General features: G+C 71.6%; 65 protein-coding genes. 45 read left to right on the top strand and 20 right to left on the bottom strand.

Going from position 1 to position 53,846, the window contains the following annotated elements:
* The first annotated feature begins 681 nt into the window (after positions 1-681).
* Together ACFYWS_RS38870 and ACFYWS_RS38865 are read left to right on the top strand one after the other, a co-directional pair.
* Positions 682-1,302 carry a hypothetical protein gene (locus ACFYWS_RS38870; RefSeq protein WP_119612515.1) on the top strand — a complete coding sequence of 207 codons (621 nt, stop codon included), beginning with the start codon at positions 682-684 and terminating at the stop codon, positions 1,300-1,302.
* A 55-nt stretch (positions 1,303-1,357) separates the two neighbouring features.
* Entirely contained in the window at positions 1,358-1,777 is a 420-nt protein-coding gene (locus ACFYWS_RS38865) for a helix-turn-helix domain-containing protein (protein WP_119612516.1), read from the top strand.
* Positions 1,778-2,865: 1,088 nt separating this feature from the next.
* Here ACFYWS_RS38865 and ACFYWS_RS38860 read toward each other — a convergent pair.
* From ACFYWS_RS38860 to ACFYWS_RS38805, 12 genes are all read right to left on the bottom strand, one after another.
* On the bottom strand, positions 2,866-3,138 hold the full coding sequence (locus ACFYWS_RS38860; protein ID WP_376343620.1) for a hypothetical protein: 273 nt from the start codon (positions 3,136-3,138) through the stop codon (positions 2,866-2,868).
* Positions 3,138-3,374, bottom strand: a complete 237-nt coding sequence (locus tag ACFYWS_RS38855) for a hypothetical protein (protein ID WP_334653919.1) — start codon at positions 3,372-3,374, stop codon at positions 3,138-3,140. The genes ACFYWS_RS38860 and ACFYWS_RS38855 overlap by 1 nt, the downstream gene beginning before the upstream one ends.
* Positions 3,375-3,693: 319 nt before the next feature.
* Positions 3,694-4,479, bottom strand: coding sequence for a hypothetical protein (locus tag ACFYWS_RS38850; protein ID WP_389284391.1), 786 nt, complete (start codon positions 4,477-4,479; stop codon positions 3,694-3,696).
* An 85-nt stretch (positions 4,480-4,564) separates the two neighbouring features.
* Positions 4,565-5,155, bottom strand: coding sequence for a telomere-protecting terminal protein Tpg (tpg, locus tag ACFYWS_RS38845; RefSeq protein WP_389284389.1), 591 nt, complete (start codon positions 5,153-5,155; stop codon positions 4,565-4,567).
* A gap of 108 nt (positions 5,156-5,263) precedes the next feature.
* Entirely contained in the window at positions 5,264-5,821 is a 558-nt protein-coding gene (tpg, locus tag ACFYWS_RS38840) for a telomere-protecting terminal protein Tpg (protein ID WP_362132425.1), read from the bottom strand.
* 15 nt (positions 5,822-5,836) lie between these two features.
* Positions 5,837-8,062, bottom strand: coding sequence for a telomere-associated protein Tap (gene tap / locus ACFYWS_RS38835; RefSeq protein ID WP_389284388.1), 2,226 nt, complete (start codon positions 8,060-8,062; stop codon positions 5,837-5,839).
* Positions 8,063-8,212: 150 nt separating this feature from the next.
* Positions 8,213-8,608 (bottom strand): hypothetical protein, encoded by a 396-nt coding sequence (locus ACFYWS_RS38830; protein WP_389284386.1) that lies wholly within the window; start codon positions 8,606-8,608, stop codon positions 8,213-8,215.
* A gap of 55 nt (positions 8,609-8,663) precedes the next feature.
* On the bottom strand, positions 8,664-9,497 hold the full coding sequence (locus ACFYWS_RS38825; RefSeq protein WP_389284384.1) for a DciA family protein: 834 nt from the start codon (positions 9,495-9,497) through the stop codon (positions 8,664-8,666).
* Positions 9,494-11,674: a hypothetical protein gene (locus tag ACFYWS_RS38820; RefSeq protein WP_389284383.1), complete on the bottom strand. Its 2,181-nt coding sequence runs from the start codon at positions 11,672-11,674 to the stop codon at positions 9,494-9,496. Before ACFYWS_RS38820 ends, ACFYWS_RS38825 begins: the two co-directional genes overlap by 4 nt.
* 1,303 nt (positions 11,675-12,977) lie before the next feature.
* Entirely contained in the window at positions 12,978-14,207 is a 1,230-nt protein-coding gene (locus ACFYWS_RS38815) for an XRE family transcriptional regulator (protein ID WP_389284382.1), read from the bottom strand.
* A 228-nt stretch (positions 14,208-14,435) separates the two neighbouring features.
* Entirely contained in the window at positions 14,436-15,146 is a 711-nt protein-coding gene (locus ACFYWS_RS38810; RefSeq protein ID WP_389284381.1) for an AAA family ATPase, read from the bottom strand.
* Positions 15,143-15,901, bottom strand: coding sequence for a GntR family transcriptional regulator (locus ACFYWS_RS38805; protein ID WP_389284380.1), 759 nt, complete (start codon positions 15,899-15,901; stop codon positions 15,143-15,145). The genes ACFYWS_RS38810 and ACFYWS_RS38805 overlap by 4 nt, the downstream gene beginning before the upstream one ends.
* A gap of 363 nt (positions 15,902-16,264) precedes the next feature.
* Between ACFYWS_RS38805 and ACFYWS_RS38800 the strand changes: the two genes are divergently transcribed.
* The 13 genes from ACFYWS_RS38800 (at position 16,265) to ACFYWS_RS38740 (ending at position 27,718) form a co-directional block, all read left to right on the top strand.
* Positions 16,265-16,870, top strand: coding sequence for a hypothetical protein (locus ACFYWS_RS38800; protein ID WP_389284379.1), 606 nt, complete (start codon positions 16,265-16,267; stop codon positions 16,868-16,870).
* 171 nt (positions 16,871-17,041) lie between these two features.
* The gene (locus tag ACFYWS_RS38795) at positions 17,042-17,206 is read left to right on the top strand and encodes a hypothetical protein (protein WP_266862596.1); all 165 of its coding nucleotides are present in this window, start codon (positions 17,042-17,044) and stop codon (positions 17,204-17,206) included.
* A gap of 271 nt (positions 17,207-17,477) precedes the next feature.
* The gene (locus tag ACFYWS_RS38790) at positions 17,478-17,777 is read left to right on the top strand and encodes a WhiB family transcriptional regulator (protein WP_389284378.1); all 300 of its coding nucleotides are present in this window, start codon (positions 17,478-17,480) and stop codon (positions 17,775-17,777) included.
* A gap of 111 nt (positions 17,778-17,888) precedes the next feature.
* On the top strand, positions 17,889-18,248 hold the full coding sequence (locus ACFYWS_RS38785; protein ID WP_389284377.1) for a hypothetical protein: 360 nt from the start codon (positions 17,889-17,891) through the stop codon (positions 18,246-18,248).
* Positions 18,249-18,488: 240 nt separating this feature from the next.
* Positions 18,489-20,219, top strand: coding sequence for a DUF2637 domain-containing protein (locus tag ACFYWS_RS38780; protein ID WP_389284376.1), 1,731 nt, complete (start codon positions 18,489-18,491; stop codon positions 20,217-20,219).
* Between the two features lie 137 nt (positions 20,220-20,356).
* On the top strand, positions 20,357-20,905 hold the full coding sequence (locus tag ACFYWS_RS38775) for a hypothetical protein (protein WP_389284374.1): 549 nt from the start codon (positions 20,357-20,359) through the stop codon (positions 20,903-20,905).
* Positions 20,902-21,105 (top strand): hypothetical protein, encoded by a 204-nt coding sequence (locus ACFYWS_RS38770; RefSeq protein WP_389284372.1) that lies wholly within the window; start codon positions 20,902-20,904, stop codon positions 21,103-21,105. Before ACFYWS_RS38775 ends, ACFYWS_RS38770 begins: the two co-directional genes overlap by 4 nt.
* A 123-nt stretch (positions 21,106-21,228) precedes the next feature.
* The gene (locus tag ACFYWS_RS38765; RefSeq protein ID WP_389284370.1) at positions 21,229-23,829 is read left to right on the top strand and encodes a hypothetical protein; all 2,601 of its coding nucleotides are present in this window, start codon (positions 21,229-21,231) and stop codon (positions 23,827-23,829) included.
* 14 nt (positions 23,830-23,843) lie between these two features.
* Positions 23,844-24,290, top strand: a complete 447-nt coding sequence (locus tag ACFYWS_RS38760; protein WP_389284369.1) for a conjugal transfer protein TraB — start codon at positions 23,844-23,846, stop codon at positions 24,288-24,290.
* Between the two features lie 85 nt (positions 24,291-24,375).
* The gene (locus tag ACFYWS_RS38755) at positions 24,376-26,667 is read left to right on the top strand and encodes a winged helix-turn-helix domain-containing protein (protein ID WP_389284367.1); all 2,292 of its coding nucleotides are present in this window, start codon (positions 24,376-24,378) and stop codon (positions 26,665-26,667) included.
* A 40-nt stretch (positions 26,668-26,707) separates the two neighbouring features.
* Positions 26,708-26,896: a hypothetical protein gene (locus tag ACFYWS_RS38750; RefSeq protein WP_389284366.1), complete on the top strand. Its 189-nt coding sequence runs from the start codon at positions 26,708-26,710 to the stop codon at positions 26,894-26,896.
* A gap of 44 nt (positions 26,897-26,940) precedes the next feature.
* Complete coding sequence (locus ACFYWS_RS38745; RefSeq protein WP_389284365.1) at positions 26,941-27,135, top strand: hypothetical protein; 195 nt, start codon at positions 26,941-26,943, stop codon at positions 27,133-27,135.
* A gap of 85 nt (positions 27,136-27,220) precedes the next feature.
* Positions 27,221-27,718, top strand: coding sequence for a hypothetical protein (locus tag ACFYWS_RS38740; protein ID WP_389284363.1), 498 nt, complete (start codon positions 27,221-27,223; stop codon positions 27,716-27,718).
* 79 nt (positions 27,719-27,797) lie between these two features.
* Here the strand turns inward: ACFYWS_RS38740 and ACFYWS_RS38735 are convergent, their stop codons facing one another.
* Positions 27,798-28,016 (bottom strand): hypothetical protein, encoded by a 219-nt coding sequence (locus ACFYWS_RS38735; RefSeq protein WP_389284361.1) that lies wholly within the window; start codon positions 28,014-28,016, stop codon positions 27,798-27,800.
* A gap of 90 nt (positions 28,017-28,106) precedes the next feature.
* On the opposite strand from ACFYWS_RS38735, the gene ACFYWS_RS38730 reads away from it, so the two are divergent.
* The 21 genes from ACFYWS_RS38730 (at position 28,107) to ACFYWS_RS38630 (ending at position 39,816) form a co-directional block, all read left to right on the top strand.
* Complete coding sequence (locus tag ACFYWS_RS38730) at positions 28,107-28,895, top strand: hypothetical protein (protein ID WP_389284360.1); 789 nt, start codon at positions 28,107-28,109, stop codon at positions 28,893-28,895.
* Between the two features lie 262 nt (positions 28,896-29,157).
* Positions 29,158-29,619: an RRQRL motif-containing zinc-binding protein gene (locus ACFYWS_RS38725; protein ID WP_389284359.1), complete on the top strand. Its 462-nt coding sequence runs from the start codon at positions 29,158-29,160 to the stop codon at positions 29,617-29,619.
* A gap of 28 nt (positions 29,620-29,647) precedes the next feature.
* Positions 29,648-30,172: a hypothetical protein gene (locus ACFYWS_RS38720; protein ID WP_389284358.1), complete on the top strand. Its 525-nt coding sequence runs from the start codon at positions 29,648-29,650 to the stop codon at positions 30,170-30,172.
* A gap of 2 nt (positions 30,173-30,174) precedes the next feature.
* The gene (locus tag ACFYWS_RS38715; RefSeq protein WP_389284356.1) at positions 30,175-30,453 is read left to right on the top strand and encodes a hypothetical protein; all 279 of its coding nucleotides are present in this window, start codon (positions 30,175-30,177) and stop codon (positions 30,451-30,453) included.
* A gap of 122 nt (positions 30,454-30,575) precedes the next feature.
* Complete coding sequence (locus ACFYWS_RS38710; RefSeq protein ID WP_389284354.1) at positions 30,576-31,082, top strand: hypothetical protein; 507 nt, start codon at positions 30,576-30,578, stop codon at positions 31,080-31,082.
* Entirely contained in the window at positions 31,079-31,426 is a 348-nt protein-coding gene (locus ACFYWS_RS38705) for a hypothetical protein (RefSeq protein WP_389284352.1), read from the top strand. Before ACFYWS_RS38710 ends, ACFYWS_RS38705 begins: the two co-directional genes overlap by 4 nt.
* Before the next feature lies 1 nt (position 31,427).
* On the top strand, positions 31,428-31,595 hold the full coding sequence (locus ACFYWS_RS38700; RefSeq protein WP_266862570.1) for a pRL2-8: 168 nt from the start codon (positions 31,428-31,430) through the stop codon (positions 31,593-31,595).
* 94 nt (positions 31,596-31,689) lie between these two features.
* A complete protein-coding gene (locus ACFYWS_RS38695; RefSeq protein ID WP_389284350.1) occupies positions 31,690-32,658 on the top strand; it encodes an AAA family ATPase in 969 nt (322 codons plus the stop codon).
* 96 nt (positions 32,659-32,754) lie between these two features.
* Positions 32,755-33,060: a hypothetical protein gene (locus tag ACFYWS_RS38690; RefSeq protein WP_389284348.1), complete on the top strand. Its 306-nt coding sequence runs from the start codon at positions 32,755-32,757 to the stop codon at positions 33,058-33,060.
* A gap of 90 nt (positions 33,061-33,150) precedes the next feature.
* On the top strand, positions 33,151-33,828 hold the full coding sequence (locus tag ACFYWS_RS38685; protein WP_389284346.1) for a GGDEF domain-containing protein: 678 nt from the start codon (positions 33,151-33,153) through the stop codon (positions 33,826-33,828).
* Complete coding sequence (locus ACFYWS_RS38680) at positions 33,825-34,265, top strand: hypothetical protein (protein ID WP_389284344.1); 441 nt, start codon at positions 33,825-33,827, stop codon at positions 34,263-34,265. The genes ACFYWS_RS38685 and ACFYWS_RS38680 overlap by 4 nt, the downstream gene beginning before the upstream one ends.
* A complete protein-coding gene (locus ACFYWS_RS38675; protein ID WP_389284342.1) occupies positions 34,262-34,540 on the top strand; it encodes a hypothetical protein in 279 nt (92 codons plus the stop codon). Before ACFYWS_RS38680 ends, ACFYWS_RS38675 begins: the two co-directional genes overlap by 4 nt.
* Positions 34,541-34,561: 21 nt before the next feature.
* The gene (locus ACFYWS_RS38670) at positions 34,562-34,768 is read left to right on the top strand and encodes a hypothetical protein (protein ID WP_389284340.1); all 207 of its coding nucleotides are present in this window, start codon (positions 34,562-34,564) and stop codon (positions 34,766-34,768) included.
* Positions 34,768-35,253 (top strand): hypothetical protein, encoded by a 486-nt coding sequence (locus ACFYWS_RS38665; RefSeq protein ID WP_389284339.1) that lies wholly within the window; start codon positions 34,768-34,770, stop codon positions 35,251-35,253. The genes ACFYWS_RS38670 and ACFYWS_RS38665 overlap by 1 nt, the downstream gene beginning before the upstream one ends.
* Positions 35,253-35,432 (top strand): hypothetical protein, encoded by a 180-nt coding sequence (locus ACFYWS_RS38660; protein ID WP_389284337.1) that lies wholly within the window; start codon positions 35,253-35,255, stop codon positions 35,430-35,432. Before ACFYWS_RS38665 ends, ACFYWS_RS38660 begins: the two co-directional genes overlap by 1 nt.
* A 22-nt stretch (positions 35,433-35,454) precedes the next feature.
* Positions 35,455-35,868, top strand: coding sequence for an NUDIX domain-containing protein (locus tag ACFYWS_RS38655; RefSeq protein ID WP_389284335.1), 414 nt, complete (start codon positions 35,455-35,457; stop codon positions 35,866-35,868).
* Positions 35,869-35,971: 103 nt separating this feature from the next.
* The gene (locus ACFYWS_RS38650) at positions 35,972-36,493 is read left to right on the top strand and encodes a hypothetical protein (protein WP_389284333.1); all 522 of its coding nucleotides are present in this window, start codon (positions 35,972-35,974) and stop codon (positions 36,491-36,493) included.
* On the top strand, positions 36,490-37,179 hold the full coding sequence (locus ACFYWS_RS38645) for a hypothetical protein (RefSeq protein WP_389284331.1): 690 nt from the start codon (positions 36,490-36,492) through the stop codon (positions 37,177-37,179). The genes ACFYWS_RS38650 and ACFYWS_RS38645 overlap by 4 nt, the downstream gene beginning before the upstream one ends.
* A complete protein-coding gene (locus ACFYWS_RS38640; RefSeq protein ID WP_054219718.1) occupies positions 37,176-37,706 on the top strand; it encodes a hypothetical protein in 531 nt (176 codons plus the stop codon). The genes ACFYWS_RS38645 and ACFYWS_RS38640 overlap by 4 nt, the downstream gene beginning before the upstream one ends.
* Positions 37,707-37,948: 242 nt before the next feature.
* A complete protein-coding gene (locus tag ACFYWS_RS38635) occupies positions 37,949-38,881 on the top strand; it encodes a ParA family protein (RefSeq protein WP_389284329.1) in 933 nt (310 codons plus the stop codon).
* Positions 38,881-39,816 carry a hypothetical protein gene (locus ACFYWS_RS38630; RefSeq protein WP_389284327.1) on the top strand — a complete coding sequence of 312 codons (936 nt, stop codon included), beginning with the start codon at positions 38,881-38,883 and terminating at the stop codon, positions 39,814-39,816. The genes ACFYWS_RS38635 and ACFYWS_RS38630 overlap by 1 nt, the downstream gene beginning before the upstream one ends.
* A 67-nt stretch (positions 39,817-39,883) precedes the next feature.
* Here ACFYWS_RS38630 and ACFYWS_RS38625 read toward each other — a convergent pair whose 3' ends face one another.
* Positions 39,884-40,189 (bottom strand): hypothetical protein, encoded by a 306-nt coding sequence (locus tag ACFYWS_RS38625; RefSeq protein WP_389284326.1) that lies wholly within the window; start codon positions 40,187-40,189, stop codon positions 39,884-39,886.
* A gap of 193 nt (positions 40,190-40,382) precedes the next feature.
* Positions 40,383-40,568 carry a hypothetical protein gene (locus ACFYWS_RS38620; protein WP_389284324.1) on the bottom strand — a complete coding sequence of 62 codons (186 nt, stop codon included), beginning with the start codon at positions 40,566-40,568 and terminating at the stop codon, positions 40,383-40,385.
* 219 nt (positions 40,569-40,787) lie between these two features.
* Here ACFYWS_RS38620 and mobF point away from each other — a divergent pair, with 219 nt between their 5' ends.
* Positions 40,788-42,554 (top strand): MobF family relaxase, encoded by a 1,767-nt coding sequence (mobF, locus tag ACFYWS_RS38615; RefSeq protein ID WP_389284394.1) that lies wholly within the window; start codon positions 40,788-40,790, stop codon positions 42,552-42,554.
* Positions 42,551-42,880: a hypothetical protein gene (locus tag ACFYWS_RS38610; protein WP_389284323.1), complete on the top strand. Its 330-nt coding sequence runs from the start codon at positions 42,551-42,553 to the stop codon at positions 42,878-42,880. Before mobF ends, ACFYWS_RS38610 begins: the two co-directional genes overlap by 4 nt.
* A gap of 755 nt (positions 42,881-43,635) precedes the next feature.
* Here the strand turns inward: ACFYWS_RS38610 and ACFYWS_RS38605 are convergent.
* Positions 43,636-44,103 carry a hypothetical protein gene (locus tag ACFYWS_RS38605; protein WP_389284322.1) on the bottom strand — a complete coding sequence of 156 codons (468 nt, stop codon included), beginning with the start codon at positions 44,101-44,103 and terminating at the stop codon, positions 43,636-43,638.
* Between the two features lie 92 nt (positions 44,104-44,195).
* Positions 44,196-44,690: a hypothetical protein gene (locus tag ACFYWS_RS38600; RefSeq protein WP_389284321.1), complete on the bottom strand. Its 495-nt coding sequence runs from the start codon at positions 44,688-44,690 to the stop codon at positions 44,196-44,198.
* Between the two features lie 260 nt (positions 44,691-44,950).
* Here ACFYWS_RS38600 and ACFYWS_RS38595 point away from each other — a divergent pair, with 260 nt between their 5' ends.
* Together ACFYWS_RS38595 and ACFYWS_RS38590 are read left to right on the top strand one after the other, a co-directional pair.
* Entirely contained in the window at positions 44,951-45,421 is a 471-nt protein-coding gene (locus tag ACFYWS_RS38595) for a hypothetical protein (RefSeq protein WP_389284320.1), read from the top strand.
* Between the two features lie 117 nt (positions 45,422-45,538).
* Positions 45,539-46,597, top strand: coding sequence for a replication-relaxation family protein (locus ACFYWS_RS38590; RefSeq protein WP_389284319.1), 1,059 nt, complete (start codon positions 45,539-45,541; stop codon positions 46,595-46,597).
* A gap of 54 nt (positions 46,598-46,651) precedes the next feature.
* On the opposite strand, the gene ACFYWS_RS38585 is transcribed toward ACFYWS_RS38590, so the two are convergent.
* Positions 46,652-47,359, bottom strand: coding sequence for a hypothetical protein (locus tag ACFYWS_RS38585; protein WP_389284317.1), 708 nt, complete (start codon positions 47,357-47,359; stop codon positions 46,652-46,654).
* 243 nt (positions 47,360-47,602) lie between these two features.
* Here ACFYWS_RS38585 and ACFYWS_RS38580 point away from each other — a divergent pair, with 243 nt between their 5' ends.
* The 5 genes from ACFYWS_RS38580 (at position 47,603) to ACFYWS_RS38560 (ending at position 49,970) form a co-directional block, all read left to right on the top strand.
* Entirely contained in the window at positions 47,603-47,869 is a 267-nt protein-coding gene (locus ACFYWS_RS38580) for a hypothetical protein (protein ID WP_267059110.1), read from the top strand.
* Positions 47,838-48,371 carry a DUF6879 family protein gene (locus ACFYWS_RS38575; RefSeq protein WP_389284315.1) on the top strand — a complete coding sequence of 178 codons (534 nt, stop codon included), beginning with the start codon at positions 47,838-47,840 and terminating at the stop codon, positions 48,369-48,371. The genes ACFYWS_RS38580 and ACFYWS_RS38575 overlap by 32 nt, the downstream gene beginning before the upstream one ends.
* A gap of 16 nt (positions 48,372-48,387) precedes the next feature.
* On the top strand, positions 48,388-49,236 hold the full coding sequence (locus ACFYWS_RS38570) for a helix-turn-helix transcriptional regulator (RefSeq protein ID WP_266862525.1): 849 nt from the start codon (positions 48,388-48,390) through the stop codon (positions 49,234-49,236).
* A gap of 96 nt (positions 49,237-49,332) precedes the next feature.
* Complete coding sequence (locus ACFYWS_RS38565; protein ID WP_266862523.1) at positions 49,333-49,515, top strand: hypothetical protein; 183 nt, start codon at positions 49,333-49,335, stop codon at positions 49,513-49,515.
* A gap of 44 nt (positions 49,516-49,559) precedes the next feature.
* Entirely contained in the window at positions 49,560-49,970 is a 411-nt protein-coding gene (locus ACFYWS_RS38560) for a DUF6415 family natural product biosynthesis protein (RefSeq protein WP_389284314.1), read from the top strand.
* Between the two features lie 245 nt (positions 49,971-50,215).
* Here the strand turns inward: ACFYWS_RS38560 and ACFYWS_RS38555 are convergent, their stop codons facing one another.
* Both ACFYWS_RS38555 and ACFYWS_RS38550 read right to left on the bottom strand, forming a co-directional pair.
* Positions 50,216-53,080, bottom strand: a complete 2,865-nt coding sequence (locus tag ACFYWS_RS38555; RefSeq protein ID WP_389284312.1) for a Helicase associated domain protein — start codon at positions 53,078-53,080, stop codon at positions 50,216-50,218.
* Between the two features lie 36 nt (positions 53,081-53,116).
* On the bottom strand, positions 53,117-53,743 hold the full coding sequence (locus ACFYWS_RS38550) for a hypothetical protein (protein WP_389284310.1): 627 nt from the start codon (positions 53,741-53,743) through the stop codon (positions 53,117-53,119).
* Positions 53,744-53,846 lie beyond the last annotated feature (103 nt).

Raw genomic sequence — 53,846 nt, 5'->3', positions numbered from 1 at the left:
CCCGGGCGGGGCGCGGCTTTTGATGCAAGGTCAGCGCCAGAATTCGTTTCCCACCACTCACGCGAGGAATAACGAATTGCGAAGTTGTGGACCCGAGCCACAGAACGGTACCTCAGATATCGGAAAGCTCGAATTCCGGCGTGCGGAGGTACCGGAGCCGAACGGCCCCCCGGGCCGGGCGGCGGAACCGTCCACCGGCACCGGCCACGCTTCCTCGCTTTTGAACGTCACGGTCGGCACCACCCGAGACTCAGAGCCGCTGCTGCCGTCCACGACCCGCACGAGGGCGCGCTGCCGCACGCGAAGCCGCCTCAGCCACGGAGGCCGGCCCCCTCGATCCGGTGGCTGTCGACGGCGACACGCCCGCCGCTGCCAGCTGCTTGCCCCGTACGCGCCGAGGCGTGTCGGCCGGGGTTCGCGTGGTGGTTGAGCTCTAGTGACACATAAGAGCGTTCCACGCCGAAACCGGCTCTGACCTGCGGTGATGCGAAACCGTTTGTTCTAGGTTTCCAGAACAAACGCGTTCTGGGTGTTCTGGAAACCTAGAACAAACGGGCCCCGAATCTGACGGGTCATCAGGTAACTGTGAGCCACGGTTTGTTCTGCCCCTCCAGAACAAGCCGGTTTACCTAGTGCTACCGTGCAGGCTGAAACGTTGATCATCTCTGGAGGACTGTGCTGATGGAACAGCTGCCGATCGTCCGCCCCGGCGAGCGCGTGGTTGCGCGGTCGGACGGCAAGGGCGGCTTGATCCTGGGCGTGGAGAAGATCAAGGGCCGGGAGTTCGCCGCGAGCGCGGAGTGCAGCGGCTACGTCCTGGACGCCCGGCTGCTCATGGACGTGCTCGGCAGCCTCAAGATGCCCGGCTCCTGGTTCCAGGTCTGGTGCAAGCTCGTGGCGCTGCAGAACGCCAACCGCGCCGACGACCAGACCCGGGCTGCCGCTCGCGGCTTCGTGAAGACCAACCAGCGCGACCTCCAGGCCCGGTGCAACCTGTCGGCGGCCTCGGTGAACGAGGCCAGCCAGTTCTTCGCGCACATCGGCTGGATGCGGACCGCCAAGCGCGGTGTCCTCCAGCTGAACCCGTGGCTGACGGTGGCCGGCACCTCGGGCGAGCAGGAGAAGTGGCAGGCGCTCTGGAACAGCGCGGAGGGCCCGTCCTGCCTCATCCCGCACTCCGACTACCCCACCGAGTGGCGCCAGGCGCGCGAGGTGGAGAAGAAGGCCGCGGAGTCCGCCCGCCGCAAGGAGAAGGTCGTGACGCTGCGCCAGAGGCGGCCGGTTCGCAAGGCCAGCGCATGACCTCGCGCGGCATATCCTCGTTACACGTCGACCTGATCGGAAGTGGTGAGGCTCCGTGAGCAGCTCTTACGTCCCCAGCCCTCCCACAGAGGCCCCCGTCACGATTCCCCGTGCCGTGCTGCGCCTCCTGGCCCTGGTCGACGTCTCCACCGCCGGCCGCCGCGTCCTGGATGAGCTGCTGTACCTCAGCGACCCGGAGAACGGCACCGCCTCGATCAGCCAGAACGAGATGGCGCGCGAGCTGGGCGCGAGCAAGCCGACGGTGAACCGCGGCTTCAAGGAGCTCCGCGAGTGCGGACTCGCCTGGAGCCTGGAAGACGGGCTCTACCAGCTCCACCCGCTGCTGACCGGCGGCAAGGTGTCCTCCCCCGTCATGAAGGTCCCGGAGATCAAGGCCGCCGAACCCGGCCGCTTCACCGAGCAGCGACGGGCCAGGTTCGCCGCCCAGATGGCCAACCTAGCCGCCACCGGCTGAACCGTCCCACCGAAGGTCCCAGGCGCCGCACCAGGAGTGCGGCGCCTTCTTCATGCCCTGCTCGGTAGCACTAGCTAAACCGCCTTGTTCTGGAGCAGCAGAACAAACGCGAGCCACTACGCGTCCGCGCCGCACGTCCCGCGCAGCAGGTGGGCGGTAGCACCAGGTGAACCGGCTTGTTCTGGAGCAGCAGAACAACCGCCGGCGGCCGGGCCGGACCGCTGCGCTGGTTGCTGCACCTGGTGAGGCCCGCCTTGCTACCCGTGCAGCACCCGTGTGCCATCTGGGTCGGGCGAGTGCTGCACCGCGAGCAGGGCGGCCGGGGCAGCGCCCGGTCTTGCACCCCTGTGCTGCCCTTGCACCCTTCACCACCAGGAGCAGCAGCTCGTGCAGCAGGGTGGGCAGCAAGCAGAAGGGTGCAAGGGTCTGGGTGATGCCGGAGGTCCACAGCGGGGCCCCGCGCCGGGAGGCTGGCGGGCCGCCCAAGCGGGCCGGGCCGGGCCGTCTGTTGCACCCCAATGTAGGTAAGTAGTTGTAGTACCTACGTGCGGGTTGAACTCTCCCCCCTCTGAGAGCAGAGCTCGCGGCCGGGAGACGAGATCACCGGCGCAGGAGGCGAACTGCGGAGACACCCGACGCCGCGAAGCGCTGTGCGCCGCTGTGAGAGCCCGAGAGGCCCGTGATCGTTGTCCGGGAGCCCGGAACCGCTTAGAGCGGCGCAGGAGGCCGCACAGCGCCGGGAAGGATCATGTGGGCCGTGGTGCTACGGGCACGCTGGTGAGCTCCGCCCGACCGTGCGAATGCTGCGCACCCATCAGAACCACCGACCGAACATCCGCGTCAGCGAGGCCGTGCGCAGCCTCTACCACCGGTATCTCGCCTACGGCGGGTGAGAAGAACGCGCTCGTCATCTGGTCAGTCAGTCCTAGGTATTCCTCTTACGCGAGCGATCCCTCACCAACCGGCGGACCCGATCCCTCACCAAACGACGAAGACGTCGGTCCGCTGTGGACCGTCCTCGTGGTCGTCGCCGGCCTCTTTGGCTCCGGCGAGCAGCAGCCGGTCGGCTTGGTCCAGGACGTCGCGGGTTAGACCTCGATGAAGGCGACCACGACGACGGTCTTCAACGCCGTCACCCAGTACACGAGGCGGACCCGTTCGACGTCGTCGACGTACTGGCGCAGCCGCGGGCCGGTGCTGTCGCCGGGGAGGAGTTCGCCGGCGTCGGGGTCGACGGAGATGACGACCAGGGCGCGGTCCAGGGCGTGCAGCTCGGCTTCGCTGGTGATGGCGTCCAGCTGCTTGGCGGCGGAGTCGGAGAACGCGACCTGGGCGCGGCGGGGGCCGTGGGGTGCGGGCATCAGGCGACGGCCGGGCGCTGGGAGGCGAGCCGGGCGAGGTGGGCCTCGCGCAGCTCCTCCCACGGCGTGCAGTCCTCCACCGAGGGCAGCCCGTTGGCGGCGATGTCCTCCAGGACGGCGGCGAGCTGGTCGGCGCTCTCGCGGGTCCGGGCCGCGTACGCGCGGAGCCCGTCGGCGGCCGCGGGCTCCAGCTGCTGCCGGACGGTGGTGTCGGCGGGGGCCGGCTGTTCGCTCATCGAGGGCCTCCAGGGCGCGAATGGGCGTGTGCCACCACGGTATCGGGCGGGCGCAGGCCCTGGGGACCACTCCGCAGCACCCGGCTGGGAGCGGGTCGGCCGCCCGTCCGCTCCCCTCACTGGCCCGCCTCGGGCCGATCCCGGCGGTTACTTTCCGTACTCGCTCCCGGCGAGGGTGTCACGCTGCTGGTGGTGGAGCCGAAACCGGGGGTCGGCCCCGTGATTGCTGGCCCGATCGGCAGCGTGACACCTCAGCGTGACAGCCGGACCGAGGGAGCGTGACACCCGAGCGTGACAGCCCGTTAGTCACCTTCTGTGATCAGCGGGCGGGGTGAGCGCGGGTGAGGAACGCGGCGAGCGCACCGGCGGCTTCCGGCTCGCTGGTGGCGAGGCGGGCCGCGAACACCAGCTGGTCCATGTCGGCGTTGGGGACGAGGCGGGCGAGTTCGGCGAGCAGCGCGGCGTGCGCGAGGACCGGCGCGGTGAGAAGGCCGGCGGCTTCCTCGCGGGCGGCCGGGTCGCGGTAGTGCCCGCGATGCGCGGCCAGGGCGCGCGCGAGCCAGCCGTCGACGTCGGCCTGGACGTACCCGCCGGCTCGCCGGGTCAGCTCCTCGCGTACGGCTTCGTCGCCGGTGCGGGGCTCGGTCTGCTCCAGGGTGCCGAGCTCGCGCAGCGCCTGGAGCTCGTCGGCGCGGGCCGCGATCCGCTGGGCTTCGCGCAGGTCGGCTTCCCGGGCAGCGGCGGCCGCGGCGTCGGCGGCGAGCTCGGCCTGGACGACGTCGTCGGTGTCCGGGTCATAGACCGTGCCCGGCGCGGCCGCGGCGAGCAGCTGGTGCAGGCGTTCCCACTCCGCGAGCTCCGCCGGGCCGCGAAGGTCGTCGGCCAGGTCCTCGTGCCGGGACGCCTGCCGGGCGTCGAAGCGTGCGTCCTCGAGGGCCGCCGCGATGGCGCCGGCGTCCATGCCATTGGCCCGGCGCCGTACGACGCGGCGGCCGATCCGGGCCGGGTCGACCGGCTCACGGGGCGCGGCGACGCGCGGGGCGAGCGGTCGGCGGGTGCTCTCGCCGGGCGGCCAGAACCGGGTCATGTTCGGTCTCGCATTCATCGTGCGGATTCGGTGCGGGCCGCCGCCAGAGCGCTGTACGGCGGCCCGCAGATCTGGTTTATAGCAGGCTCAGAATTTGGGCGGGTCAGAACCGGAAAGAAATTGATGACACTGACGTGAAGTCCGCGCGGAGTCCATCGGCCCGTGTGCCCCATTCCGTGAAATACGACTCCGTGATGGCCTCCGCGACGATCGGATGTAGATCCTCCTCCGTCGCACCAGCTTCCTGGAGCTCCAGGATCTGCTTCACGTAGGTGGGCGAGATGTCCGTGGTGATCTGGCGCTCGCGGCCATCGTCCGAGCTGCCCGTGCAGGTGAATCCGAAGTACGCCGTCACCTCCACCATCATCCCTCTGGAGGTGGACGCCTGTGCGCGTGCTTGCGCTCTGACCTGCGGTTGCCACTCGGATTCGGTCTCCTCCACCAGGGCGGCCTGGAGGCGCTTCTGCGGCTTCGTCAGCTTCCCGGCGAGGTAGCGCTCCACCGTCCGGCGTGAGGTGCCCAGGCGCTTCGCCACGGCTGCGGTGGACCCGCCCTCGCGCGTGCGGAGGAATTTCATACGTGCCTTTGCCGATTTCGGGGCGGGCCGGGTGAAGAGCTTCCGCTCCGCCCGTACGAGGGCCTCCAGGACCTTGCCGCGGCGCGGGGCCGGCTGCTGTTGCTCGTGATCGCTCATACCTCCAGGGACCACGGTTCACCTGTGGACAGAGGTCCGGTCGCCGCGCCGTACGCGAGCGAGCCCGGACCAACCGGTCCGGGCTCGCGGGCTGTTCGGGGCGGGCTGCTACAGGTCGAACTCGAGGTGTTCGACGTCGGTGAACCGGACCTCATCCAGGCTTCCGGCGCGGCGGCCGCCGTCCTGGAAGTAGACCTCCTTGAGGGCTTCGGCCGCGATCTCCTGGAGCTGGGTGTCGCTGGCGCCGGCTGCCTGGGCGTCGAAGAGGCGGGCGGCGTAGATGGGCGGCAGGGCGACGGTCAGGTGCCGGATGCGGTCCTGGTCGGTGGAGCCGATCGGCGCGGTGTAGCCCATGCGGGCGCGGGCGTCGATGACGATGCCGCCGGTCGTCGCCGCCTTCTCGCGGGCCTTGGCCCGGATCTGTGGCTGCCACCGCTTGGTCACCTCGCGCTCCAGGCGCGCGGCGAGGTCGGCGCGCGGCTTCTTGGCCTTGCCCGCCACGTACCGCTCCACCTGCCGCTGGGACATGCCCAGCAGGTCGGCGACGGCCTTCGTGCCACCGAGCTGCTTGACCATGTACCGCATCTGCGGGCCCGCGGACTTGGGTGCCGGGCGGGTGAACGCCTTCTGCACCGCCTTGTCCAGGCCGTCCCCGAACATGCTCATCGCCTGCCTACTCCCCTACTCGCCGTTGTCGGCGTCGGTGACGGTGCCGTCCTTGATGGACCGGGCCAGGTTGAGCTCCGGGGCGTTGAACCGCTCGCGGACTTCCTCGCCCCACAGCGTGGTCTGGGTGCCCTCGTGCTTGACCAGGCCCGGGTTGATGCCGAGCTTGAAGCCGCCGGGCAGCGGCTTGCCCTCCCGGTAGGGCAGGAAGTCCAGCGGCGACGGTCCGGAGGCGGCGTAGACGACGCAGTCGGACAGGATCGCGATCGGGTACTGCCCGGTGAACGCCGCGTGCTTCACGATCTTGCGGTGGAGGTTGATCCGGGTGCGGGAGATGACCGCCGCCCGGATGTCGGGGCGCCACGTCGGGCGCTCCAGGGCACGCCACCGCTCGCCCGGCCGCCAGCCCTCACCACGCGGGCGTTCGCGCAGCTTGCCCAGGCCGCCCTTGACCGTCGCCTTGATCGCCGAGACGACGATCGTCAGCTCCGGGTCGCGCTCCTTGTAGCCGTCCATCGCCGCGAGGAAGTCCTCCGGCGACAGGTCGGCGTCGACGCCGAGGTCGGCCATCGTGGCGAGGTAGGCGTCGCGCAGCCGCGCGTACCAGCCGTCCAGGTAGCGGCCGTTCTCGTACCGGACCCACGCCTCGATCGGCGCGACGTCGTAGCCGAGCTCCTGGGCGTAGGCGACGGTGGGCGTCGCGTACCAGGCCGGGCCCGTGGGGCGGTCGCCCTTCGGCGTGAACGGCGAGGGGAGCAGCGAGCCGTCCAGCTCCACCCACTCCTTGCCGACCTTCACCTTCGACAGGTCGACGTGGGACAGGTCGACCAGCCACGAGCCGGGCAGCTTCGGGTCGAACACCGGGTTCTTGACGTGTGTCGGTTCACCGAGGCCGACGTTCAGCCCGTTCGCACCGGCGGCGAAGGCCATGTTCACGTCCAGGCCGACCAGGTAGCGCAGGGTGCACTCGGCATCGGTCATCGGCCGCGCCCAGTCGTACGCCTCCTCAAACAGCTTGTCCGCCGGTCCCCGGACGGTGAAGCGCGGCAGGTCCTTGAGCAGCGGGTGCCCGTCGGGGGCCTCGCACGGCGCGCAGTCCACCGGGTCCTTACCCAGCGACCCGGGCGTCTTGGTCTCGGCCTGCCGCAGGGCGCCGGTCTCCTCATCGCGCACGGCGTGGGTCGGCGGGTGCAGCGCCGTCATCAGCTCCAGGCCGGTGACGGCGGTGGAGCCGCGCGGCGTCATCACCCGGGACGCGTAGACGCCCAGGACGCGGGCGAGCTCCGCCGGCGGAAGCTGCGCGGCGTCGCCCCAGAACCGGGCGTCCAGCGCGTTCCACGACGGGATGCACAGCTGCACGCACTGGCGGTCCGATCCCTTGGCGGGGCGGTAGATCCGCGCCCACGGCCCGAACCCGCGCTTGGTGAGCTTCCAGTCGGCGCGCACCAGCTGCTTGACGACCTTGTGGCCCTCCGGGATCCGCCCGGCGTCCTTCTCCTCCGCCGTGAGCGAGACGGGCAGGCCGTAGCGCTCGCACGCGGCCTCGGTGAGCACGATCAGCGGGTCGGCCGGCCTCCCCGGGCCCGACAGCTTCGGCTGACCGAGCTTCGCCTCCTTGAGCGTCCAGTCGACCAGGGACGGCAGGGACTTGGCGGGCACGTCCAGGACCAGGCCGCCGGTGCAGTACGCCAGCACCTTCCCGTCCTCGACGTCGACGACGGCCAACGGGCCGTTCTCGAACCGCGGGTCGGTGCCGCCCGCCGGGGTTCCGGCCGGGGCCGCCTTCTTCGTACCCGGACGGCGCGACGTCGACGACGTCGGCCTGGTGGTGCTCGCCGGACGCGGCGCAGCCGCCGGAGCAGCGGCGACGGGAGCCGGGGCAGGGGCCTGGGTGTTCTCGGTTGCAGTCATGACCGCAGCCTCGGGGGCAGGACCTGTGGACAGAGTCGGCACTTCCGCCGGGGCGGGGGCGCCGGTGAACGTGGCGGGCACCGGGGCCGGGTAGAGCTCCGCGAGCTGCTTGAGCAGTCGCGCGTACGCCTCACGCTCCGGGCCGCGCGGCTCGGTCGGCTTCTTCGTCGACTCCCAGGCGGACACCGTGGCCCGGCGCACCCCGAGGGCGCCGGCGACATCGTCCAGCGTCAGGCCGTGCGCGACCCGCAGCCGCTTGCGCTCCTCCGCCGACGGCAGAGCAGAGCGGGACGCGACCAGCGCGTCGACCGCATCGAACATCTCGGACATGGAACACCTCCTGATCCACACTCTACCCCATGAACCGTAAGGATCGCGCACTTTCACCGTACGAATACCGTACGTTGTGCGTTCGGAGGGTGGAAACGACGCGCGGCGCCCCTGCTGAGCAAGGGCGCCGCGGTCAGGTTGGAAGGCTGGTCAGTCCGACTGGAAGAGGTCGTACCGCGCCGACGTGGTCGTCCACCTCCCGTTGGGGGAGGGAAGGTTCGTGACGGGCCGGACGTACGCGTCGTAGACGAGGAACGCGATGACCGGGGAGCCGACGCGGCTGTGGGACGACGGCCCCTCCTTCGCCCGTAGCCTCCAGTTCCCGCCCGGCAGTACGCCGCGGACCTGTGGCTGGTTGTATCGCTCCACCCGAAGGAAGCCCGGCCGGTCCTTGGCGACCACGAGGCGGCCTTCCGCCTGGTCCAGGATGAGGGCCCTGCCGTCCGCGTCCCAGGACTCGACCAGCACCTCCAGTTCGTCGTCCTCGCCCTCAGCTGCGTCGGTGTCGGTGAAGTACGCGTAGTAGCGGGCCGGTTGAGTGTCCATTCGACGATGGTGACCCTTGACCCACAGAGCAGGGAGGAGATCCAGTCAATTCCGTTCACGCCGACTCCTGGAGCCGAGCCGGCCGCGGCAGCACGGCCGAGGTCCCGGCCTCTCTCGCCGCGCGCTCCGCTCGTGCCCGACGCAGAGCCGCAGCGTGGGAGACGTCGGCCTGGTGACGTCGCTGGGCACGAGCCGCCGCGATCGGGGCCGGCGCATCGTCCGGAACGACGTCGATCTCGGGGAACGCCCTACGGGACAGCTCGCGCATCGCCCGGTTCTGCCGCTCCACCGCCTCCGCGATCCCCGGGTCGACCCGGGACGGTGCGGCAACCTCCTGGTGCGCGGCGAGGGCGCGGCGGTAGCCCTCGCACGCGGTCTCCCTGGTCTTCGCCGGACCGGTGGGCGCGGCCGGGGCCGGATCTGCCGGGGCGACGTCGGCCGGACCGGGCGCGGGCACAGCACCGGGCGGCAGGATGCGCAGGGAGCTCACGACGGTGCGGCCCGCTGCCTTGTTGGCGGCCGCGATGACGCGGGTCTGCTCCAGCCGGGCCTTCGTCGCCCAGGCCGACGACTCCGGGCACACGGTGAGCCGGCCGGAGTCCGGGTCGTACGACACGGCGGCGACATGCCCGGCGAGCTCCGGGGCGATGGCCGCCCACCGCTCCCGCAGGGAAGCGCCGGCGGCCGGGAGCTCCCACGCCCGCTCGGTGACCAGCGCACCGATCGCCGCGCCCAGGCCCAACGGCTCGCGCCCGTCGCGCCGCACCGCCGCGCGGGTCTGCGGCTTCTTCTTCGCCTTTTGGCCGGCGCCGTTCTTCCGGGCCTGCTCCGTCGCGGCCCGCAGCGCGACCCGGGCCAGGTCGACCCCGGACACCTCGTCCTCGCTCATGCCTGCCCCCAGGTCGCGTAGCCGAGGTCCAGGTGCCCGAGCCGGGAGTGGTGCTGCGCCTGGTCGACCACCTGGTTGCTGAACAGACGCCGGGCCGACGGCTCGCCGTACTGGTCGATGTGGTCGAGGACGACGCTGTGGTCCTTCAACCCCCGCACCCGCCAGGCCCGGACCTGCTCACGGGTCAGATCCTCGAGGACGAGCTCCTGCTCCTGGTCGTCGCCGTCGACCGGGTCCGGTGCGGCAAGCGGACGCGGCGCGGGCAGCACGACCGGCGCCATCGGCGCGGCCGGGACGTCGACGGCCGGCTGCGCGGCCGCGGCTTCGGCACGGGCCTGAGCTGCGGCGGCCTGCTGCTCGCGGACCTGTGCCCACCGGTGCTCGCGGATCCACGCCTGGGCGGTGACGTCCTGGTGCAGCTGCTGCGCGGTCGCCGTACGGCGCTCGGTCTCGGAGGCGTGCGGCATCGCGGCGTCGACGGCGGCCGCGACCGCACGGCGCTGGTCGCGGCGGTCGGCCTGCTTCTCCTCGCAGCGAGGGCAGTCCTGCCCGGAGTCGAGCAGCACCCGGTCGTCACACCGGACGTCGCCGCATCGCTGACGCTGGGGCAGGGCCAGGCCGATCAGCCAGCCCACCGGGTCCTTGATCGGCCCGGCCAGCCGCATCTGGTCCTCCAGGCGCCGGGCGACCCGGTCGGCCAGGATCTGCGGCGCGTCCGTACGGCCGGCGAACCCGACCACCCGGGCCAGCTCGCCACGGGCTGCGGCCTCCACCAGCTTCCGGGCGGCCGGACGCTCCAGGCGCGCCCACACCAGGTCGACCGGAGCCAGGACGGCCCGCAGATCTTCCGGCGGCAGAGGCACCCTCCCCCGCTGCTGCCTGTCCTGGCCCGCACCGTCCACGACCCGCACCGGAGCACCGGCCACCGGCCCGGCGCCGCCCTTCACGCCTTCGACGACCGGGGACTTCTCCTGCTGTTCCCCGCGGAGCGGGCCGCCGTCCTCGCGCACGCACGCGCGGTCCGGCAGACCGTGGTTCCCACCACGGCCTTCGCCGGAAAAGCCACCAGAGAGCGTGAGAGAACCACCAGGAGTAACCCCAGAAGCGTGGAGAGCGTGGTGCTGTGCAGTAGCGGCGAGGTCTGCCGATCCAGCCATCCCGGCCTGCCCAGCACCCTCGATCCCAGTAACCACAAGGGCCCCGGGCGTCTCGCCGGACTCAAGATCTCCGGATGCAGTACCGGCGAGGTCTGAAAACACGGCGTCCGCGACCCGGCGGGCCTCCCGTACGGCCACACCGTGGGCCTTGGCGACCGGCACCAGGCGCACCCGCGACTGCGCGTTCAGGCCCGAGCCGGTCTCCTTGCGCACCACGTCCGCGACGCCGTGCTCCTGGAGGCGCTTGAGCACCTTCGCCCCGGCCGCCGCCGTGCAGCCCAGCAGCCGCGCGACTGTCGCCGCCGGACGGCCCCGGTCGGTGTCGACCGACCCGGGGCACAGCTGCAGCCAGCCCGCCGACCCCGTCGTCAGCACCATCAGCAGCAGCCCGAGCCGGTCCGTCGCAGCCCCCCGGCCCGTACGACCGGCGAGCAGCCCGGCCGGGATCACCGGCTTGTCCTTCGGCGCCCACCCCGGGCCGAACAGCACCTCGATCAGGCTCAGCAGCACCGCCAGTTCCGAGCGGGACAGTGCCAGGGCGTGCCGCCGGTCGCCGGCCTGCTGCGCCCGGTACATCGGGATCACCCAGCACTCCAGGCCCGTCGCCCACCCGATGCTGTTGGTCGCGACGTTCGAGCCGAGGAACCCGGCACCGCGCAGCTCGGGCAGCACGGTGTGCGCGACCGTCGACTGGGAGACCCCCAGCCACCGCCCGAGCTCCTCCGCCCAGATCGACGTCTCGAAGTCCTTGCGCGCATCCGCCTTCGCGGTCAGCACGACCGACGCCAGCCGCGTCCCGTCGGACGCACCGGCCAGCGCCGGAGACGTCACCAGCGCGCGCACCGCGGCGAGCAGCCGGGCCCGCATCGTCTTCGACAGCTGGAGCGGGTTACCCAGCTCCAGCCGCGCGACCGGACCGGCCTGCGCCGGGACCGACCGCAGCCGACGGCGCGAGGCCCCGCCGGCGAAGTGCGTACGAGGGCGCGGGAGCGCGGCGGCCGGTGCCGCCACGGCGCTCATCGGCCCACCGTCCCGACGGGAGCGGCGGACATCGCGAGGACCGAGGTCGTCTGTGTCGTCATGGGGCTGGTGTACGCGCCAAAGCGGACACCCCCGTCCGGAGCCGCCGGAACTGCTGATTCGTGATCCACCCGCCGAGCCTGCAACGGGAGCCCTGTGGACAGAGTCCGGCGAGCCCCGATCACCCCCATCGCTCCCGCAGGGCGGGCAACAATCTTGGAACCCGTCCCGCCACACGGGACGGCCTCCGCGAGGACGTCACCGTCGAAGTTGTGGATGACGTCCTGGACGAAGTGCATCAGCGCGGCGGCCGACGTCACCTCCGAGGCCCCCGAGGCCGGGCGGGCCGCCGACCAGGGGCCGATGGTGTGACACCGGAGAGGTGTGATGTACGTCACAATCCCGTCAGAGGGGACACCACAACCTGCGGCAATCACCCCAGAGGGGGTACTGGCCTGGTCGTGGTCGACCTGACAAGACCTGCGGTGCTCGTGCACTATGGCGATACCAGCCTTCATATGGATCAACGCAGACGGGCCTCTTGATCGGGGCGCGACCGCAACGGCTCATGTGGTGGGTGGCGGTACGAAGGCCAGAGGCGGACTCCTGTTCTGTCGACGGACTTGGTGCTGGTGTTCCGAAAGCCCTTGGCCGGGCTCCGGAACGTGAAGCGGCACTTCGGTGTTGCGGCGGTACTTCGGTACTGCGGCGGTACTTCGGTACTGCGACCGCGAAGCCCCTTGGCCGGGGCCCGCGGGTTTTGCAATGGCGGCCCTGATGAGGGGCCGGTGGGAATGCAGCGGCTTGATAAGCCGCGGCTCAGAGTCGGGTAGGACCGAGATCTGAGCGGACCGCTCTGGAGTTCCAGGCGGTAGACGGGCCGCGCGGGGCCGAAGGGGATGGCGAGTCCACCTCTGTTGGCGCGCGCGGCCGATGGCCGGCTAGGTCATCCCAACCCCCTGAATCCGGTGGCTGGCGTCAGCATGCGCGGACACGGTCCGGATGGCGTGATCGCAGAAGATCAACGGCGTAGCGGCGCGTGTAGTTCCGCGCGTGCGGGTAGCCTTCATCCCGCGATCACCTCCTTTCCAGGTGTGTCGCCAACGGAGCGTTGCCCCGTTCGAGCCACCCCGTAGACCAGGCCCGGTCGCGGGGTGCTCGTCGTTTTGGATCACTGCTGGGCACAGCCTAACTGCACGGCCCGACATATTTGCGGGGCGAATTCGCGCAGAGTCCGAGAGGCCCGGAATGCCGCGACCGCGACGCGGTACGTAATCGGAAAGTTGCCCGCCGAACGGGAAGCTCATTGGCCACCCCGCAGTTCGCGAAGATGGGTGACGAACTCCTGCGCCTCGGAGGCGTGTCCGTAGTGCGTCTGGAGGGCCTGCCCGAGGTCGGCGGCCACCATCGCGAGCGACGGCAACGACTTCCGCTCCCCGGTCAGGGCCCGTTCCCCGTAGGCGAGCGCGGTGTCCAGGTCTCCCTCGCGCGCGGCGACCACGCCGAGCGTGACGCGGGCCTCCGCGATCCGCATGGGTGACCGCTCCGTCCCGTCGAAATCCGTGCCCGCCCGGATGACCTCATTGGCCAGCTGCTCCGCGAGCCGGTTCTCGCCCGACTTCCTAAGCGCGTCCATGCGGTAGAAGTCGTATTTCGCGGGGTCGACCACGAAATGGTTCTCGATGTTCTCGGGGTACGGCTGGAGTTCGAGGATCTGGCGTCCCTTGTCGAGCGCGACTTCGGTCTGCGACCGGTCGCCCAGCCGCGCCCACGCCTTGGCTTTCTGCGCGTACAGCTGCGCGGCGACGCTCTCGTTCGGCGCCACGGCGATGCCGGCCTCCGCGGCCGCGATGACGCCGCGGTAGTCGCCCCGAGTCAGCGCGAACCACGCCCTCATCTCGTGCGCCCAGCCCTGCACGCTCAGCTCCCCGGCCTCCTGACCGAGCATCAGCGCGGCCTGCCGGGTGGCCTCCGCGTCGCGGGGCCGGCCGGAGTCGTACTCGACGCAGCCCACCAGGAGCGACAGCTTCCCGGCGAGCGCGATGATCTCGCGGTGCTGCGCCAGGCTGACCCGCTGGTGCTGGAGGCCGACGACTCGGGCGAGCCACGCCTTGCCCTCCAGGAGCAGCTGGTCGGCGGGCAGGTACGCGTACTCGCAGCACAGCCGGTCCGCCGTGATCCGCAGCGCGTCCAGCGTGGCGACGTCCACATCGGAGGCGCGCAGCCGGGCGATGATGTCGACGGTGTCCATACCGCTGACCTGCAAGATTTCCGAGCGTCCGTCCCGGCGCGACTTCTCGGGGAAGAACGCGCCGGTCGTCGTGCCGAAGGTCTGAGCGATGACGGACCTGTACTTCACCGGCTGCGCGTCGCCGGCCTCCCAGCGCTTCCACTGCCGGAGCAAGTCCTGCTCGCTCACGACCTGGTCGTCCGGGAGGCGGGCCATCAGCGCGCGCACCGCGTCGACCTGCGACCAGTCGCGCGCCGCGCGCTCCTCAACCATCCGTCGTGCCCAGTCGGGACGCTCATCCATCGCCGTTCCCCTTCCCCGTACGGTCCAGCGGCGCAGCCTGCCCGACAGGGTGATGCCCGAGCGGAGGCCGGCCCTTCTGCGGCCGAGCATGGCACGGCCCCTTGATCGCGCGGAGGTGACAAGTGGCGGTGACATTCCAGATGTCACCAGCACTCGTCACTAGGCGCAGGGCCTGCCTTTGAGCACCGTCATGTAACGGAAGCGCTCCGTGAGGTGACTGGGAGGTACTCAATGGCGGCCGCCGTCGGGACGAGGCAGAGCACGGTCAACTGCCGCCAACGTGGCGCTCGGGTCTCCGGCGTAGACGATGTGCGGTTCGTCAGCGGTGGGTGCCTCGAAGCGGTTCGCGTGTCGAAGCAGGTCTTCCTCGGTGAACGAGATGCTGTTCGGGTCGACCAGAGACTTCGCGTTGCGCTTCTGGATCCTGTCCCAGCGCACCTCGTGCGGTGCAGGCAGGTAGATCAGCACGGGCTCGCCGCCGGCTTCCATGACGGTCGCCGCCCACAAGGCACGCTCTTCCCGCGTCCAGAACCCGTGGTCGACTACGACCTCGTGTCCGGCCGCCAGGAGCTGCTGTACCTCCAGGGCGATGTCCTTGAGGACGGGCGCCTCCCGGACAAGGAACTCACCGCGGGGGAAGTCTCGCCCGTAGTGTCCGTAGCGACGGAACATCTCCTCATCGGGGCACAGACGCCGGAAGCCGGCCTCCTCCAAGGCGCGGGCAAGGGTCGTTTTGCCAGCACCTTGCAGGCCGGTCATGAGGATTGCGCGGGGCGCAGGTCCCGGCCGGCCGGACAAGGCTGCGGAGATGCGGCTGATCTCGAATCGTCCTTTCAGGGTGAGGGTGTCGGCACGCTCGGATCGAAGGAGCTCACCGAGGCGCGCTTCGAGGCAGCTGATGAGGGTGTCATCCAGGAGGACGGCGTCGCTGGCGTTCACCGCAGCACCTCGGACGTGGTGCGCCGCGTGCGGCCAGGAGCACCCAGGTCTACGCCGTACTCGAGGAGTTGGCCGTCGACGTCCAGGAACCTGGCGGTCAGCACCAGGATCGCTGCGACGGTTTCGGCGTCCAACTCCAGGAGCCCCAGGTCCTCCTTCGTGGCGATGCGAGCGGTCTCCTCATCTATGCGCTGCTCGACCTGGCGCCCGGTGGCTTCGGCGATGAGATCCAGCGACAGCCCGCCCTTGAGGCGCTCGCTGCGTGCGAGCTCGGGCAGCACCCGGGCGAACTCCGCCGGGATCCAAGACGTTGAGTGGGAGACGATCCCGTGAGCATCCCGGTAGACGCGGCTCCGGCGAATCACGTCGTCACCAGGGTCGATGCCGAGCACATGCGCGACGTCCTCGGGGGCCGGCACCATGCCAGCGCTGTGGCCGGAGGACTTCTCGCCCACGCCCCACGACGACTTCGTCGTGCTGCTGCGGTCATGACGTTCCGACCCCGAGGCGAGCGACACGGGCCGCGCCATGACTTCGGTGCCGACACCCGGGATGCCGTTGACCAGCTTCTCGTCTCGCAGCAGCTTCATGGCGCGGTCGGCCGTTGCAGTGCTGACGCCCCACTGATCCGCCAGGGCCCGGATGCTCGGCAGCAACTCGCCCGGCGCGAGCTCCCCGGAATGGATGAGATCGCGGTAGTGACCCGCGATGCGCGCGTACGGCGGCCGGTTGTCGGCCCTCGGTTGCCCTGGCATGTCGCCTCGCCTCCTTCTTTTCCGTCTTAGGTGCCTCACTATACCGCTTGACACCTGAGGGTACCTGAGGCAACCTGATGTATGTAAGACGGTGATCCTCACGGAACACCGAGTAGTCGAACCACCGCAGTAGTCGTCCGCCCTCCGGGGTGGCCGGAGTAGCCCTCCCCAGCTTGCTGGGAATCCGAGGGCGTGAGAGCACCATCGAACTCCTCCGGAGCCTGACGGCCGCGACCACTGTGTGCACGTCGCAGCGCTGTGCGCTGTCTGTCCTACGGGACGCCGGCCTCGTGCTGTGCGGCCCGGCGGGCAGAGAACGCATTCGCGACGCGCCCCCTGCCACTCCGTCCATGAGGAGTCCAGATGTCTGCTTCGACCCTTGAGCGCACCGCCCGCACCCGCCGGAGTCGGACCCGCTCCCGCACCGTCAACGCCCGCCCCGCGCTCGTCATCTCCACCCTCAAGCCCCACCAGTACGACCTGCGCCCGGCCTGCGCGTCGCTGATCTGCCCCGACTGCAAGACGTGGGTGCCGATCACCGGCCTCCAGACCCACAAGCCCAAGGTCGTGCCGCACGACACCGGCCTTGCGAACAAGGACGCGTCCGTCCGCTGCCGCCTGGGAAGCAACCGCCTGGTCACCATCGACATGACGGTCAAGAAGTGGCAGGAGCGCCTCGAGGACGGCAACTCGGAGACCGTTCACCGCCGCAAGACCACCGTGCTGCGGAAGCCGAAGGTCGCGCTCGCCCCCGCCGTCAGCCAGATCGCCGCGCAGAAGCAGACGACGACGGACGACGACTCCGGCGACGGCCGGCCCCTGTGGCTGCTGCGCGAGATGAAGTGGGCGTCGACCGAGTCCGCGGTTCGCGACGCCGACACCCGGCGCGCGCAGCTGCCCGACGGTGAAGCGCCGCTGGGCGCACCGCCGGTCCCGCTCAAGACGCTGCACCCCAAGCGCGCGAGCTGACCCGCTCCAGACGAACGACCAAGGCCCCGGCCACCCCGCAGAGGGGCGGCCGGGGCCTTGGCTGCTCGTACAAGCAGTCAGCTCCCCAAATGGGGAGTGATCGCGACAGCCCTTGGGATTGCGGCCCGGGAGCTGTCCAGGACCTGACTGGAGGACCTGATGCAGCACAGCATGACACGCACCACGGCGCAGCCGCGGGCCGGAGTCATCGACGACATCGAGCGCGAGGACGACTCCAAGGGCTACGAGCCCGAGGACGCCGCCCGCGTCGACGTCGCCCTGGCGCTCCTGCCCAACCTGACCCTGGCGCAGGCCGGTTGGGAGGTGGCGGCGTGATCACCAGCCTCACCGACGCCGAACGCGAGGCGCTCTCGCAGAAGAACCGAGAGCAGAACCAGCGGTCGGAAGCCAACCGCCGATGAACATCCGGCAGCCCAACCAGCAGCGCTGACCCCGGCCCTGCCCGTCGTCCCCGTGCCTTCCCGGCCGGGGCCGGCGGAGAGCGCCGGGAGCTCCCCCGCTCCGGCCGTACGGCCGCCGACACAGAACAGCCCCAGGGTGGCCGCCCCGGGGCTATCTCCTGCACTGGACCTTCTGGGAGGCCCTGATGAACCGCTCCATCGTACGCACCCCGTACTACGGCGCCGTCTCCACCGACGCGCCCGCCCCGCGGCCCCGCCCGGCCTGTGCCGACGAGGACCCCGAGCTGTTCTTCCCGATCGGTGACACGGGCCCGGCCCTGCTCCAGGTCGAGGAAGCCAAGGCTGTCTGCCGTCGCTGCCCGCTGATGGAGAGCTGCCTCCAGGGCGCCCTGGACCGCGGCGAGACCGCCGGTGTGTGGGGCGGGCTGTCCGAGCCCGAGCGCCGCTCCCTCAAGCGCCGCGCCGCCCGTCGCCGCTCTGCCTGATCCGTTCTGACGGTTGCCTGATCCGCTCGCACCGACCGCTGCACCACGGCGGCCGGGACGGGCGGTGACGGGGAGCCGGACAGCCCGGACCGACAGTCGAGGGAGGCCCCCATGGCCACGACGATCACCCCGCTCCAGCCCGGCACGGAAGCCGCCGCCAAGGCCGCCGCGTTCGCGATCTTCGGCAGCGACATCCCGCCGATCGACCCCGACGACTACAACGGCAGCTGGCGCACCACCCTCCACGTCATCGCGGAGGAGTGGGTGGGCGAGGGCCGTGTCGAGCGGCACGCCGCCCGCACCGCGACCGCGATCAACGACCTGCTGAACACCGAGAAGCTGCTCGGCGTGGGATCGCCCGAGGCGCTCGCCGGCGGCACCGCGCTCAAGCCGCTGATCGACAAGTGCCGGATCTACGGCATCACCACCGACGACCTCCGGCGCCACGGCGCGCAGCTCCACACGAGCTGACTTCGCGCCCGCCCGGCGGGAGCCGTTCCCAGTTTCGAGACCGCCCCGCAGCACTTCGCGAGTACGGCCGCCCACCCCCCGGGCAGCCGGCCTTTTCGCGCGCCCGGAGCGGGTAGAGCCGGTGTCCGGTTCGCAAGCAACCATCCGCACCAAGAGCCGCTTCGGGAACGCCTCACCGCGTTTCGGGAGCAGCCCCCGCCGTTTCGCGTACGCCCTGAACGACCCCCTCCGGAGGCCCTCATGACCATCACCGACTGGCCGCGCACCGCGGCTGAACCCGACTCCGACTCGGCTTCACCGGCCGCCGTTTCGGGAACGGCCACGCCGGTTTCGCGGACACCCGGCACCGTTTCGGACACGGCTGAGTTCGTTTCGGAGACGGAAAGCGGAACCGGAACGAAGCACTCACCGGGCCCGCTGACCGGAACCCAGAAGTGGGCGGCCGGTGCGATCGTGATCGCCGCGCTCGTGCTCGCGGGCATCGGCCTGTACCTCTCCTTCGAGCACGTCGCGGTCTTCGCGTTCGAGCAGCTCCGCTTCGAGTCGCTCGGCAAGGGCCAGCTGTTCGCGGTCGGCGTCGACGTCGGCATCATGGTCATGATCGCCGTCGACCTCCTGATGGCCTGGCTCAAGCGCCCCATCAGCTGGATTCGCTACCCGGTGTGGCTGCTGACCAGCGCGACAGTCGTCCTCAACGCCGCCTCCGGCGCCCCGAAAGGGGCCTGGAAGCTGCTGGACTACGTCGCCGCCGGCGCCCACGGCGTCGTCCCGATCCTCTTCATCACGGTGGTGGAGCTCGGGCGTACCGCGATCGACCGCATCGTCCGGCCCGACCAGGCCGAACGCGACTCGATCCCGTGGCTGCGGTGGGTGCTCGCCCCCGTCGCGACGGCCCGGATCTTCCGCCGGATGCGGCTGTGGGGCGTCACCTCCTACCCGGAGATGATCCGCCGCGACCAGGAGCTCATCGCCTACGAGCAGTGGCTCAAGCGCAAGTACGAGGGTGGCGACATCTCCAAGGCCAGCGAGGATGAGCTGCTGCCGATGAAGATGGCCCCGTACGGCTACACCGTCGCCCAGGCCCTGGCCATGCCCGATGAGCAGGAACGGGCAGCTCAGGAGCGTGAGGAGGAAGCCGAGCGGCGGCGCCTGGACGCGGAGACCCGCAGCGAGGTCGCCCAGTCCAAGGCCGAGTCCGAGCGCCTGCGCGCCAAGGGCGAGGTGGAGACGGTCCGGGCGGAGATCGACGGCCAGACCGGCCAGGCCCGCGCTCACGCTCGTGCCCAGGTCAGCGCCGCAGAGCGGGCCGCTGAGCTGGAGGAGCAGGCCCTCGACAACGCGGTGATCGCCGAAGCCCGCACCCGCGAAGCGGAGGCGGCGCGCAAGGAGGCCCAGGAGCGCGAGGCTGAGGCGGAAGCGGACCTGCGCGCAGCCGAGCTGGAGCGTCAGGCAGCCGAGAAGCGGAAGCTCGCGGCGGAGGCCGACCGGGTCGCCGCGGCTGAGGCCCAGGCGGTCGAGACCCAGGCCATCGCCGAAGCCCGCAAGGCCGCTGCCGAAGCCGATCGGGTCGCTGCCGAAACGGAGCGGGTTGCTGCCGAAACGCGGCGCGCCACTGCCGAAGCCAACCGCAAGAAGGCTGAGGAGGACCGCCGCCAGGCGGACGCCCTCGCCGACATCGCGCGCTCCCAGAAGGAGGCCGCCGAAGTCGAGCGGGCTGCTGCCGAAACGCGTCGGGCCGCTGCCGAAATCGAGCGGCGCGCGGTCGAAGCCGAGGACGTCGCGAAGCTCAAGCCGCGCGAGCGGGCGGTCCGCAGGGTCGCCCGGATGATCCTCGCGGCCGGTGGCGACGCCGACCGGCTGCCGCTGGCCGACATCCAGCACGAGCTGGCGGTCACCTCCCCCGGCACCGCCTCCGAGTACCGCCAGGAGGCAGCCGAGCTGCTCGCCGGCGGATACCGCCCGGAGCAGTGACCTGCACGAACGAGCCGTTCGACGGTTCCACCGGCCCCCGAGACGAAGTCAGCGCCTCGGGAGCGCGGTGAAGGCGCCGAAACGCCACGACAAAGCCTCCCAGATCGCCCCCGCCCCGAGAAGGAGATCCCCACCTCATGGATATCAACGCACTGTTCACGGATGAGGGCCTTCGGGCCTTCACCGCCACCGTCCGCGACCAGCACGTTCGCGATGCCCAGCAGTACGGGCAGATCGCCGACATCGTGCGCCGGCGCCTGGAGCAGACGCCGATCGAGGGCGACCGCTGGATGGCCAAGAAGCTGCGCGCCTGGAAGGTGTCGCGGCAGCTCAGGGCCATGCAGAAGGCGTCCGGCGAGGCCGCGAGCAAGGCGGAGGCTCTGTACGCGACCTACGTCAACGAGGTCCTGGAGCTCCCGCAGCGCCGGGCGGTCGCGGAGGCCAAGAAGCTGGACCGCAAGAACGGCCGCCAGGCCGCCGTCGGCGCGGCCGTCGCGAGCTCGCTGAACAAGACGGTGACCGCGCTCAACACCCCCCAGGAGCAGGCACCGGGCGCGGTCCCGCAGGCGAGGCCGGCGGAGTTCGTGGCCCCGGACAACCCCTGGAACCAGTGGCCGATGGCGGCCGGTGGTGAGCGGCCGACCGCCTCGATCAACGACTACTTCGCGAAGGGAGAGCAGGGGTGACCACCCCTCGGCAGACGCAAAACCGCGCGAAGCACTGGAACGCGCGGATCGCGGAGGCCACGACCGAGAAGGAGCGGGCCGGGGTCTGGTACGACGCGTGCCGGACCCTGGCCCGCCAGGCCGAACGCGACGGCAAGCCGGACGTGTGGCGCAGCCTCACCGCCGCGCTCCACGACTTCTACAAGAGCAACGGAGGGTGACGAAGTTCTTCTTCATCACCGCTTCTTCCTTGCCGCCTGGAGCACCCCAAGGCGCGCGCGTGTCGTGCGCGCGCGAGGGTGCCCCAGGCGGTGACCGTCTGTCAACTCCGAGAGGGAGACGTCATGGCCGACGACGACGGCCCCAACAACTTGATCCACTTCCCGCGCGTGGGCTACACCGCCCCCGCCGAACCCCCTGCGGAGACGCCCGCTCCGGCCCCCGCCGACGTGCCGTTCGCGGCCCCCGCCGACGTCTCCCCGGCTCCCGCAGACGCCCCCGAAGCGTTTGCACCCGCGATCCGCACCTCGCCCCTGGACACCATCTCGGCACTGCCCGAGCCCGGTTTGGGGACCCCGTTCGCCCCTGGTTCGGAGCCCGCTGCGGCTCCGGCCGGGTCGGGCGCGATGGTCCCGGCGACCTTCCGTTCGGAGGGTGCGCAGCCCGCCGCGCCGCGTCTGGGGTCGCTGTCCCTGGCGGCGATCCTCGCGGTGTCTCTGGCCGCCATGCGCGGCATCCACTCCGCCGTCGCGACGGGCCGGGCGAACCGGGAGCAGCGCGAAGCGGTCGCGAAGACCGCGAGCACCGGCAAGGACGGCTCCTCCGGGGGCAGTTCGAAGAAGCAGGTGCAGCCCAGCCACGAGTACGGTCGCAAGACCCTCCAGCGCGGTCCTGGCGGGCCGGGAGGTCGCTCCGGCGGCTCTGGTCCGGGCAGGTCCGGGCGGGGCGGCAGCGGTTCGTTCAGCGGCTCTGGCGGCCGGGGGCGCGGCGGGTCGACGACCCGCTCGCCCAGCGGCTCAGGCGGCGGTTCCCGAGGCGGGCGCGGCGGCGGTGGCTCCGGTCCCGGTCGTTCCAACTCCGGCTCCGGCGGCGGCAAGGGCGGCTCCGGGGTCACCCCGCTCAAGCGCACGTCGCAGGGCGGCGGCGTGAACCTCAAGAAGAACCGCGGCCCCGGCTCCTCCGGGTCCGGCGGCTCGGGAGGTTCGGGCGGCGGTGGCAAGGGACCGGGCAGCGGTGGCGGTGGCGGGCGCAAGCGCTCCCCCAACGGCGGCGGCGGTTCCGGCTCCGGTGGCGGCGGCTCCACCACGAACCGCAGGCGCGGGCCCGGCGGCACCGGGTCCGGGGCTGGCGGTTCGTCCGGCGGTCCGGGCAAGAAGCGCGGACCGGGCTCCGGAACGGGCACCGGCAAGACGACCGGCCCCGGCAAGGGCACGGGATCGGGCGGGAAGACCACGCCCGGCACCACCAGCTCGAAGGGGCCCGGCACCGGCAAGGGCTCGGGCACCGGCCCGAAGGGCGGCACGAAGAAGTCGCCGCGCGGTACGACCGGCCCGTCCGGGATCCTGCGCAAGAAGCCCGGCACCACCACCTCCGGCACCGGCCCGAAGACGAAGCCGAAGGGGAAGGGCAGCAGCGGCGCGGGCACCACGGCGCCCGGCAGCAAGCGCGGCGGCGGGAAGAAGGGCAAGACCCGCTCCGGCAAGGGCGGGACTGGCCCGGCTGTGCCCAAGGCGCCGGGCGGGAAGTCCCGCAAGGGCAAGAAGGTCACGCTCACGCCGGGCATCGCGCACGGCACGTTCGCGGCGACCGACAAGTACGGCTGCCGCTGCCGCAAGTGCCGGCGCTTCCAGAAGGAGTACAGCCGCAAGGTCCTGGGAGCGATGAAGTCCGCGGCCCGGGGCCGGACCACCTTCGGCGAGGCGGTGCACGAGACCGCTGAGAAGCGGCTCCGGCGCCGCCGCAAGAAGATGGGGTCGCCCATCGTCACGAAGGTCAAGGTCAGGAAGCCGAAGAAGAAGACCGGCCCGAAGACCAAGACTCCCAAGCCCGGCAGCACCACGCCCGCCGGGCCCGCCGCGAAGGCGCCGGCCGGTCCGGCCGCGGCCGCGCCGACCCGCCGCACGCCCTGGTCCACGGCCAAGGCGCGGGCCCGCAAGCGCGCCCGGATGCGCACCACCACGGTCCCCGGGCCTCGCCCGGCGCCGACGACCGGTACGACCACACCGCCCCCGACGCCGGGTCCGGCCGGTCCTCCGGCAGCTGCACCGGCCCCGGCCGCTGCGGTCGCCGGGGCAACCGCAGCCCCGGCCCCGCCGGGCGGCGGCACGGTGCCGGGCACCAGCACGCCGCGCCTGTCGCCGTTCGAGGCGATGGGCATGGCGACGGCGGTGTCCGCTCCGGCTGATCCGATCACGGTTGAGCGGGCCGACTCCCCGGGGTCCGGCCCGTCGACGTCCGGCGCGGGCACTCCCGCCGCCGGTCCCCCGAGCACGAAGGAGAACAGCGTGAGTGACGCCTGGCTGACGAAGTGGGGCAGCGGCAGCGTCGCGGACATGGACGCGCAGCACGAGACCGAGGTCACCCTCGACGACACGCTCGACGTCCTCGAGGAGCTCACCGCGCAGTCGTTCAAGGCGCACGAGACCTGCAACAAGCTCTCCGCGAAGGCCCGGCAGATCCGGTACGAGCTGGACGAACTCGCCGCCGACCTGCGCTCCACGCACAACGTCATCGGCCGCCTGACCGGCGCCGCGATGGCGAAGCTCGCGGAGTCCATGGAGCTCCTGGCCCGCAAGGCCGACGAGATGGCCACCAAGTCCCTCACGGCGGCGGAACTCTCCGAGAGCGCGGAGAACGCCATGTTCGACGCCTACCGGCCCCTGGTGCAGGCCACCGAAGACGCCGGCCTGCTCGTGCCCGCCGCCCGCGTCCACAACGAGAACTGAGAGGAGAACAGCACGTGAGCGACAACCTCCCCGCCATCCCGGGCATGAACAACGGCGTCGCCAACACCGGCAACGCCAGCAACGGCAACGGCTTCCTCGCCCTCGCGGGCCGGACCGCCAAGCTCGCCGCCTCCGCCCTCTTCCTCAAGGAGGGCATGCACCTGCTCCGCTCCCACATGCAGGCCAACGCCAACGCGGCCATGCGCCTGTCGGAGATGTGCGGCCAGGCCGAAGTCGAGCCCCAGTTCACCTCGATGATCGAGGACACCTCCACCGCCCTCACCGGCGTCGCGGAGGCGTCCGGCGAGATGGTCAACGCCGCCGACTCCGTCGACACCGACGCCCGCGGCTTCAACGGCGCGCACGAGCGGGAGTACCGCCCCGGCTACGAAGCCTCCAACGGCTCCGGAGTCCGCCAGGCCAAGCCCGGGTTCTACCGGCGCTCCGGCCGCCGCCGCTGACCCACCCCACCCCCGCGCAGCAGGGGCCGCACCCGGACACCCGGGCGCGGCCCCGGCCGCGCCCTGCCCCGATACGGAGGCTGTGTTGAGCACCATCGACCAGGCGGCCCCGGCCGTCGACACCACCAAGGCCGTCCCGGGCCACGTCATCTACCGGCGTGTCCTGGCCGAACGCACCTCCTACGCCCTCGCGGCCGCGGGCATGGCCGTCGGCCCGCAGCTGGACGACAGCGCCTGGTCCTACCTCGCCTCCGGCGGGATCGGACTGGGCACCCTCGCCTGGCTGTACGCGAAGACCAAGGACCCCGACCAGGGCCTGGGCATGCTGACCCGGGCGCAGCGGGCGATCCCGTTCCTGACGGCCGCCGGCACTTACGTGGCGAACCTGATCACCCCCGGCTTCAACTGGTGGGAGGTCGTCGCCCCCGCCGCGTGGGCGGGCCTGATGGGATGGATGGCGCCACTCACCCGTAGCGCCGGCCTGATCCTGGAGCTCAGCGAGCACCAGGAGCAGCAGGGCCCCGCCCGGGAGCTGACGTACACCGAGTTCCTCGCCGCGAAGTGGCAGCAGGCCACCGGCGACGGCACCCGGCTCGTGTCCATCACCCCGTACCGCGCCGACCGCCCGGACTTCGAGGCCGTCGTCGTCGCCCAGGCCGGGAAGGCGGTGCCCACCTTCACCGAGGTGCAGCTGGCCGCCGCGTTCGACTTCCCGGTCGGCACCGTGAAGATGCGGCCCGTCCAGGGCTCCGGGCCCGGCCGGATGCGCCTGGTCGCCCGCCCCACCTCCGAAGACGTCGAAGCCGTCGCCGAAGGCATCCGCGGGCTGTGGGAGACCTCGGTCTCCGCCCCGGGCAAGGCCGCCCCCGGTGTCGAACTGCTCGACTACCGGGCCGAAGGGCACCGCATCGTGCTGCTGGTCGCCTCGCCTCCGGGCAAGGAGATCCACCTGCCGCACACGGCGATCTGCTCCGCCTTCGGCATCGACGACCCGTCCCGGCTGGTCATCGAGACCGACGGCATCCGCCAGGGCGTCGTCTCCATCTACAAGACGAACCCGCTGATGAAGGTCCGCAAGGCCACCGTCGAAGACCTGACGATGGACTCCAAGGGCCGCGTCACCATCGGCGTCTGCCACGACGGGAAGCCCGCCCGGATGCGGCTGTGGGATCCGAGCCAGGGCGCGCTACGCGGCATCACCGCCGGCGTCACCGGCGCGGGCAAGTCGGTCCTGCAGAACCTGATCCTCGCCGCGGAGAAGCGCTCAGGCGTCGTCTCCTGGGTCGGCGACGTCCAAGGCGGCATGTCGCTGCCCGAGGCGGAGGGCAGGGTCGACTGGTTCGCCAAGGGCCCAGTGGAGACGCTGCTGATGCTCACGGCCGCGCACGCGGTCATGAAGTACCGCGAGCGGCTGTCCAACGAGATGGGGCGCGGCGACTTCGCGCTCGGGCGGCCGTGGCCGCTCATCAACATCACGCTGGACGAGATCAACCGGCTGCTGTCCCACCCGGACGAAGCGATGCGCAAGGCCACCGCCTACCTCATCGCCGACATCCAGAAGACCGGCCGCAAGGTCGGCATCGGCATCCGGCTCGCCGTGCAGTCCCTGCACCTCAAGGACCTCGGTGACGACGACGCGATCCGCCAGCAGGGCAAGGTCGGCGCGCTGTTCCTCATGCGCACCGCCTCCTCCTCCACCAAAGAGATGGGCCTGGACGGCATCGCCCCGGCCGGTTTCCAGATGGAGAACATCCCCGCCCGGATCTACGAGAACGGGCAGATCGAGGCGCTGTTCTCCGGCAAGGACGACGAGGACGGCGAGTCCACCGCGGGCATGGCGTACATGTTCCTCGACGGCCGGGCGAAGTTCATGCGCACGTTCTTCGCGGAGAAGGTCGACGGCGTCTACCCCGACCTGATCGCCCTGTACGGCGACGCACCGGCAAACGGGCTCACCGAGGGCGAGGCCAAGGCCGCACAGGCCGGGGCCGCGATCTACGGCGTGCGGCACACCAACCCGTACGCCGACTGCGACACCCTCGCCCAGGCGTTCTCCGACGCGCCCGGCAGCACCCCGGCGGCCGGCGGCCCGGCCCCGGACGACGACAGCGACGGCGACGGTGGCGAAGCCCCTGTCCCGTTCGCGGGCCCGTTCGCCGACATTCCGTTCGGCCTCAGCAACGACCCCGGCGAGGAGCCCGGCCTCCAGGACCAGATCCTCGACCTGCTCGCCGACGGACCCGTGAGCCTCAAGGACCTGCGCGAGGCGCTGCCCGGCTTCCAGCCCTCCAGCGTCAGCAACGCCTGCTCCCAGCTCAAGGCGAAGGGCCTGGCCAAGACCGTCAAGCGCGGAGTCTGGCAGCGCGCCGACAGCTGACCTGTCCCCACCATCCACTCACCGAAGGAAACCGATACCCGTGGCCCTGTCGATCTCCCTGGTCGTCCTGCTCGGCATCATCGTCTTCGTCCTCGTGCGCACCGGCTACCAGCGGATCATGCCGGGCATCGCCGTCTGCCTGTTCGGCTTCTTCCTCGCCAACACCGGCATCGCCCCCACGATCACCGGCGCCATGTCCTCGCTCACCGGTTGGATCAGCAGCTTCTGACCCGCCCGATTCCGTCCCACCCGAACGCGAAGGAGAACACGACGATGAACCGCCCCCTGGTGCTCCTGGTCGACGACGCGGCCGACGTCCTGGCGGCCAGCCCCGAGGCCCGCGCGCTCGTCACCGAGCTGCTGCGCACCGGCCGCCGCAACGGCCTGGTGGTCCGCTCCGAGGACCGCCGGCCGCTGGCGCAGTACCCGACGGTCAGCGCGCTCGAGGATGCTGCCGACCAGCAGTAGCCTCGCCCGCTCCCCCAACCTCTTGCGCCCTCCCTGCCGATCCGGCGGGGAGGGCGCCCGCGTCTGCCCCGAAACGGAGATCACCGTGGACTTCGACCACATCACCCGCCCGCTCACCGACGACGAGGCCAGGGCCGAAGCCGAGCGGATCATCGCCCGGTCCTTCCAGACCGAGCTGCCGCCCGTACGGCACATGCCGACGTCGTTCCGCGACGACACCAAGCTCCCCGCGTACGGCGACACCCCGCCCGTCCATCAGGACGACAAGCGGATCGTCCCCGCGTGGGCGGCCGGGATCGCGGTGGCCTCGATCGGTGTGGGCGCCGGCATCACCGGCATCGGCTGCGGGGCCTGGCTCGTGCTCCAGGGACTGGCCTCCGTCACGCTCTACGGCGTGCTCATGGTGACCTTGCCGTTCGCGGGCGTCGCCATGGTCGCCACCGCGATCGGCGGCGCGATCAACAGGGCCCGCAGCGCGGTCACGAAGAACGTGTTCGAGGGGCCGGTCACCCAGAACACGCAGATCAACAACACCAGCAACCAGCGCGGGATGTTCTCCCGCACCCGCAACGACGTCCGCTGAACTCCGGGCGCCCTGCCTCGTATCCGACTCGCCCGCAGGCCGGGCTTCGGGTGCGGGACAGGCCGTCCGGCCTCGCGGATCAGTCGTAGTCGATCCAGATCCGACCGTCGCCGTCGACCTCGGCACCCCGGATCTGGCCGCCGACGATCGCCCCGTTGATCGTCACCTCGACGTCGTAGTCCACGTCGATCCACAGCACGCCGTCGTCGTCGGTGTACGCGGGCCAGATCGTCCCGTCCGTGTCCACGACCTCTTCGAAGACGACTTCCTCCGGCTCTTCGCGGGTGAACCACCCCATCGCAGCCGCCTCCCCTCTCCGGTCCTGTCGCACACAGCTTGTCCCACTCGCACGCTCCGTGAACACCACATCGACACCTTGGAGTTGACCGTGCAGTCCAACGACAACACCCCCCGCCCCGACCGCCAGGAGCCCACCTACCTCCCCGTGCCGTTCCCGAAGGCGCCGCCCAAGGAGCCGCGGTTCGCCGTGCTGCGCGAGCGGCTGCGTGAGGGGTGGAACCGGGCCTGGGACGTCGACGGCGTCCTCTACGAGATGTGGCAGGACGTCCTGCGCGCCCCCGAGGACGGCCCGCGGTACATGGCCCCCTGGATCCGCGCCGTGCTGATGGTCGCCGGGGTGTCCTTCGTCGTGCTGATGGCCAAGGCCGCCGGCGAAGTCGTCCTCCAGGCGCTGCACCAGATCCTCACCGCCGTGCCCAAGGTGCAGGTCGGCGTCGACACCTCCAGCGGGGTCGCCGCCGTCGTCGACCAGCCGGTGCGCACGTACATCGCGCAGCACTCCGCCGGCCTCGCCGTCGAAGGTTCCACCGTCTACACGCTGTGGCTGCTCACCGGCATCGTCGGCCTGGTCCTCGGCTACCTCTCCCGGAACAACGGGGTGCGGGCGATGTGGACGGCGTGGGGCGCGGCCACGGTGTTCATGGTCTGGACGACCACCCCGGAGGCCGGCCGCACCGTCGCGGCCGGGCTCGCCGTCCTCGCCTGGACGTTCCTGTCGGCGTTCGCGATGCGCGGCCTGACCCTGCGCCGCCGCGTCGTCGCCGGGCGTCCCGCGAAGGTCACGGTCAAGCCCGAGATCCACGTCCCCGTCCAGCCGCCGGCCCCGGCCCCGGCCGCAGAACAGCACCCGCACACCGGCTGCCCCTTCCGGGACTGACCTCCGGTCGCTCCGCCTGGTCCTCGCCCACCCTCGCTCGGGTGGGCGAGGGCTGGACAGGCCGACCGGCCGCCTCGCTCCGCGCCCCGCTGACAGCAGCACGACGTCGGCGGGGCGCGGTGCGTGCTGTCCACCGACATCAGGAGGACCCGCTCGTGCTCATTCCCCGCCCGCGCCGCCGGATCGGCCGGCCCCGCCCGCAGCGTCCCGGCCCCCGCTACCCGCACCGCCCCCACCAGCTCCCCGGCGCCTGGAGCCGGTGATGCCCCGCCCCCGGAAGAAGCGCCGCCGCGAGATCAAGCGCGTGCCGCGCAGCACCGCGACGCTGGAGGAGTTCGACCGGCGCGCTTGTCCCGAGGGCCTGGTCACCCGGCGGCAGTTACGCGAACTCGGACTGAGCCCCGGCGGACACGGACCGGTCGCGGTGCTGCGCTGCAAGGGCTGCTCGTACCGGCCCGACCAGGCGTGTATCCATCCCACCCGGGCCTGGCTCTACAGCGTGGCGCTCGCCCGGCCGAAGCGCACGCCGACGTTGGCGCAGGAAGAGGCGCTGGACCGGGCGATGGCCGCGCGGTCCACGTGCCCGGAGTGCGGGCGCCGGTACTACTTCTGCCTCCCGCTGCGCACCCAGGGCTGCTGCGACCCCTGCGCCCGGGGCTACGAGCCCAGCCCGGACACCTATCTCGCCTCCACGGCGCCGGTGGTCCACCGGCTCGCCGCCTGATCAACGAACCCCGTCAAGGAGAGTCACCGTGCCACTGTTCACCCGCACCGCCCCCGCGCCTGAGACCTGGACGCCGGAGGGCACGGTCGTCTCCCAGCGCTACCGGGCGCTGGAAGGCGCGACCGTCCTCGTCTACACCGCCGACGCCGACCGGGGCACCGCGCACTACGCCGCGGCCTGCCTGGGCTGCACCTACCGCGCGGACCAGAACGCCGGCCACAACCCCATGTCGGAGGCGGAGGCCGCCAAGGACGCCAACGCGCACGCCACGGCCTGCCGGGCGATGCCGCGCGGCGTGCCCGCCCGGCCCGACGACCCGGAGGCCGTCGAACTGATCCGCACCCGGCTGTGGCGCCACCGCTACGGCACGGCACCGCGCCCGGTGCACCTCGCCGACTTCAATGCGTTGCGCGTCGACGTCCAGCGCCCCACCGACTGGATCAAGGCGCTGCTGGCGTCCCTCGCGCAAGCCGAACCCGGCTTCCTCACCGCGACGCCCACCAGCTCCGGACAGGGCACCCGCTTCACCGTCCAGCCCTTCGGCCGGCCCTGACCGTGCGCGCTCGAACCGCCCTGCTGGTCGCGGCCGCCGTGCCCGTCACGCTCGCCGCCGCCGTCCTCAAGGCCGGTCACTGGCAGCTGCACGCCGACCGGCACCGCATCCACCTCACGCCCGTCGCCCGCCGCTCCTGCCCCGACTGCCGGGGCGCGGGCGGCTGGTGGGTCGGCGGTGCGAACCCGGAGATGGAGGCGTGCGGCTGCTGGTCCGAGCGGCGCGAGCTCCGAATCCGGATCCTGCCCATCCCGGCCTGGCCCGACGAACCGCCGTTCTGAACGACCTCCACCCCGACCACACAGGCCGGGGCGGAGGCGCACACGGGGTCGACCGCAGCATCGGCAAAGAGGCCGGCCGCCCCGCTCCCTTCACCCGCAATCGAGATCAGGAGAACCCCAGCATGCACCGTCCCGCCACCTTCGCCGCCCTGCTCGGACTGACCCGCGCCGCCAGCGCCATCGGCGACTTCTGGGTACAGAACGACTTTTGCGCCCGCGTGAAGGGAGCCTCCGACGCCGCCCCGGTCACCTACGAGGACCCGGCCAGCAAGGAGAAGACCACCCACGGCACCGCCGACGGCCGCAAGGCGTGCCTTCACCACTGCCTCACCTACACGACCACGCAGGCGATCGTCGCCGGACTCGGGGCCCGCGCGCTGGGCATCCGGGTCCACCCCGGCGCGGCCGCGGCCGCGCTCGCCCTGTCGTTCGGTACGCACTACATCGCGGACCGCCGGGTGCCGGGCCACGGGGTTCTGGAGAAGCTCGCCGACAAGACCGGCAAGACCAACTTCTACAAGCTGGCTGACTTCGGCATGAACGGCGCCTTCCACCTCGACAACTCCTGGCACCACGGCTGGGAGACCGTCGCCGCGCTCATCGCCACGACCAAGGCCACCGCCCGGTGACCGGCCGGACCCGTACGCGACTGGAACGCGTGCGCGCCTCGGTCGGGATCGCCTCGCTGGCCCTCCAGCAGATCGAGGACGACCTCAGCGCCGACGACGTCGACCAGGAGGAGCTCGCCGCGATCCTGGGCGAGCTCATCGAGGACACCGACCCGCCCGGCGGCTTCATCGCGGCCGTCGCGCAGCTGCTCACCGCCGCCGCGCGCCGTGCCGAGCAGATCGAGCCGGACCGCGACGGAGACGCCTCCTGCCCGCTGCACGAAGCCGCCGCCCTGATCACCGACAACGCCGGGCAGCGCCTCATCTGGGCTTCCCGCTCCCTTCACCCGCAGGGAGACATCTGAGATGGCGAGCGCGAAGGCAACGAATCCTCCCCGGGGGCAGTGCACGCAGTGCTGGTTCCACGCGTACGCCAGCCGCGAGGCCCACGCCGGGCTCGGCCCGCGTCAGGACTGCCCGCAGTGCGTGGACCACATGAACAACGGCCACCCCAACCACATGATCGTCCGCTGACGGCGCTGCGCGAAGCCGCCGTACTGCTCACCTCCCACGCCGGGCAGCGCCTCATCCGGGCTGCCCGGCACCCTCACCCGCAAGGAGATCTCGCATGACCGAGCTGATCTACCCGGAGATGCCCGAGCACAGCCTCGTGGTCCTCATCGGCCCGTCCGGCGCCGGGAAGTCCACGATCGCGCGCACCTGGCCCGCCTCTCAGGTCCTGTCCCTGGACGCGCTGCGCGAGGTCGTCAGCGACGACGCGGGCGACCAGGACGCGACCGGCGACGCGGTCGCCGCCCTGCACCTGCTCCTGGAGGCGAGGATGCGCCGCCGGCTGTTCACCGTCGTCGACGCGACCAACGTCACGGCAGCAGCCAGGGAGCCGCTGGTCGCCGCCGCCAAGCGGCACGACATGCTTCCCATCGCGGTCATGGTCACCACGCCCGGCAGCGTCTGCATCGAGCGGCAGGGCCCGAGGCTGGCCAACCGCACGGTGCCGGAGGACGTAGTCGTCAAGCAGCGCCAGGACATGGTCGACTCCCATCGGACTCTCAAGGCGGAGGGCTTCCCCGAGGTCGTCTTCTCCGACAGCCTCTACCGGCTGCTGCCGTTCCTGGAGCGCCTGAGCGGGGCGCGGCAAGCCGACCTCGGACTGGACGGCAGCGACGGCCTGGGCGAACTGAACCTCGTACGGCGGACCTTCGGCGAGGAGATCCTGCCGCTGTGGCGGTGGAAGCCCGGCTCGAACGTCGCCGGCGGCGACCGCGTCGCGGAGATCCGCCTCGGTCAGATGTACCTCACCCTCGCCCTGCGCACCGACGTGGACGGTGAGGGCGACGTCGGGTTCGACGTGATGGTGCCGTGCCCGGACGACGACGAATGCACCGGCTACGCCTGGGTGCCCGCGTACAGCGTCACCTGCCTGTTCCGCGCGCTGAACGGCGACCTGGACGACGACGAGGACATCGTCTGCACCGTCCACGGCCCGAACGACGACGACCAGGACGACGACCAGGACGACGACCCCGACGGGCGCGCCGACCTCGAAGAGCAGGCCCTCGAAGCGATCCGAGGCTGACGGATCTCCGTGCTGCCCCGGCCCCGGCTCACCGCCGGGACCGGGGCGGTCGCGGTGGTCCCTCAACCGCCGCGATCACGAGAGGAGATGGACGTCATGACCCAGCCCCCGTACTACGAGGTCGACGTCCCTATACGGAGCACCGAGACACCCGGCCTGGAAGGCGTGCACGTCTTCACCGGCTGGGCGGACAGCCGCAGCGCCGCCGTGAAGGCCGCGCACGAGGTCTACGACGCGGCGCGCGCCGCAGCCGAAGCCGGACGCGAGATTCCCCACGGAGGTCCGGGCGGCTGGTGCGCCTGTGGATACCGGCCCGGCTGGGAGCTCGACTGGCCCGCCGCGACGGCCGGCCCCTGGAGGAGCCCGTACAGCTGGCTCAACTCCAAGCCCTTCGAGATGTAGCTCTGCCCCGGGACAGCCGCTCTGCTTGGCGGCTTCGACGGCTGCCCCGGGCCCACCCAACCCGTACGAGACGAGAGGGAGATCCTCAGTATGGACTCCGTTCTGCGCGTACAGGGCCGGATCGGCCCGCGCACCCTCCTGATCACCACCGCCGCCCTGCCGCTCACCGGCTGGACCGTGCACGCCCTGGCGCTGCACCGCAAACTCGCGGCCACCCGGAAGGACCCGCTGACCGGCCTGCTGCGCCGCGACGCCTACACCGCCCGTGCCCGCCGGCTCCTGGCCCGCCACGGCGACAAGGTGACCGTGGTCATGGTCGACGCCGACCACTTCAAGCAGATCAATGACGGCATGGGCCATGCGGCCGGGGACACGGTCCTCGCCGCGATCGGAGCCCGGCTCACCGCCTGGGCGGGCCCGCGCGCGTCCGTGGGCAGGCTCGGGGGCGATGAGTTCGCCGTGGTCCTGGAGCTGACCTCCGACCGCCGCGCGCACCGCCTGGAGCAGCTGGTCCGGATGCTGCACACCCCGGTCACTCTGGACGACGGCCGCACCGTCGACGTCGCCGCCTCGGTCGGCGCCGCGGCCCCGGCCTCGGTCGGCTCCCGCGACCTGACCGTGCTCCAGAGGGCCGCCGATGCCGCCCTCTATGACGGCAAGCACTCCGGCCGCGCGGCCTTCGCGACGGCGCAGCACGTTGCCGTGCCGTCCATCAACGGCCGCCGGGCCGGGCGTCCGGGTACGGCCGTGTGGGGGCGGGCCGCATGAGCATCGCGCCCCTGCCCGAGGGCGACTGGATCCGCGGCATCAGCATCCGGCAGCCGTACGCGGCCTGCATCCTCGCCGGAGCCAAGACGGTGGAGAACCGGCCCGCCCGGTGGCGGACCGGCTGGGTGCTGCTGCACACGAGCCAGACCGTGGAGCGGCCCGCCCTGCGCGTCCCGCTGATCGGCCGCACGATCCGCGACCGCCAGCTGGTCACCGGAGCGGTCGTCGGCGTCGCCCGGATCACCGACTGCCACCAGGACCTCGAGGGAGCGCCACTCTGCTCGCAGTGGGCGCACCCGGACTCCTGGCACCTGGTGCTCGCCGACGTCCAGGAGCTGCCCCTGCCCGTCCCCGCGCGCGGGCAGGTCGTGCCGTGGAAGCCGACACCGGACCTACTGGAGCGCGTGTTCCAGCAGCTGCCCGACTTCCGGCCGTGACCCGCACCGGAGACAAGAAGAAGCCGTTCGAGCCGGGCCTGGTCCCGGCTCCCGGCGCGCTCCTCGAATGGCGCGACAGCCAGCACTACGACCGCTGGCAGGACCGCCCCTGCGTGCTGTGCGAGAAGCCCACGCCGATGCGCTCCCACGCCGGGGAGCCCGTCCACAAGGCGTGCGCTGAGGACTGGATCGCCGCGAACCCCGTTGAGGCCCGCCTCGGCAGGTTCGCCTCCGACACCCAGTCCAAGAGCACCAAGCGCGCCACCCACGCCTGACCCCTCCCCCCGGAGGTCCCCATGAGCAGCACCGACCGCAACGTCGACCACACGCTCGCCTACCCCGAACCGCCGGCCTCTCCGCTCTGGCACCGCCACGGCACCGCGAAGGCCCGGCCGCTCACGCCCGCTGAGCAGAAGCGCAACTGCGAGCTCCTGGTGCTCGCGCAGCGCACCCCCCGACCCCGCTCCCCTCGCCCCACCGAGACCCTGGCGGAGGCCAGCTGATGGACACCAAGCACTGCGCCGTCGACGGCTGGGTCGACGCCATCCCCACCCCCGGCCGCAGCTCGGACACGGCCACCTTCGACCTGATCGTCCGGCCCGCCGACATCGACACCCTCGCCGACGACGCGCCCGACACGGTCGTCTCCTGCACCAGCGGCGACCCCCGGATCACCCACGCGCTGCTCACCGGCATACAGCCCGGCGACCTGCTGCGCGTCACCGGAACCCTGGTCCAGCCGCAGGCGCCCGGCGAGGACGCCCACCTCACCGTCGACGGCCTGGAGGTCCTGGACACCGCGCTCATCCCGGTCCTGAGCGACATGGTCCTCGACCGGTACGCCGACTACGTCGTCGTCTTCGACGGAGACCACGACCAGGTCCCCGTCTTCACCGCGAGCGGCCGGTGGGTCGGCCTGGCCGACAACCCCGACGCCATCGCCACCCTCATCGACATCGACGAGCGCGTGAACGGCGGTGACGCCTGATGGCCACCGTCGCGCCCTCCCGCACCGTCCTGGAACGTTTCCCCGCCGGAGGCCCCCGCGGCTCCTGGCCGGCCGAAGCGTACGCCGCTGCCCAGCGCGCTCAGGGCACCGACGCCCGGGTCGTGATGGACCTCGGCAGTGACCAGTTCCTCGTGGTCACCGACACCACCACCCACTGATCCACTTCACCGAGAGGTGCACATGCCCGAGACCGAGACCACCCGCTACACCGCCGACGTGGTCGCCCTGACTCCCGACGGCAACGTCCTGCTGATCGAGCGCGACTGGCCGCCGTTCGAGGGCGCCTGGGCTTTGCCAGGCGGCCACCAGGACGAAGGAGAGACCAGCCGCATGGCGGCCGCCCGGGAGCTTCTGGAGGAGACCGGGGTCCGCGTCGACCCCGACCAGCTGCGCACGATCGGCACCTGGGACCAGCCGGGCCGCGACCCGCGCGGCAGGTACAGCACCGACGCCTACCTCGCCGTCGTCCCCGCCGGCACTCCCATCGCCGCCGGGGACGACGCCCGCACCGCCCGCTGGTGGCCCTTGGACGCCCTGCCGGAACAACTCGCGTTCGACCACGCCGACATCCTCCGCGCGGCCACGACCTCCTGAGCCACACCGCAGCGAGCCCCGAAGCGCCGCACCCCCGACCGGAAGGCCGGGGGTGCGGCGCTTCCCCGTTCTCACCACCCATCAGCACACCGAGAGGCCCCGCGTGTTAGCCACCCTCATCACCGCCGCACTCACCATCGTCGCCACCCTGCTGGGCGCGATCGTCAGCGGTCGCTTCGCGGAGCGCGCCGCCGAACGGTCGGTGCGCGTCAGCCACGGCGAGGCGATCCGCCGCGACCGGCTGGAAGCCGTCACCGCGCTGGCCTGCGCCGCCAGCGACCACCGCACGGCGATGTGGAGGCGCGGCGACGCCGTCCTCACGGGCGCCGGCTCCGAGCGGATCGAGACCCTGCGCGGCGAGAGCCACATGACCCGCAGCGCGGTCACCCGCCCGCTGGTCGCCCTGCGCGTCCTCTTCGAGGACCAGGCCGTGCGCGCCGCCGCCGACCGCATGATCACGCTCACCTACGCGATCCGGGACGCGTACGCCACCACCGAAGACCTGACCGCCGCCCGCGAGGCCGCGAAGGTCGCGCACGACCAGTTCGTGAACACCGCCGCCCGCTACCTGAGCCCGGCCCCGTCGACGGCCAACCGCAACCCCGAACAGGAGCCCACCCGATGAAGCGCCCCACCTTCCGCCGCTGCGGGACCGCCCCCGGCGCCCTCTCCCCCGAGGACCAGGCCGTCGTCGACCAGTTCCGCGCGATGCTCACCGCCGTACGCAACCCGCAGCCCTGGACGCCCGGCGGCTCCCAGGACATCGCCGTGCGGGTCGGGCCGTTCGTGGAGCGCGCGCACATCCGGCCCGGCGACGACCACGGCCCCGAGATGATCGCCGTGGCCCTGGTCCACCCCGGCACCCCGCACGCCGCGGCCTACCTCCACGGCCGCCAGCTCGGCTACACCGAACGCGGCTGGCTGCGCTGCGAGACCAGCGCGATCCTCGGCTTCTGGCAGCCCGGATACGCGATGCTCACCCACGCCGCCGCGAACCTCCCCCTGCCCGACGACGTCGGCATGGAGCTCGCGCACTACGCCCTCTACATCGAGGCCCGCCGACGCGACGACAGCCTCGACGGCTTCACCCTGCTGCGCGTCGGCCCGTACACCCAGACCCGGCACGCTCAGCAGGACTACGACCGGCTCACCGCCACGCTGGAGGGCCGGGAGACCACCGCGGTGCCCGGCTTCCGCGTCTCCGCGCGGTACGCGCCGTTCGACGTCAGCGACCATCAGCTGTTCGTCGACCCGTACGAGGCCGACGCCGTGGCGCTACTGGACGCGGCCGTCGCGGGGGTGAGCGCATGACCGCCCCGGCCCTGTACGAGATCGAGACCAGCGAGGGCGACGACGGCACCACGCACCCCGCCGAACAGCTCTGGACGCCCTGCGCCGACGGCGCGGCCGACCACGGGTTCATCGCCCACCAGGGCCTGTTCGTCGCCGGGATCGACGGAGCCGACGATGACCTTTACCCGGTCGGCTTCCTGGTCCTCGGGCACCAGCGGTGGGCCGACGTCATCGAGGCCGCCGCCGCGTACATGGCCCGGACCCACGGCTGGCGGAACCTGCACCTCTACCCCGGCGACGACCCGGCGGTGCTCATCCCCCGCATCCCGCGCGCCGTCCACACCCACGGCGCCTTCTTACGGCACCCGCACCCCGAACACGGCTGCGGATGCGAGTGGGACGACACCTGGCGCATGGTCTGGGCACCCAGCACCGAGCCCGGCGCCATCCCGATCACGGCCCTGCGACACCCCGCCGCCCCGGCGACCGCCGCCGGCCTCCCCAACCCCGACGAAGACGGTGCGCCCGCGACCTGGGCGACCTGACCCTGCTCCACCCGAAGCCCTGCCTCCGGCCCCGTGCCGGAGGCAGGGCTTTTTTCGTTTCTGGAGGCAGAGCCGTCAACTCCGCGCCGTCCGGCACTCGATGGATCATGAGCCCGGAAATGGACTCCCCAAATGGGGAGCGATGCTCGCAAGCCAGTCCTGGCAAGGGTTCTGGGTGTGCCAAGATGCCCCTGCCGCGCACGGTGCGGCCCACGCATGAGTAACAAGGAAGGGCACCCCCCGTGCTGAACCCAAGCGCAGCGCAGCCGATCGAACCCCCCGAGGGAAGTACCGTCGTCGGCACAGGGAAGGGCGGTGTCGGCAAGAGCACGGTGGCCGCGCACCTCGCCGGCGAATCCGCGGCTGCCGGGGAGCGGACCCTCCTCATCTGCGTGACCGGGCAGGATGACGACGACCTCGGCATCAAGCGGTTCAACCGCGGAATCCACCCGGAGGGCCCTTCCGTCATAGACGGTGAGGGTCTCTACAGCGCCATACACGATCGCACCCCGCTCCGGCCGATCCGGGAAGTACGCCCGAACCTGGACGTGATGCCTGGCGGGCCCAAGGTCGGCGAGATCGACGGACTCCTGATGCTGCGCACGCTCCAGGAAGGTGCAGGCGTCGTCATGTCGCTCGCGCAGGCCCTGGCCCCGATCGCGGCTCTCTACGACCGCATCATCTTCGACAGCGCCCCGGAGAAGGACTCCCTGGAGCAGCTGGTGCTCGCCGCCGCGAAGTACCTCATCGTGCCCACCCGCTCCGACGATTCCTCGGTCCGCGGCATGGAGCGCATCAGCAAGAACTTCAAGCTGGTGAAGACCCAGGTGAACCCTCACCTCCAGATGGCCGGCGCCTTCCTCTACGGCTCCAACCGCGCGGCCACGCTGATGCACGCGGCCGTCTACGAAGACATCCGCACGGCGCTGGGCGAGGGCACACCGATCCTGGAGACGATCGTGGGCTACCGAGAGGTGCCCGCCCGCAACGCCCGCAAGAAGGGGCTGCTGTTTGGCGAGTACGCCGACCTGCTCCCGACCTCCGCGACCACCTACGACGTGAAGGCCGGCCGCGCCACATCGGCCGACGTCGTCCCGGACACGATCGTCCCGCTGGCCAAGGAGATGCGGGAGCTGAACCAGGAAATCTTCGACCACACCAGGAGGAGGGCCTGATGGGCCTGTTCGACGTCGACGAAGAAGCCCAGCAAGGCCAGGGCGCAGGCGGCCTCTTCGGCGGAGGTCTGGCGGCAGCGGCCGGTGCGGCGAGCGTGGTGGTCAAGCCACTGCCCGGCACCTCCCTCGCCTTGATCCCCGCGCCCTACCAGCCTCACAGCGAAGACGAGCTGTCCGACCAGGAGCGCGCGGACCTCGAAGCCTGCAAGGCCGGGGTCGACAACCTCCGCAACGCCTTCTGGATCGCGGGCAAGTCGTTCGAGACCATGAGCGTGGCCAAGCTGCACCGCGAGGAGAACCCCAACTACGCGGCATGGGTCTGGGACACCTGGGAGGTCTCCGAATCCCAGCTCTACCGGCTCATCGACGAATGGCGCGTCGGTGAAGCTCTCGCCAACCTCGGGCACAAGCCGCCGGAGTCCCACGTCCGCGCGATGACCGAGCTGCGCCGCCAGACGAACGACAAGGTCGCGATCACGGTCTACGACACCATCGCCCGATGCAGCCCCCGCGTCACAGGGGAGCTCGTGGAGAAGGTGGTGGGCGACCTCGGCTTCCTCCCGAAGGACGCCAAGCCCGCCGACGTCGGCCGTCGCGTCCGCGAGCTCCTGGAGGCGCCGGAGAAGAAGTCCGACGCCGCCGAGAAGAACGATGGCGTCCCCGACATCAGCTCGCTCGGCAGCGACTCCCCAAATGGGGAGTCGAGCCAGAAGCCCAGCAATAGCAAGGCGGACCCCCTTGCGACGAAGGACATCGAGCGACTGCAGAACACCCTCGCCTCCCTCCAGGAGGCGGCGAAGAAGGTGAACAAGTCGGCAGCACGCCGGGCCGTGGAAGCACAGCCGGACATCGCCGTCCCGCTCATCCAGGAGATCGGCTCGCTGCTCCAGCAGATCGACCGAGCCGTGGCGATCAGGCTTCCGAAGGCGGAGTGACCTCCGAGACCGATGACGAAGGCCGGCCCCAGACCACCGGGGCCGGCCTTCCGCTTTCCCGAAGCCGTCAGGGCCCGGTGAGGATGTCGTGGGTGCCGATGCGACGCCAGATCACGTGCGGGGTATCGGGGCGACGTGCGGGCCCGTACTGCCAGGTGGCGCGTCCGGCGGGGCCGGTGCCCATGGACCAGGTGAGCTCGTAGATCCCGGTCGCCCGTCGGACCCGCTTGACGCGAAGGCCGGCGCGGAAGCGTCCTCCGGCGCGCAGGTCCTCGACGAAGGCCGCCACGGTCTGGCGGAACTTGCGGCGCTGTTCCGGGGTGAGACGGTCCAGGTCAGTGGTGAAGCGGGGCAGGGCCTCGTAGGTGGGCACGGCGAACTCCTCCAGGACGCACGAAGCCCCCGGCCGGAGTCGGCCGGGGGCGGTGGTGGCTGTTCGTGTTGAAGGGCGTCGGTGACGCGGTGCGCTCAGCAGTGGTGGACGGTTGGGGTGCGGTGGTGTGCGTCGGTTGTCGTTGGAGTTGGCTCGGGTCGGAGGTCGTGGCGCAGTAATCGCACGGTTCGGGTCAGAGGCCGGAGCGGTCGTTCATCAGGTCGTTCCACCGCTGCTCGTGGGCGCAGGTGGTGCAGTGGGGCAGGTAGTCGGTCCGGGTGGGGTACGGCACGTTCGAGCGGACGACGACCTTTGGGCGCAGCGTGAGGGGCCGGCCGCACAGCGGGCAGAGGTCTCCGTGGAGCAGTTCGTTCAACATGCGGCGCACTGTGCACACGACGGCGGCTTACCGTCTCGGGCTGGTGTGGCGGCCCGCCTGGCGGGCGCCCCGGTAAAGATCTGGTGATGGCCTCCCGCCCGGCGGGACAGACCCCGGATCGCCCTTTTGTGCAGGTCACGGCCGGTGTTCCATGGCCCGGTGATCAGCAAATCGGAGGTCCGCCCGGGTGACGGGTGGCGGTACTACTTCCGCGGCGTGATGGTCGGCGATGGCCACCGCCCCGCGGGCACGGCGCTGCGCGCCGCCCAGGACGAAGCCGGTGTTCCGCCCGGCGTGTGGAGGGGCGGGGGCCTGGCTGCGGTCGGCCTCACGGACGGGGACGTGGTGAGCGAGCGGCAGGCCCAGCTGCTCCTAGGGGAAGGCCGGCACCCGGACGCCGAGCGGATCGAGCGCGAGCGCCTTCAGGCGGGCGACGATCCGGTGAAGGCCCGGCGGGCGACCGTGCTGGGCAGGCCCATCGAGCACAACCGGTCGGCGAAGACGGAGAAGGCCAAGGAGCGCACGCCCTGGCTGGGCATGGACCTGGTCTTCCGGCCGCCGCCGACGGCGCACATCGCGTGGGCGCTGGGGGACGACGGGCGACGTCTGGTGCTGGAGTCGTGCCAGGACACCGCCGTGGGCAAGACGTTGAAGTGGCTGGGGGAGTCGGTCGCGCAGATCCGCTGGGGGAGCGGCGGCAAGCACCGCCAGCCGGTGAAGGACGGGCTGATCGTCGCGGTGTTCCGGCACTACGAGTCCCGTGCCGCCGAATCGAAGCCGCTGCTCCACGATCACGCCGTGGTGTCGATCCGTGCCCGGCGCCCGGACGGGACGTGGGGCAACGTGTCGGCGGACTCGCTGCTCGCCCACATCGTTGCCGCCGACACCCTGTACCTCCTGTACTTCATGGAGGAGGTGTCCGCCCGGCTCGGGTGGGCGTGGGAGCCGCGCGAGGTGACCCCGGGGCGTCGGCCCGTCATGGAGATCGCGGGCATCGACCAGCGGCTCATCGGCTGGCAGTCGACGCGCCGTCAGCAGATCGAGGATGCGCTGTTCGTCCTCACTGCCGAGTACGTGGAAGAGCACGGGCACGAGCCGGGGGAGCGAGCCGCGGCCGGGCTGGCCTGCCGAGCCGCCGACCGGACCCGCCCGCCCAAGCGCAAGGAACCACGGCCGCTGTCCGACCTCCGCGAGCGATGGCGGGAATCGGCTATCGCCGCGTTCGGCGCCGACGTCGTGGACCGGCTCGCGGAGCGGGCGCGGGCGGCGGCCGCGGCGGTGTGGGCGCGGGTGCGGCCGGTGGTCGACGTCGTCCTGGCGGCCGTCGACACCGTGGCCGTGGTGTACGTGATGCGCGGTGCGTTCAAGCGCCACCACCTGCTCGCCGAAGCGCGCCGCTACCTGTCCTACGTCCTGCGCGGTCGCCCGCACGAGCCCGGCCTGGACGAACGGATCGTGCAGACGGTTCTCGACGACTTCACCCGACCCGTCGGCCGGGGCCTGGCGGTGACCGCCGATCTGCGCGCCCTGTACCCGCGCGACACGGAGGACCAGGCCGTGCTGCGCCCGCTGACCCGCAACCGGATGCTTCCCCTCTACGCGCGGGCCCGTCTGGCCGCCAAAGCGCTCTCCGCCCGGGTTCACGCGGAGCGCCGCTCGGAGCGCCTGGGCTCCCGCACCCGCCCGCACACCGTCGCCGTGGCCGGCGCCTCGAGGTCCGGCCCGCAGCTCTCGCGCACGGACCGGAAGGCCGGCCGCGCCCAGGAGCAGCAGCAGGGGACCGATGTTGCCGCGCTGGAGCAGACCCGCTCCACGCTTGAGGCCGTCGCCAAGGTGGCCGTCAGCCTTCAGGACGGCGTCCGGGAGCGCGACGTCGCCCACCGCCTCCGGCCGCAGCCCGCTCCGGCGGCGCCCGCGCCGTCGCACACCCCGCCGCCCGGAGTGCAGCAGGCGCCGGGCCGTACACCGACTGGAGGACTCGCATGACCACACCGGTGAACCCGCAGCTTCCGGGACTGGAGGTCGCCCTCGCCCGAGCCCGCGCAGCCACCAAGGAGATAGCCGCCGCGCTCGCTGAGCCCTCGGGCTGGCAGCCGATCTGGAAGCGGCCCCGGACGCCGAAGTCGAAGGCGGCCAAGAAGAAGCAGCTGGACGATCAGCGGGAGCGGCTCCAGGACGCCGCCAAGCGCCGCCTTGCCGCAGGGGAGTCGCGCCGGCCCCGCTCCCGGCAGAGCCGGATCGGCAACGCGGCCGCGCGCCGCGATGCCCGCGCACTGTCCCGGGTACGGCACTCCAACGCCTGGCTGCGGTGACGATGCCCGGCATCGTCCACCGAGTGGAGCCGACGATGTTCAGCATCCAGTGGCGATGCACGACATCGGGTGGGCTCCACTCGGTGGGCTCCACCCGATGGACGCCACCGAGTGGACTCCACCGTCGTGCGCACCGGATGACGATGGACGCCACTCCGGTGCGCACCACGATGTCCGCCACCGCACCCGGTGCGCCTCGCGACGATGCCGGGCACTCTCGTGCGCACCACGATGTCGGGCACCCGATGTTCCGGCCTCCACCCGGTGCGCGCACGGCCCGGGTCGTACGCATCGGCGGCCCGGCCCCTTGTCCGCCTCCGGCCGGGCGAACCGGACCCCCTTGTCCACCTCCGAGCCGGAGGTCGGTGACCCCTTGTCCAGGTCGGGACGGGCTCACGTTTCCCCTTGACCACGTTGGATAGCGGAGCATTTCCCCTTGTCAGAGCCGGTCTCGGCTTTCGATCAGACAAAAGTCAAGGGGGTGTGTGATATAGGAGTCCGTTCCCGCCTGCGGACGGCGAACCGTGACGGATGCGCGCACTCGATTCACGCGGCGCGCGGGGTGCACCGCACCGTCCGGGAGGTGCGGTGCACCGGATGCGCGCGGAGCGATGCACGGTGCGCACGGAGCACCGCACCCCCGGCGAGGTACGCGCACCGGATGCGCGCGGCGCGGTCCACGGTGCGCATCGTGCGCGCGCCTCCCGCCGGTGGCGCGCGCACCGGATGCGCACCACCGACGGGCTCGGTGCGCCCTACACGGCGGTGAGGCGCACCGGGTGCGCACCGGCCGGTGCGGGGTGCGCATCGAGGGCCTGGCCCACGCCGACGGCCTCCAGCTGGCGCAGGACATCGGCGACGTCCTCGTGGTCCTCGGTGAGGAACTGCGCGGCGAAGTCGATGACCGCGCGGGCGATGCCCTCCGCCGCGTCCGGCCCGGCCTGCGCCCAGACCCGCAGCGAGGTCACGAAGACGCGCCCGAGGGCCTCCAGGGCGAACGTGTCCGCGCACGGCTCGCCCGCCTCCGGACCGGGCAGCGCGGTGACCGGGACGACGATCCGGGTGACGACGTCGACGAGCAGCTCGGGCATCCGCGGTTCGGCGCCGGCGAACTCGCGGGCCGCGTCGACGTCGTCGGCCTGGACGGCCCGGAGGTAGGTGAAGGCGCTGATGGCCGCATGCGGGGTCATCGGGGCGAGCGGCATGGTGGTGGTGTCGGGCATAGGTGGCTCCTCATGTACGGGCCGTCTCGCTGATCGGAGGGCCGCAGGACGTGATTGCTGGCGGGGGAGGCGCGCGGCGATGAGCGCGGGGCTCACCTGGCGCGCGTCACGGGGCGGTGGTGTCCACCGGGCAGGCCGCGGACGATGCCGCCCCGCGCGTCCAGGAGCAGGCGGCCCCTCGCGCACGACTCGTAGGTGTTCAGGGCGTGGGCGATGTTGTCGCGGCCTTCGCGTTCGAAGAGGACCTCCGCGATGAAGACGAGGATCGTCTGGGCGATGCCCGGGGCGGCGTCCGGTCCGGCCTGCTGCCAGTTGCACAGGCCGTACAGGAAGACCTTGCCGAGAGCCTCCAGGGCGAAGGAGTCCCATGTCGGTGCGTCGTCGTCCGGGCCGGGCAGAGAGGTGCCCGCCTCGACGATCCCTTCGGCGATGCCGGTGAGGAGGGCTGACATCTGCGGTTCGGCGAAGATGAGCTCGCCGGCCATCCGGGCGTCACCGCTCTGGATCGCCCGGAGATACCTGAAGGCACTCGCCACTGCTTCCTCGGTCAGCGGCTCGAACAATGCATCGGCGGGGCTCTGCTGCATGACAACTCCTCATCGACGGCCCGCCACGCTGATCGCGGCGGCCTCAAGAGGAGCCTCTAATTGCGGCCCTGTGGACAGAGTCCGGGCACCGCCGGTGAGCACGGCCTCGCAGCCACCGCGCCGCGTTTTCCCTTGACCACGTTGGCTACGTGCGACATACCGCCCATTTCGATGGGGGAGAAATCTCCGTCCCGGCACGCTGCGCGACGACCTGGGAAAAGGCGCTGCCGCCTGGGACATGCCGCTGGGAGACTGCGGGGATGACCACGCAGCGGCTGCCGTTCCCGGTCCCGGACGACCGGGCCAACTACTTCGTCACCGGCTACGCCGACATGCACGACCTCGTTGAGGGCCTGGTCGTGCCCGACGGTGTGCCCGAGGCTGCGGCGACGGTCCTGCGTACGGCCCGCGAGCTGCTGCGCCAGTCGTACTACTGCTACGAGTTCTCCACCGTGGCGGTCATGCACTCCCTGATCGCGGTGGAGATCGTGCTGCGCGACCGGATCCCGGGCGCGGGCAAGAAGCCGCTGCACGGGCTCATCAAGCAGGGTGCGGCCGACGGGATCCTGACGGCCCGGCAGGCGGAGTACCTCGACTATGGTCGGCAGATCCGCAACGGGATGGCGCACGGCCAGACCACGCACGCGGTGATGCCGCCGGCCATGGCGGTGCCGATGGTGACGACGTCGTTCGCGATCGTCTCCGAGCTCCGCGGGACGCCCGCCGGATGATCACGGCTCGGTAACGGTGCTCAGTGAATCGTCACACCGTTGGCTTTCGCGACACCTCTAGCAAGTGAGGGGGGATTCCATCCGGACCCCCGCGCCACCTGCGTGAGGAGCTTCGACATGACGTACAACAGCAGCGCCCGGCAGCCCGACCTGGAGCCGCTTCCGACCTGGACAAGGGGTGCTGAGCACCTTCCGGGCGACCCGGAATCCAGTGCCGTGAACGGTGCCGCGAACGATTCCAACGTCGTGCCCATCACCGCAGCTCACACCGCCCGTCAGGGTGCCCTCCGGCACGCCGACACCTCTCTCCCTTTCCCTGAGACGTCGGCGAAGGGGAAGAAGTCCACTCCCACGGCCGGGAAGGTGCGGGCCGATGCGCTGCGGATGCTGGGGTGTGTGCGGATAGCGACGGTTCGGCAGATGGCTTCGGTGATCACGGCGGAGGATGCGGATGGTCGGTCGTACGTGCGCAGGGCGATGAAGAAGCTGGCGGAGCTCGGGCTGGCGGAGACGAACGGCAAGGCGGGAAAGCATCCGATCTGGAACCTGACGGTGGCGGGGCAGAAGGCTCTGGCTGACGGCAACGAGCTGCCTCCCCGACCGAAGGCCGGCACCGGAGCGAAGGCCGTTCGAGCCGGGTTCGGTCCGCACGGGGTCGCGGTGACGGACACGATCCTCGCCTTCGGCGGCCGGGACCATCTGACCGGCTGGCAGGTGGAGGTCAACCACGCCATCAAGGAGACCGGCCTCAGCTTCAACACCGACGCCGTCCTCGCGTGGCCGACCAAGACCAGCGAGGTGCGCCTCTTCGAGCTCGATAACGGCACGATGCCCCAGGCCCGGCTCGCACGTGAGGTCTGGGACTACGAGCGCTACGCCGGGCACCGCGTCTGGGAGGGCGCCCGCGGCACGATCGGCGGCACGTTCCCGTTCTGGCAGCGCCACCGCTACACCCGCTCGAAGACCTTCCCGCGGCTGCATGTCGTCTTGGCGGGAAAGGCGGAGCACCTCCTCGACAACCGCCTCCAGGCGCTCGCTGCCGACGTGGAGGGCATCGCCGTGGCGGTGTGGGTGAACACCCTGCCCAGGCTCCAGCGGGGCGATCCCTGGTACGAGATCGGCGTCGACGACCCGTACGTTCGCCGCGAGCGCTACCCCGAGCCCGCCGGCCGCTGACGCCCGAGCCGGGCAAGCCCTTCGGTGCGGGAGGGCTTGCCCGGGGCGGCCCGGCTACGCCATGGCGGCGGCCACGGTCTCCAGGACGACGCGCTGCTGCGGGTCGACGGGCACGTCGGCCTGGCGCAGCGAACGCAGGGTGGTGCCTTCGGCGCACAGCCTGCACAGCCCCATCAGCGGGAGCGGACCGGCGCCGATCAGGGTGTGCGAGGAAGAGCTCTCGTAGACGGGCCGGTAGCAGCCGGGGCACAGGCGGCAGTCCTCGAGGTCGTCCGCCGGCGGCGCGTCCGGTCCGAGCAGCGGCACGATCCGCAGGAGTCCCTCCCCGGCTTCCGCCCACAGCTCCATCGGCCGTTCCGCGCTCCGCTCGAAGACGACGTCGCCGTCCGGGCTTCCGCTGGTGCGGATCCGGGCCAGCGTGCCGACACCGTCCTCGGGCTGGTTGGGCATGAACGACAGGACGGTCATGTACCCAGGCCCCTCGGACATGACCTGGGCGTGCCCGCGTCCGGCGGCCAGGGCTGCGCCCCACTCGTTCAGCGCCAGGCCGTCGTCGTCGTTGCGCAGACGCAGTGCCCACGAGGCCGGAGCGCCGTCGATCTCGGCAGGGGAGGAGGTGATCAGGATGCCGTTGCCGGACTGGCGAACGTCCAGGTGCTGCATCCCCTCGGTGGAGTGGAACGCGGTGCCGAACCACTCCGTGGTCGGGCGGTCGCTCTCGCCCCGTGAGCGGCGTGGCTTGTGCTGCTTGTGACGTCCCATGCTGTGCCTCGCAGACGTGACCCCGTGCGCGGGCCGATCGGTCCGCTGAACGGCACAACCGGCAGCCCGCCGGCCCCGGTACGTCGTGGACCCGTCGGCCACCCGTCCGGCCCACCCGGCTGTCGCTTTCGGCGCGCTGCTGACCGTACGGGGGACAGATCCGGCCCTGGTCTTGACCGAGGGGGCCGGGGCGCGGGACGGTCGGCGCAACTAAGCGCAACCGACTCGACACGGGAGAGCGCCATGACGTTACGGTTCGTCGGGATCGACCCGAACACCGGAGGCGGTGGATCGCCGACGGTGTGGGTGGAAGAAGAGAGCGCCGACCTGATCCTTCAAGGCGAGGAAGCCGAAGCGTTGTTGAAGGCGATGGTCGGCGGGACCGAGTGGGTGCCCGGCCACGCGGCGGGCATCCCGCCGCACGAGACGGTGATCCGTATCCCCGTCCGGATGGCGGCGATTCTGAGGGAGGCGTGCAATGTCGCAGAGCAGCGTGCCGGACTTCGCTGAACTGCTGAGGGGCGCTCAGCACAGCGCGGTGCACCTGGAGATGCGCGACCGCTACGGCGTCGGCGATGAGGCCGAAGAGATCGAGCTGTTCGCCCGGACCGGCGAGATCGACCTGGACCCCACGGCCCGCTGGTGGCCCGAGTGGCTCGGACTGGTCAGGGAGACCCTGGCCAGGGGAGTGGTGATGCGGCGCGCCCGGATCGTCTCCGAGCCGGTCACCGACTACATCCGGTGGGAGCACGCCGCCACCGTGCTGAACGTGGGCGCCGGCGAACAGGTCCGCTGGCTGCCCCGCCGCAACGCCTCGGACATCGCCCTGCCGGGCAACGACTTCTGGCTGATCGACGACCGCCTGGTGATGTTCCACTTCTTCAGCGGCGACGGCGACTGGGTCGACCCCGGCTGTGAACTCACCGAGGACCCGGCCGCGGTGACCCTGTGCGCATCAGCGTTCGAGACGGTCTGGGAGCGCGGCATCCCGCACGAGAAGTACACCGTCTAGGCCCCTGAGCAGCCACATGACCGCCTCTCCATCCTCCAGCGCACAAGCAGCCCGCGAGGCGCTCGCCGTGCGGCTGCAGCACTTGCGCAGGGACGCCGGCCTCACCGGGAAGGAACTCTCCGCCCGGTGCGGCTGGCACCCCGCGAAGACCACCCGGATCCAGAAGGGCGAGGCCCCGCCCTCCGACGCGGATATCCGCACCTGGTGTGCGGCGTGCGGCGCCGACGACCAGACCGAGGACCTAATCGCCACCGCCCGCGCCGTCGACTCCATGTACCTGGAGTGGCGCCGCCTGCACCGCAACGGGATGCGTACCGTCCAAGAGGGCTGGTACGCCCTGCACGAGCAGACCCGCGTCTGCCGGGTCTACGTCTCCAACGTCCCGCCGGGCTTCTTCCAGACCCCGGCGTTCGCCACCGCCCTCATGGGGCAGATCACGACCTTCCAGGGCACGCCGAACGACGTCGCCGAAGCCGTCGCCGCCCGGGTCGCCCGCTCCCGGTTCCTCTACGAGGGCGGCCACCGCTACGTCGTCCTCATGGAGGAATCCGTCCTGCGCTACCGCACCGCCGACCCCGACGCCATGCGCGGGCAGCTGCGCCACCTCCTGGCCGTGATGCCGCTCGCCTCCGTCTCGCTCGGGATCATCCCGTTCACCGCGCAGCGCACCGTGTGGCCGCTGGAGGCGTTCTACCTCCACGACGACACCCAGGTCGTGGTGGAGACCCTGACGGCGGAGATCAAGGTGAAGCAGCCGCGCGAGCTCGCCGACTACGCCAAGGCGTTCACCGGCCTCGCGGAGATGGCCGTGTACGGCGACGGGGCCCGCACGCTCATCCGGGCCGCGATCGACGCCCTGGAGTGAACCTCCGCAATTCTCCGCAACTTCGTTGAGGGCGCCGCCCGTAGCTGCGTAGCGTCGACGGCACCGACGGACCACCAGCCGGAGAGGCGGGTCCCCATGCGTGCACACACCGACTCCACCGCCCCGGCCCCGGAGGGCCGCGGCCTCCAGCCGCCCGCCTACGGCGTTCCCTCCCCGGCCCTGCTGGCCCGCGCGGACCGCGGCTTCGCCCGGTTCCTCGCCCAGCAGAACGAGGACCAGGACGACGGAGCCGACGGCGGCGAGGACACCCAGCGGTGACCGCCGGTCACCCGCGCGAAGACGCCCCAGCAGCGAGGCCCGCCATGCACACCAGCAGCCACACGGTCCTGTACGACCCCGACGGGCTGATCGAGGCGGAGCTCCCGCTCGACCGCGAACCGTACGAGAGCCTCGTCAAAGCCGTGCTCGCGTGGACCGGCGAGGACACGCTCGCCGAACGCGACTACGAGCAGATCGGCCTCCAGCTGACCGGCCACGCCCGCGCGGTCGCCTCCGACGTCCGGCGTCGCGCCGACCAGCTGCCGAAGAGCAGCGGGCCCCGGGCACTCGCCGACGTCGTCCTGCGCGAGGCGGAAGGCCGGCTGTCCGCGACGCTGGAAGGCACCGTGCGCTGCGTCCAGAGCCGCGCCCGCCTCGTGCGCGCCCTCTACGAGCGGCTGGACCGCCTGGAGGCGGCGCCCGCCCCGGAGGGGGTTGCACCGGGCGGGATCTGAACCGCGCCCCTTCGCCCGCTCCCAGCCGCAACACCCGGTGAAACACCACCGCGCAACACGGGTGCAACGGGCCCCGCGTTTCACATCTGACCTGCGGGAACGCCCGAAGGAAGCCGGGGCGGCCCGTTGCGTTTCACCCTGCGTTGCAGGTCCTCGCGGGCATCCGACGCCGAACAGCCGGCCTGCCGACGCACGAGACCCCGGACCTTGGCAGGCCCGGGGTCCGGTCGGTGGCGGGGGAGCGGTCAGTAGTCGTCGCGTTCGGAGGGCGGCCCGTACTGCTCGATGAGGTCACAGGTACATGTACCGCCCGCGTAGAGCGTCTTGTCGCACTCATCGTGGTGGTCACGCTGAGGCGGTGCGGCCTGCACGGCGGCGGGCTGCGCCGGAGCGTCCTGGGCGACCCGGACCGCTCCCGCCCAGTCGACGCCCAGCGCGGCGAGGGCGGCGAGCTGGTCGGCGCTGAGCTTGTCCCGCCTCGATTTGACGTTCGAATTCCACACGCCCAGCTTCACGGTCACCGGCTCCGCCTCGCCGTCGACCACGATCGTCTCGCTGTGCCCGCGCGGCACGGGCCGGTCCGCGCCTTCCCGCTCCACCCACTGCGCCAGAGCCGCCAGGCCCCGCTGGAAGGCCGCCTCCGCCTTGCTCCCGGCCTTCTTCGGGCCCGAGGCCGCGTCGGCCGGCACCGCAGGGAGCTCCGCCGGGGCGGCAGCGGTCAGGGGGAGGGGGGCGCCGCGGATGCCCAGGGCGGTCAGCCGCTCGCGCTGCTCGGGCAGGAGCTGGGCCCAGGTACCCGGCTCCTGCTGACGCCACCTCCAGGTGCCGATGTCGTCGCCGTCGTGCATGACGCCGCCCGCGATGTAGGGCAGCACGCCGTCGGCGTCGACCAGGTCGGCGAGCACCCGGTAGTGCCGCTGCCAGTTCAGCGGCCACGGGCAGTCCCAGTCCGGGTCGATCGCCGTCAGCTGCTCCGCACGCTCCGCCGCGCGCTTCGGGTCCTTCCCGAGGCCGCCCTTGCGCCGGAGGTTGGCGAGGTGCTGCCCGATGGGCACCATCGCCTCGCCCTCGCCCCACACCGCGTCCTGCCGGGGCGCGAGGTGCCCGGTGGCCCGCCGGTAGGACCGGAGCGCGGCGAGCTTGCTCTCCCACGCCTCCTCGCCCGGCTCCCACACCATCCCAGCCTCGGGTGCGTCCAGCAGCGTCTTGCGCCGCTCCTCCAGCTCACCCGCCCGCAGGGCCTTCCGCTGCTGATGCACCCAGCGGCCAAGCGGAAACGACTTCGTGACCCCCACTTCGACCTCGACGTCGTAGGGCACGGCGTGGACGCCGGTGATCTCGTTCTCCGCCCGCCAGCGGATCAGGGCCTGGTAGCCCTCCAGCCACACCAGTGACTCCGGCCGGTACACCCGCGTACGGAGGAACGCCGCGATCGTCGCCGCGTCGCGCGGGCTGGAGAAGTGCAGCAGGGCCGCTTCGGCGGCGGCCTGCGTGTCGTCGTCCTCATGGTCCTCGCCCTCACCCGCGCCGGCCCCCACGATCTGCCCGTCCTCGCCACGCTTGACGTGCACCTTGCGCTTGCCGCTCGTGAGCGCACGGGAAGCGAGCTGCTCAACAAGTCGATCATCATGCGAGCGGAGCCCCTGGAGGACCGCTACAAGAGGGCGGAAGCTGGCGCTGGCGACCATGTCGGTCGGGTCCTCGTTCGGCTCCAGGAACACCGGCACGATGATCCTGGCCACCTTGGTGGAGCCGTCCTTGTTGAGCCGCAGCGCCCGGCCGATGTTCTGCACGATCTCCACCTGCGAGCCGCGGGTGTCCGCGAAACAGATCGAGTCGACTCCCCGCTCGCCGGTGATGTCCACGCCCTCTCCGAGAACGCGAACGCTAGCGAGGAACGCCCGGTGCACCCGGCGCCCGGCCGCGTCGATGCCGTTGGCGAACTGCCTGAGCGCTTCCCGGCGTTCGGCGACGAGGTGGTCGCCGCACAGCCACGCCGACCACACCCGGTCCGGCGGGACGTGGCGGCCGGCCTCCAGCTCGTAGAACTCCGCGTCGATCGACGACTTCGGCAGCTTGTCCGCGGCGGCCAGATCGGCGTCGGAGGCGTCGTTCAGGTACAGCGCGGCAGCCGTCTCGGGCAGCTTGTCCGCGAACGCGCGGGCCTCTTCGACCTTCTGGTGGAAGGTCATGACCGTACGGAGGTTGTACGCCGCCGCGTGCTCCAGGAGCGCGGTCTGCAACAGGGCCAGACGCCGACCCCGCTGCGCCTCCTCCGACTCCCCGAGAACCGGCGAGGGATCGCGGATCTCCAGGACGTCGATCTCGAACCCGGCGAGGATTTCGCGCTCGATGGCCTCGCTCAGACCGAGCTCTGCGAGCCAGGCGCCGTAGGTTCCCTCCGGGTCGTCCGACATCGTCGCGAGCTCCACCTCCTGGCCGTCCGCGCCCTTCTGCGGGCGGGCCGCAGCGAGGATGCGCGGGGTCGCGGTCAGGTAGAGCCGAAAGTCCGCCGGGATACGGGCGTTGTCGTGGATCGCCGCCCACGGACGACCAAGATCACCAGCGGTGCCGTGCGCCTCATCCACGATCGCGAGCGAAAAACCGTCCATGCGCTGCCCATACAGCCGCTCCCCGCCCGCCAGAGCGGCCTCCAGCGGCCCGCGAACCTTCCGCTGGCCCTCGGGTGCGTCGATGTCCTCGCGGTCCACGAGAGAGGCGTACGTGGCGAACACGATGACCGGCCCGTGCCCGGCCCACAGGGCGAGCTGGATCGGGTTGGTGGTGGTCCGCACACCCAGCTCGTTCAGCACCGCGTCGTTCTCCAGCGAGCACACCGCGATCATCGGGGCCCGGTGGCCCACCAGGCGCCACGCCTGGGCGGTCTGCGCGAGCAGGTCCAGGGTCGGGACGGTCACGAGGATCCGGCCGTCCGCGAACGACTCCAGCGCGCACGCAGCGGCCGTGATCGTCTTGCCCGAACCGGTCGCTGACACGATCGTGCCCCGGGCACCCTGCGGGGGCACAGATGACCTTGCAGGGAATCCCACCCACTTCCTAAACGCGGAGCGCTGATCTACCTGGTGTTCCTTGAGTCGAATCGCTGACATTCTGTTCCTCCCCGAGCGCTGAATTCGTGTGGTCTTTCAGAGGGCCGCGTGCGGAATGCAGGCCGCGCCCAGGTCGTTCCAGATCGACGCACCCGCCTTGTGCCACCCGCCCGGCTTTCCGTCCTTGAAGGGCGGCTTGTCGTCCGGGTCGTAGTGCCCGGAATCGAGCGTGCAGACGACGTAGTCCCCATCGCTGTTGACCGTCCGCGCGGTGCACAGACCGCCGGCCTCACCCAGCGCTTCCAGGACCTGGCGGCGCGCCGTGGTGTGCGGGTAGGTGGCCGGCAGTACGGCTTCCCGGACGTACCTCTCCAGCCGCACCAGGTCGGCGCGCTCACGCTGCCTCACGTCCGCGATGTGTACGGCCAGTTCAGCGGCCCCGACCGACCGGCCGCCGCGCCGGGACCACTCCCGGTCCGTGATGCGCACCAGGGCCTCGCTCACGGCCGTCACGCCGTCATCCCAGCCGTCCCCGAACTCGGGGCCACGCGGGCGCGGCGCCATGCCGTCCAGCTCCACGACCTCGCTCTGCGCCCCGGCGACCGCTCCGGCCTCCAGCGCGGCCACCAGGTCGTCCGCCTCGCTCGCGGGCACGCCCTGCGCCTCCAGGAGCGCGAACAGCCGGAGCCGGGCATTGACGCCCGCCGTCTGATACTGGCCCACCCGGCGGATGGAATCGCTGCTCAGCGCGGGATCGGGTCCGGTAGATTCGTGGTGACCGGTCATCTGCGGTCGTTCCTCTCGGAATTCCGGGGAGGTTCCCGGA

The organism is Streptomyces sp. NPDC002795 (assembly GCF_042888725.1).
Classification (GTDB): Bacteria; Actinomycetota; Actinomycetes; order Streptomycetales; family Streptomycetaceae; genus Streptomyces.
This window is presented reverse-complemented; position numbering and strand designations above follow the sequence as displayed.

Coding starts and splice junctions, on each gene's coding strand:
- ACFYWS_RS38870 (WP_119612515.1), top strand. CDS start 682: ATGGAACAGCTGCCGATCGTCCGCCCCGGCGAGCGCGTGGTTGCGCGG.
- ACFYWS_RS38860 (WP_376343620.1), bottom strand. CDS start 3,138: ATGCCCGCACCCCACGGCCCCCGCCGCGCCCAGGTCGCGTTCTCCGAC.
- ACFYWS_RS38855 (WP_334653919.1), bottom strand. CDS start 3,374: ATGAGCGAACAGCCGGCCCCCGCCGACACCACCGTCCGGCAGCAGCTG.
- ACFYWS_RS38850 (WP_389284391.1), bottom strand. CDS start 4,479: ATGAATGCGAGACCGAACATGACCCGGTTCTGGCCGCCCGGCGAGAGC.
- tpg (WP_389284389.1), bottom strand. CDS start 5,155: ATGAGCGATCACGAGCAACAGCAGCCGGCCCCGCGCCGCGGCAAGGTC.
- tpg (WP_362132425.1), bottom strand. CDS start 5,821: ATGAGCATGTTCGGGGACGGCCTGGACAAGGCGGTGCAGAAGGCGTTC.
- tap (WP_389284388.1), bottom strand. CDS start 8,062: ATGTCCGAGATGTTCGATGCGGTCGACGCGCTGGTCGCGTCCCGCTCT.
- ACFYWS_RS38830 (WP_389284386.1), bottom strand. CDS start 8,608: ATGGACACTCAACCGGCCCGCTACTACGCGTACTTCACCGACACCGAC.
- ACFYWS_RS38825 (WP_389284384.1), bottom strand. CDS start 9,497: ATGAGCGAGGACGAGGTGTCCGGGGTCGACCTGGCCCGGGTCGCGCTG.
- ACFYWS_RS38820 (WP_389284383.1), bottom strand. CDS start 11,674: ATGAGCGCCGTGGCGGCACCGGCCGCCGCGCTCCCGCGCCCTCGTACG.
- ACFYWS_RS38815 (WP_389284382.1), bottom strand. CDS start 14,207: ATGGATGAGCGTCCCGACTGGGCACGACGGATGGTTGAGGAGCGCGCG.
- ACFYWS_RS38805 (WP_389284380.1), bottom strand. CDS start 15,901: ATGCCAGGGCAACCGAGGGCCGACAACCGGCCGCCGTACGCGCGCATC.
- ACFYWS_RS38800 (WP_389284379.1), top strand. CDS start 16,265: ATGTCTGCTTCGACCCTTGAGCGCACCGCCCGCACCCGCCGGAGTCGG.
- ACFYWS_RS38795 (WP_266862596.1), top strand. CDS start 17,042: ATGACACGCACCACGGCGCAGCCGCGGGCCGGAGTCATCGACGACATC.
- ACFYWS_RS38790 (WP_389284378.1), top strand. CDS start 17,478: ATGAACCGCTCCATCGTACGCACCCCGTACTACGGCGCCGTCTCCACC.
- ACFYWS_RS38785 (WP_389284377.1), top strand. CDS start 17,889: ATGGCCACGACGATCACCCCGCTCCAGCCCGGCACGGAAGCCGCCGCC.
- ACFYWS_RS38780 (WP_389284376.1), top strand. CDS start 18,489: ATGACCATCACCGACTGGCCGCGCACCGCGGCTGAACCCGACTCCGAC.
- ACFYWS_RS38775 (WP_389284374.1), top strand. CDS start 20,357: ATGGATATCAACGCACTGTTCACGGATGAGGGCCTTCGGGCCTTCACC.
- ACFYWS_RS38765 (WP_389284370.1), top strand. CDS start 21,229: ATGGCCGACGACGACGGCCCCAACAACTTGATCCACTTCCCGCGCGTG.
- ACFYWS_RS38745 (WP_389284365.1), top strand. CDS start 26,941: ATGAACCGCCCCCTGGTGCTCCTGGTCGACGACGCGGCCGACGTCCTG.
- ACFYWS_RS38735 (WP_389284361.1), bottom strand. CDS start 28,016: ATGGGGTGGTTCACCCGCGAAGAGCCGGAGGAAGTCGTCTTCGAAGAG.
- ACFYWS_RS38725 (WP_389284359.1), top strand. CDS start 29,158: ATGCCCCGCCCCCGGAAGAAGCGCCGCCGCGAGATCAAGCGCGTGCCG.
- ACFYWS_RS38710 (WP_389284354.1), top strand. CDS start 30,576: ATGCACCGTCCCGCCACCTTCGCCGCCCTGCTCGGACTGACCCGCGCC.
- ACFYWS_RS38700 (WP_266862570.1), top strand. CDS start 31,428: ATGGCGAGCGCGAAGGCAACGAATCCTCCCCGGGGGCAGTGCACGCAG.
- ACFYWS_RS38695 (WP_389284350.1), top strand. CDS start 31,690: ATGACCGAGCTGATCTACCCGGAGATGCCCGAGCACAGCCTCGTGGTC.
- ACFYWS_RS38690 (WP_389284348.1), top strand. CDS start 32,755: ATGACCCAGCCCCCGTACTACGAGGTCGACGTCCCTATACGGAGCACC.
- ACFYWS_RS38685 (WP_389284346.1), top strand. CDS start 33,151: ATGGACTCCGTTCTGCGCGTACAGGGCCGGATCGGCCCGCGCACCCTC.
- ACFYWS_RS38680 (WP_389284344.1), top strand. CDS start 33,825: ATGAGCATCGCGCCCCTGCCCGAGGGCGACTGGATCCGCGGCATCAGC.
- ACFYWS_RS38670 (WP_389284340.1), top strand. CDS start 34,562: ATGAGCAGCACCGACCGCAACGTCGACCACACGCTCGCCTACCCCGAA.
- ACFYWS_RS38665 (WP_389284339.1), top strand. CDS start 34,768: ATGGACACCAAGCACTGCGCCGTCGACGGCTGGGTCGACGCCATCCCC.
- ACFYWS_RS38660 (WP_389284337.1), top strand. CDS start 35,253: ATGGCCACCGTCGCGCCCTCCCGCACCGTCCTGGAACGTTTCCCCGCC.
- ACFYWS_RS38655 (WP_389284335.1), top strand. CDS start 35,455: ATGCCCGAGACCGAGACCACCCGCTACACCGCCGACGTGGTCGCCCTG.
- ACFYWS_RS38645 (WP_389284331.1), top strand. CDS start 36,490: ATGAAGCGCCCCACCTTCCGCCGCTGCGGGACCGCCCCCGGCGCCCTC.
- ACFYWS_RS38640 (WP_054219718.1), top strand. CDS start 37,176: ATGACCGCCCCGGCCCTGTACGAGATCGAGACCAGCGAGGGCGACGAC.
- ACFYWS_RS38630 (WP_389284327.1), top strand. CDS start 38,881: ATGGGCCTGTTCGACGTCGACGAAGAAGCCCAGCAAGGCCAGGGCGCA.
- ACFYWS_RS38620 (WP_389284324.1), bottom strand. CDS start 40,568: ATGTTGAACGAACTGCTCCACGGAGACCTCTGCCCGCTGTGCGGCCGG.
- mobF (WP_389284394.1), top strand. CDS start 40,788: ATGGTCGGCGATGGCCACCGCCCCGCGGGCACGGCGCTGCGCGCCGCC.
- ACFYWS_RS38610 (WP_389284323.1), top strand. CDS start 42,551: ATGACCACACCGGTGAACCCGCAGCTTCCGGGACTGGAGGTCGCCCTC.
- ACFYWS_RS38605 (WP_389284322.1), bottom strand. CDS start 44,103: ATGCCCGACACCACCACCATGCCGCTCGCCCCGATGACCCCGCATGCG.
- ACFYWS_RS38600 (WP_389284321.1), bottom strand. CDS start 44,690: ATGCAGCAGAGCCCCGCCGATGCATTGTTCGAGCCGCTGACCGAGGAA.
- ACFYWS_RS38595 (WP_389284320.1), top strand. CDS start 44,951: ATGACCACGCAGCGGCTGCCGTTCCCGGTCCCGGACGACCGGGCCAAC.
- ACFYWS_RS38590 (WP_389284319.1), top strand. CDS start 45,539: ATGACGTACAACAGCAGCGCCCGGCAGCCCGACCTGGAGCCGCTTCCG.
- ACFYWS_RS38585 (WP_389284317.1), bottom strand. CDS start 47,359: ATGGGACGTCACAAGCAGCACAAGCCACGCCGCTCACGGGGCGAGAGC.
- ACFYWS_RS38580 (WP_267059110.1), top strand. CDS start 47,603: ATGACGTTACGGTTCGTCGGGATCGACCCGAACACCGGAGGCGGTGGA.
- ACFYWS_RS38575 (WP_389284315.1), top strand. CDS start 47,838: ATGTCGCAGAGCAGCGTGCCGGACTTCGCTGAACTGCTGAGGGGCGCT.
- ACFYWS_RS38570 (WP_266862525.1), top strand. CDS start 48,388: ATGACCGCCTCTCCATCCTCCAGCGCACAAGCAGCCCGCGAGGCGCTC.
- ACFYWS_RS38565 (WP_266862523.1), top strand. CDS start 49,333: ATGCGTGCACACACCGACTCCACCGCCCCGGCCCCGGAGGGCCGCGGC.
- ACFYWS_RS38560 (WP_389284314.1), top strand. CDS start 49,560: ATGCACACCAGCAGCCACACGGTCCTGTACGACCCCGACGGGCTGATC.
- ACFYWS_RS38555 (WP_389284312.1), bottom strand. CDS start 53,080: ATGTCAGCGATTCGACTCAAGGAACACCAGGTAGATCAGCGCTCCGCG.